We start from the raw sequence: 56812 nt of genomic DNA on the forward strand, positions 1-56812 counted from the left end.
GCCACTGCTCGGCCCAGTGATCGGCGGCCTTGCCCTTGCGCAGCGCGGCGGGCAGGGCGGCGGCGTAGATCTCGCCCACTGGCGCCTGGTAGTAGTCGGCGGCCCAGTGCAGGAAATCGCGGCTGCGCTGGTCGAACAGTGGCTCGCGGTCGATCTGCGCCAGGGCCGGCTTCAGCTGCGCGAGTGGGGACTCACTGACGATGTCCACCAGCACCGCCACCAACCTGCGCCCGCCAAAGGGCACCTCGAAGCGCTGCCCCGGCGCGAGCGTGGCGGTATCCGCACCTTCGGGGGGCAGGTAATCAAACAGGCGCCGCAGCGGCACCGGCACCGCGAGCCGTAGGATTACGCTGTGTTTGACCGCTCGCTGCTGCACCCCGCCCCTCATTTATCCGTGATCAAAAGGGGGCTAGTGTACTGCTTCACGCCGAAAGCGCCATTTAGCGTGAAACCATGCAGCCGAGTATTTGCGCTTGATCCACCGCGCTAATCTGATTAGTATGCGCCGACTTTTTACACAGCCTGGGACCAATCCGGTTCCTGCACCAACGACGACTCCGTGCTCGGCAGCAGATCGGGTGGCGGATTCGAAAAGAGGCAACCATGAAAGCAGATATCCATCCGAATTACGTCGACGTTACCGCTACCTGCTCCTGCGGCAACAGCATCAAGACCCGTTCCACCCTGGGCAAAGACATCCAGCTGGACGTGTGCTCCCAGTGCCACCCGTTCTATACCGGCAAGCAGCGCGAAGCGAGCACCGGTGGCCGCGTGGATCGCTTCAAGAAGCGTTTCGGCAGCCGTATCGGCAAGTAAGTCCGCCCGCGCTTCAGAGCGCAGCGACGTGACGAACAGAAAGGTACCCAGGGTTTCCCTCGGTACCTTTTTTTATGCCCCTTTTTATGCCCCGCTGCTGGCACTTATTTGTACTCTGCTGCTGGCTCTGCCGGCATTCGCGGACTGCACCGTCGGCGAAGCCGACGAATGGGTCACTCTCGATCGGGTATTGGATGGCGACACCCTGGTGCTGCGCGACGGCCGCCACCTGCGCCTGATCGGCGTCAACACGCCAGAGCTCGCCAAGCGCGGGCGCGCGGCACAGCCGCTGGCGCGGGAGGCGCGGGACTTCACCCGGCGCTTCCTCTCCGGCGGCGACCTGCAACTGGTCTACGATCGCGACCGCCGCGATCGCTACGGCCGCCTGCTGGCCCACGTCTACAACCACCGCGGCGACAGCCTCGAGGCGGCGCTGCTGGCCGCCGGGCTCGCCTTCCACATCGCCATAGCACCCAACCTGACCCAGGCGGAATGTCTGGCGCAGAGTGAGCGGGGTGCGCGGCGCCGCGGCCTCGGGATCTGGGCGCCGGGCGTATGGCCGGTGAAACGCGCCGCGGATGTCCAGCCCGGCGACGGCGGCTTCGTGCTGCTGCGCGGCACCGTGCGCAGAGTGGACCGCAATCGCTACCTGTGGCTCGAACTGGACGGTCCAGTGGCCCTGCGCGTGGATCCTAGGGGGGATTTTGGCCAGCTCAGGTGGCGCGATTGGCAAGGGGCACAAATCGAAGTGAAAGGCTGGCTTGTGGACCGGGGCGAGAAATATTTATCTCGCTTTCCGCAAAATAAACGCTGGATCATTGCGATAGAGTCGCCACACACCCTATCGATTAGTAGAAATTAATCGGCGTGGTCGTTTTTTGGGCTTGTGGCGACAAGGCGCGGTCGGTTATTCTCTCGCCCCCGCAGTAACCAGGGCGGCGTCCGCAGAGACTCCCCCGCTGTATTCGAGAGAACATTTCCAAGATGACGGAATCATTGCGCCAGGCAGCGCTCGACTACCACGCGCTGCCGACTCCGGGCAAGCTATCGGTAGAACTGACCACTCCTGCCCAGACCCAGGAAGACCTGTCCCTGGCCTACAGCCCGGGGGTCGCCGAGCCGGTGCGCGAGATCGCCAAGGATCCGGAGGCCGCCTACTTATATACCGGCAAGGGCAATCTGGTGGCGGTAATCTCCAACGGCAGCGCCATCCTCGGCCTCGGCAATCTGGGCCCGCTGGCCTCCAAGCCGGTGATGGAGGGCAAGTCGCTGCTGTTCAAGCGCTTCGCCGATATCAATTCCGTGGACATCGAGGTGGATGCCAACAGCCCGGAGCAGTTCATCCAGACAGTGGCCGCCATCGCCAATACCTTCGGCGGTATCAACCTCGAGGACATCAAAGCGCCCGAGTGCTTCCATATTGAGGAGGCGCTGATAGAGCGCTGCCCGGTGCCGGTATTCCACGACGACCAGCACGGCACGGCGATCGTAACCGTGGCGGGCATGCTCAACGCGCTGGAAATCCAGGGCAAGAAAATAGGCGAAGTGCGCATGGTGTGCCTCGGCGCCGGCGCCGCTGCCACCGCCTGCTGCAAGCTGATGCTGGCCGCCGGTGCGAAGAAAGAGCAGATCACCATGCTCGACAGCCGCGGCGTTATCCATTCCGGGCGCACCGACATCAATGCCTACAAGGGCGAGTGGGCACGGGACACCGAAATGCGCACCCTGGATGACGCCATCGAGGGCGCCGACGTGTTCCTCGGCGTATCGGGTCCGGACCTGCTGTCCGCCGAGCAGCTCAAGCGTATGGCCGATCGCCCGGTGGTGTTCGCCTGCTCGAACCCGAACCCGGAAATCAAGCCGGAGCTGGCCCACAGCGTACGCGACGACCTGATCATGGCCACCGGCCGCTCGGACTACCCGAACCAGGTCAACAACGTGCTCTGCTTCCCCTTCATTTTCCGCGGCGCGCTGGATGTGCGCGCGGCCCGTATCAACGAGGAGATGAAGCTGGCTGCGATCGAAGCCATCCGCAAGATCGCCCACCTGCCGGTGCCGGACTCGGTGCGCGAGGGGTACGGCGGTGTCGAGCTGAGCTTCGGCGCCGACTATATCCTGCCGAAACCCATCGACCCGCGACTGCTGCCGGAAGTGGCCGCAGCCGTGGCCCGCGCCGCAGTGGACAGCGGTGCAGCGCGCCTGCCGTACCCGGCGCACTACCCGCTCGCCGCCAAGTAAGCCTCTGCCCGCTCCCGCACCTCACCCCGCGGGGGCGGGCACTGACCGCACACCCCCGGCACGGCGCCTTGAGCCGCGCCGCCCCCCTCGCTAAACTGCCCCTCTGTTACAGCATTAAAGTTGTCCTACCGCATGAGCCACGTCTACGTGCTGACCAACCAGTACCAGCAGTTCCTGAGCAAAAGCAACGAATGGATCGACGGCCGCGAAGCCAGTCGACTGTTTCGCAGCGAGTACAAGGATGTCGCCATCAACCAGATGTTCGAAGCCAATACCCGCAATGTGAGCCTGCGCATCGAACTGCTCCAGTGCGAGCTGAACCCCAAGGGGCAGCCGCAGATCCCGGAGGAGGCACTGGGTGAGATTCAGCTGGTCGCCGATGCGGAATCCGCCCAGGGAGATCCCGAGATTGAACCGGGTACGCCGCCGGAAATGCCGCCGGAGAGCAATCCGGAAGTGAATCCGCAACCGACACCGGAAGTAGAACCCGGCGAGGCCCCGGAGATCACGCCCGAGGAGCCGCCGGAAATCGAGCCGGAGCAGCCGGGCGAGGATGCCGAGAGTTCCGCAGCCGCGGCCCGCGCAATCAGCTGACCGGCTCGCGGTCGCGACTTGAGAAAATCGCCGCCGCCCCAATATCGCCCCCAGTTACCCGGCCGAGGCGCGGCAGCGATGACAGGCGCCGGCAGTTTCAATGTGCCCACAGCCCCACCTAGGTGGCTACTGCGCGAATAAGGTGCCTACAGCGCGAATTAAGGTGCCCACAGCGCAAACAAGGAGTCTCGAATGCCCATTTCTCACCTGGCCGCACTGGCCCAGCCGAAAGCGCTGCAACTGCTAAAGGGCATTCGCCGCGGCATCGAGAAGGAGAGTCTGCGGGTCGCGCCGGACGGCGCCCTCGCCCAGACGCCGCACGGCGAAGCACTGGGCTCCGCACTGACCCACGACAGCATCACCACCGACTTTTCCGAAGCGCTGCTGGAATTCATCACGCCGCCGGTGGCGACGCCGGAGGAGGCGCTGCAGATCCTCGATCGTATTCACCGCTATACCTACAGCCAGATCGGCGACGAGCGCCTGTGGGTCAACAGCATGCCCTGTATGATCGGCGCCGACGCGGATATTCCGGTGGCCCGCTACGGCAGCTCCCACAGCGGCACCATGAAAACCGTTTACCGCCTCGGCCTGGGCCTGCGCTACGGCCGCGCGATGCAGACCATCGCCGGTATCCACTACAACTTTTCCCTGCCGGATGATTTCTGGAAGTGGCTGCACGAGCGCGAGGGCAGCAGCGAGGACCTGGGCGAGTTCAAGACCCGCCGCTACTTCGATATGATCCGCAACTTCCGCCGGCACTACTGGCTGCTGATCTACCTGTTCGGCGCAGCGCCGGCGGTGTGCGGATCCTTCGTAGAGGGCCGCGAACACAGCCTGGAACCGTTCGACGGCGACGAACGCAGCCTGCACGCGCCCTACGCGACGTCGCTGCGCATGGGCGACCTGGGTTACAACAGCGATGCGCAACAGTCGCTGATCGTCTGCTACAACGATCTGCCCAGCTACCTGTCCACACTGTGCGCGGCGATCAGCCGTCCCTTCGGGCCCTATCACGAGCTGGGCGTCAAAGACGCCAATGGCGATTACCAGCAGCTGTCCACCGGCCTGCTGCAGATCGAGAACGAATTCTATTCGCCGATCCGGCCGAAAAACCCGGCCAAAATGGGCGAGACGGCGCTGTCGGCGCTGGATAACCGCGGCGTCGAGTACATAGAGGTGCGCTGCCTCGACCTCAACCCCTTCACACCGCTGGGCATAGATGCGCAGCAGATGCGTTTCATCGACAGCTTCCTGCTGCACTGCCTGCTGCGCGAGAGCCCCAAGACCGACGACGCCGACTACCGCGCAACCCAGGAAAACCAGAATCGCATCGTCTACCGCGGCCGCGATCCGGAACTGCAGCTGATCAATAACGGTGGCGAGCGCAAATTGACCGACTGGACCACACAGCTGCTGGAAGAAATGGAACCCATTGCCGAGCTGCTCGACAGCGCCTGGGGCGGCGACGAGTACCGCCGCGCGGTCGGCGTCCAGCGCGCGAAAGTGAAGGGTGAAATCGCCACCCCGGCGGCCCATATCCTCGCGGAAATGAAGGCCCACGGGCAGAGTTTCTTCCAGTGGGCTGCCGACAAGGCCGAACAGCACCGGCAGTACTTCCTCGAGCGGCCGCTCGACGCGGACACGCAGGGGGAGTTCAGGCAGCAGGCCGAGGAATCCCTGCAGCGACAGCAGCAGATCGAGGATGCGGATACGGGCACTTTCGAGGATTTCCTCGGCCGCTACTATTCACAGTACATCTTCTGCCAGAGGTAGCCGGACGGACACCCGGCAATGACGGCGCCTCTAAAGACCGCAGCGAGCAGCGCCGGGGCCCACCGGGCGCTCGCTCCATAGATTGTCAGAGGCACCCATGAACTACCTGGCCCACCTGCTGCTTTCCGGCCCGGACCCGGACTGGCGTCTGGGCGGATTGCTGGGGGATTTCGTCAAGGGCCCGCTGAGCGGCGAGCGCCCCGCGGCGATAGAGGCGGGCATTCGCCTGCACCGTCGCATCGATGCCACCACAGACGAACACCCCGCCTACCGCGAAGCACTGACGCAACTGGACCCGCGCTGGCGGCGCTACGCCGGCATTGTGCTGGATATCTGGTTCGATCACCTGCTCAGCCGCCAGTGGTCGCGCTGGCACCATCAATCGCTGGAAAGCTTCTGTGACCAATGTTGGCAGGACTTTCACGCGCGCAGCCGGTATATTCCGCCGCGCGCGCAGGCATTTATCGCCCGCGCCGAGCAATTTAAACTGCTGCAGAGTTACGTCGACGAGCAGGTGATCGCGCGCACCCTTGAGCGCGTGGGTCAGCGACTGCGCCGGCCGGTGCCTCTGCACGAGGCACTGCCGGAGCTGATTGCCGCCCGGGCAGCGCTGGAGCACAACTTTAACAATCTGTTTACCGACTTGCATCGCGAAGCCGCCAGGTTTCGACAGCACCACACAGTCAATAAATAGCAGCGAATAAACAGCCGGACCCGATTAGATCATGAGCCTACCCAACCCGCGTATTACGTTTTTGCTGGTTTTTCTCGCCGTCGTTTTCCTGCTCGGCGCCGCCTTCTATCTGGAATATGTGCGCGGCCTCGAGCCCTGCCCACTGTGCATCACCCAGCGGGTGATGCTGCTGGGTGTGGGGCTGGTTTCCCTGATCGCCTTCCTGCACAACCCCGCCACCATCGGCCGGCGCTTCTACGGCCTGCTGGTTTCCCTGTGGGCCATGGGCGGTTTGTACTTTGCCGGGCGCCAGCTGTGGCTGCAGAGCCTGCCGGCAGACCAGGTACCGGCCTGTGGCCCGGGCATCACCTATATGATCGACGCCTTTCCGATGGCCGAAGTGATCAAAACGCTGCTTACCGGCGATGGCAACTGTGCAGAAGTGCAGTGGACCATGATGGGACTCAGCATTCCCGGCTGGGCCGCAGTCGGTTTTGCCGGGCTGATTTTCTTTGGCGGCTGGCAGGCGTTCCGCAAGCACTGATTTTTCAAGGGGGACTGGCGCCCCCATTCAACCCTTAAAAGCACGCAACAGCATGGATTCCAATCGCCTCCGCGACGTTGCGCACTGGCTCTGCGGCGCGGCGATATTGCTCGGCTGCGAGCGGCTGGGGCGCGCGATCAGCGAAGCCTTTTCCCTGCCGGTACCCGGCTCGGTGCTGGGTATGCTGCTGTTGCTGCTCGGACTGATGATCTACGGCGGCGTGCCGCGCGGGCTGGCCCGTGTCAGTGAACAGCTGCTGCGCCTGCTCGCGCTGCTGTTTCTGCCCGCGGCGGTGGGCGTTTTTTACCTGCGCGACCTGTCGCTACAGGACTGGCTCGCCCTGCTCGCCGCAACCGTCGTCGGCACCCTGCTGAGCCTCACGCTGTGCGCACTGTTGCTGGCTAAATTCCTGAAAAGAGCGGACGGAGAGGGCGGTCGTGACTGAGCTGCTGCACAGCCCGCTGTTCGCATTGCCACTGAACCTGTGTGCCTTCCTGGCCGGTGTCGCCATCTATCGCCGCAGTGGCACCGCACTGCTGCACCCGATCGTCGGCGCCAGTGTGCTGGTAGCTGCGGTGCTTTGGCTCCTGCAGATCCCCTATGGCGACTACCAACAAGCCAGCGGACTGCTGTACGCGCTGCTGGGGCCGGCCGTGGTTGCGCTGGCGGTACCACTGAAACAGAACCTCGCCATTATCCGCCGCGCCGGTTGGCCACTGGCCGTCACCCTCGCGGCCGGTGCCATTCTGGCACCGGTGGTAGCCGTGGTGATCGCACTGTTACTGGGCGCGGCCAAACCGGTATTGCTGGCACTGTCTGGCAAGTCCATCACCACGCCGATCGCCCTGGCGTTGGCGGAGAAAATCCACGCGGCCCAGAGCCTCACCGCCGGCATAGTCGTGTTCACAGGTGTGGTGGGCGCCGTGGCGGGGCCACCACTGCTGGCGCGCCTGAATATCCATGACCACCGCGTGCTCGGATTTGCCCTGGGCATCAACGCCCACGCCGTCGGCACCGCGCGGGCGCTGGAAATCAGTGCCCTGTGCGGCGCCTTTGCCGCACTCGCCATGGGCCTCTGTGGCGCGCTGACGGCTCTGCTGCTGCCGCTGATGCTCGCCCCGTAAGCCTGTTTTTCGCCTGCCCACTGCACTCGTAAAACCGCAGTGAATGCTTCTCTTCTCGCGGTCACGCTACCCACAAAAAGTCCAAGGTAATCTGGCGCCGTTTGCGCTTTGAACCTTGCTGCCGGCGGGCGAATCTCCTATCTTGCATAGGACCTGTCTAAGAACAATGAATGTTCTGGCGCAAGCGGTAACAGAAACAAAAGGAAGCTTGGAGATGCTGGAAAACTGTAAGTCGGCGCGCGAACGCTGGGGTGGCGTGAGCGAAATCATCGATCGCTGGTTGCACTCGCGGCAGGCGTTGCTGGTGCGCTTCTGCGGCCTGTCGGACAAAAAGGAATTCGACGAGGGCGATGCGGAGACAGAGGAAAATTTACGCCAGCTGTGCCAGCTGCTGATGGATTATGTCTCCGCCGGCCATTTCGAAGTCTACGAACAACTGATTCGCGAAGGCCAGGAATTCGACGACAAGAGCGGCCTCGAGCAGGCCCGAGAACTTTACAAGGAAATCGACACTACCACCGACCTAACGGTCGATTTCAACGACAAGTACCAGGAGACAGATGACCTTTCCAGTCTGGTACGAGACCTTTCCGAATTAGGGGAAGCACTGGAATCCCGCTTCAGCTCCGAAGATCGGATGATCGCGCTACTGCATACGGCGCACAAGAATCAGCTGGCCTGAGGGCCAATTCACAGTGATAGTTTCCCGGGGCGAATATCCAGTTCGCCCTTTGAGTCTGCAACACGTAATGCGCGTAAAAAGAAAGGGCGATCAACCGATCGCCCTCTCATCATCAGCAACAGGAAAATAGCTTATTCCTGCTTGCCTTCTTCCTTGTTCTCTTCAGAAGCTTCGGCAGGCTTTTCTTCCGCAGATTCGCCTCCGCTGACGTTTGCCTTGTGCAGCTCGACCTCAAAAATCAGTGTGGCATTCGGGCCGATCAGGCCGCCAGCGCCACCCGGACCGTAGGCCAGTTCGGCGGGGATATACAGTTCCCACTTGGCGCCTTCCTTCATCAGCTGCAACGCTTCGGTCCAGCCCTTGATGACGCCGTTGACCGGGAACTGCACCGGTTCACCGCGAGCGTAGGAACTGTCGAATTCGGTTCCGTCTATCAGGGTGCCCTTGTAGTCCACTTCGACGGTGCTGTCGGCACTGGGAGTATCGCCGCTGCCCGCGGTGATCACCTTGTACTGCAGACCGGAGTCCGTGGTGACTACCCCATCTTTCTTGGCGTTTTCTTCCAGGAAAGCCTTACCCTCTTTCAGGTTCTTCTCGGCGGTATCCTTGAATTCCTTCTCCTGCTTGGCGAGCATTTCCTGCTGCTTGGCCTGCATCTTCTCCTGGAAGACGGCGATCACCTGCTGCTTATCTTCATCGGACAAGCGCGACTCACGACCGCTGGCTACGTCGTTGAGTGCCATCAGCACAACCTGCGGATCCAGCTTGACGTCCTGGGTTTTCAGTCGATTGGCCATGTCTTCGGCGATGATGTAGCTGACCTTCTTCTCCTGTGAATCCAGGGCAACCTCGGCACCCTCTTTGGACTCCTGTTTGTTACAGCCAGTCAGCGCGAGGCCAAGGGCAACTGCTGCAGCCAAAGGGTATTTATTCATGGGTTTGTCTCTTTGTCCGTATTGCATTTGTTGATTCGCGCGTGACCTGAGGCCGACGCTTCTCGTGGCTTCTCGAGCAATTCCGTGCCCTCCGCAATCCGGGCGGGCCGCTGCATTCGCCAGTGCCTCGCAAGTCTAACCTATGGTGACTGACGGTGCATACAGATGGCACGCACAGTGTGCAAGGCACCACATTTACTCGATAGTTCCCGGGCGATTCGACAAAAATCTGGAACAAGCGCTTTTTTCCCGGTTACGGCATACATTTTTTAAGGAAACAGCGCTATTATCGGCGCTCCACCGGCAGTTGTTGCGGAAATTTCAGGGGTGGTCTGCAACTTCCAAAACAACTGATCAGTGCATGAATCTGTTTCAGCGGCGCTGACCGCACTAACGCCGGGTCCACACTGCCCGGACGCGCTCATCGATAATAAACGTCAGGATATTTACTCATGGCTGCCAAACGAAAAGCTGTCAATCCGGTCGCAGAACTGGAAGCACAAATTGCCAAGCTCACCAAACAACTGGACCAGGCTCGGGCCAAGCAAGTCACCGACGCCGGCAAAGCTGCTCTGAAAGCCGGAAAGGCGCTGACCGCTGCCAAGAACAATCTGGCCAAGGCCAAAACCAAACTCGTGCAGGCACGTGCCGCAGTGAAAAAGAGTAAAACTGCTGCCGCACAGAAACGCGTGGACACTGCCAAAGCCAACGTGGACAAGCTGACCGACGCGGTACAGCAGGCGCAGGAAGCTGCGACCGCAGCCAGTCGGGCGGAAGCGGCAGCCAAGACGGAGCTGAAACTCGCGGAGACTATCAGCAAGGTCGCGGCCAAGGCGGAAAAAGCCGCAGCAGCCAGCAAGCCCAAGAAGAAAAAGGCCGGCGCCAAGAAAGCCGCCAAGGCGAAAGTGACCGCAGAGGCCGCCACCGAGAAGAAAGCTTCCGCAAGCAAAGCTGCACCGAAAAAAGCGGCATCCAAAAAAGCCGCGACCAAGAAAGCGGCCCCGAAGAAAGCAGCGGCCAAGAAGGCCGATACCGCCAAAGCCCCGGCCGAGAAAGCGGCCAAGCCGGCAACCAAGAAAGCCGCAGCAAAGAAGGCACCAGCCAAGAAAGCGGCTGCGAAAAAGCCTGCAGCCAAAAAGGCAGCCGCGCCGAAGACTGCCGAAGCCAAGCCAGATGCACCGGTAGAAAAGAAACCGGAAGCGGCACCCAGCCCGGCACCGATTTTGGGCAAGACTCCGGAAGTGCGCCCCTTCGGCACGCCGGCTCAGGAGGAAAGCAAGCCGGCAGAGGCGTCCAAGCCGTCTCCGAGCATCACGCCGGCAACCCCCGCTAACAGCCTGTTTTCCACGGAAAACCCTGGCGACGAGTAATAGCCCTTCCTAACTGGAATTGGCTTTATAGCTCGCAATCAGGCCCGCCCAGCGGGCCTGTTCTTTTTGCAGCAGACCGTATTGCTGTCCTGCCAGTTCCAGCGCCGAACGATCTTCCGGCCAGCTCTCCGTATACAGTTGCCACAGCGCGGCCAGCTGTAGCTGCTCCAGCTTCATTTCATAGCGTTTGCAATACTCGTAGAGACCCTGGCTGCGCGGGCGCAGTCGCCCCAGCCAGCGGCGCAGTCGACGCACACTCGAAATCATGCGCCGCCGCGGCGCCAGCCCGCGGTCGGCCACGCGCCAGCTCTCATCACTCAGCTGGCGTCCGCACGCAGCAGCGTAACTGGCCCACAACATCAGGCACACATCCGCGCCTTTTCGCTCCTGGCAGTCGAGCAGGAACTGTTCCACGTCACTGTGGCCATAGAAGGCCAGGCTGAACTGCCACAGGGGATTGTTCAATGAACTGGGTGGCGGGGAAGATGGAGGTGCGGATTTTGTCACGTTAGAATCCCGGGCCGGCGGAAGGCACAGGCAACGTCCGCCGCACTGTTATGTCGAATAGCCTAGCATCCATCGCCCTGCGCGTAAGAGGTTTTTTCATTGATCAATTTGCAAGGCGTCTCCCTGCAGCTGGGGGGACGTGAACTGCTGCAGAATGCGGACTGCCGTATCTTCCCGGGTCACAAGGTGGGCATTATCGGGGCCAATGGTTGCGGCAAGTCCACCCTGTTCAAGTTGCTGCTGGGCCAACTGGAGAGCGACAGCGGCCGTGTCGAGGTGCCCACAGGCTGGCGCATCGCCCACATGGCCCAGGAAGTCCCCGCCAGTGAACAGAGCGCGCTGGACTATGTCCTCGACGGTGACAGTGAACTGCGCCAGCTGCAACAACATTTGCAGGAGTCCGAGAGCAGCGGCAAGACCGACGGCCACCGACTGGCGGAGCTGCACGAGCGCATGGCGGCCATCGACGGCTACAGCGGCCCGGCACGTGCCGCCCAGCTGCTTGACGGACTGGGCTTTTCCCACGCGGACCAGCAGCGCCCGGTGCGCAGTTTTTCCGGTGGCTGGCGCATTCGCCTGAACCTGGGCCGCGCGCTGATGTGCCCGGCGGACCTGATGCTGCTCGACGAGCCCACCAACCACCTGGACCTGGATGCGACCCTGTGGCTGGAACAGTGGCTGCAGCGCTTTCCCGGCACCCTGCTGATCATCTCCCACGACCGAGATTTCCTCGATGCTGTGGTTGACGGCATCGTCAGCTTCGAGCAACAGCAGCTGATTCTGTACAGCGGCAATTACAGCGCCTTCGAGCGCGCCCGTGCCGAACGGCTCGCACAGCAGCAGGCGCAGTACGAGAAACAGCAGGCCGAGCGCGCGCACATGGAGGATTTCGTACGCCGCTTCCGCGCCAAGGCCTCCAAGGCGAAACAGGCGCAGAGCCGACTGAAGGCGCTGGACCGCATGGCACAGATAGCGCCGGCCCACATCGACTCACCGTTTCACTTTTCCCTGCCCGCCGCGGAGAAGACCTCCGATCCGCTGATCGACCTGCGCGACGCCGATATCGGTTACGGCGATAAAGTCGTGGTGAAGAAGGTACAGCTGGGCATTCAACCGGGACGGCGTATCGGACTGCTCGGGCCCAATGGCGCGGGCAAGTCGTCCCTGATCAAGACACTGGCCGGCGAGTTGGTACCGCTCAGCGGCGAGCGGCAGTGTGGTGAGCATCTTGCGGTCGGTTATTTTGCCCAGCACCAGCTCGAGGCACTCGACACCGGCGCCTCGCCGCTGCTGCATTTGCAGCGCCTGTCCCCCGAAGCCAGCGAACAGTCGCTGCGCGATTTCCTCGGCGGCTACGGTTTTATCGGCGACCGGGTTTTCGAAACCGTCAAAGGTTTTTCCGGTGGCGAGAAAGCGCGGCTGGCGCTGGCGATACTCGCCTGGCAGAAACCCAACCTGCTGCTGCTCGACGAACCCACCAACCACCTGGACCTGGAGATGCGCCACGCACTGACCCTGGCGCTGGCGGAATTTCCCGGTGCCGTCGTACTCGTCTCGCACGACCGCCACCTGCTCGCCAATACCGCCGACGAATTCATCCTCGTCGCCGACGGTCGCGCCGAGCCCTATGCGGGTGATCTGGATGACTACAAGCAGTGGTTGCTGGGCTTCAATCGCGACAAGAAACGCCGCGAAGAAACCGCGCAGGAGAGTAACGGCAGCGACAGTAGGCCGGTGGAGGACAAGAAATCACAAAGGCGCGCCGCGGCAGCACTGCGCGAGCAGCTAAAGCCGCTGACGAACAAACTCAAGAGCATCGAGCAGCAGATGGCCCGCGCGGAAAAGGCGCTGGCGGAACTGGAAGCCAGGCTCGCCGACGAGAGCCTCTACTCCGGCGGCCAGCAGGACGAGATAGCGCGCCTCAACCGCGAGCAGTCGCAGCAGCGCGAAGTGCTGGAAGCACTGGAACTGGAGTGGCTGGAAATTTCCGAACAGCTGGAGATGATACGCGGCGACGGTTAGGGCATCGATTGCGTGCCGCGCTAGCGCGGACAGCCATTCTCATCCACCGCCGTTCCAACCGGGGTGTTGGGGCAGCGGTCGAGATAGTTGGGCACGCCGTCGCGGTCCGAATCGACCGGGCAACCGTCTGCCTGCACGCTGACGCCAGGCGGAGTCTGCGGACAGTGATCCATATCGTCGAAGATGCCGTCGGCATCCATGTCGTACCACACGGTCGGCGTTTCGATCCACTGGTAGCCGATTGCGACGCTCAGGAACCCATCCAGGCCACTTTCCTCCACGCCCTGAAAAGCGCGGGCATCGGCGCGCGCCTGCCAGCGCGGCCCCAGGCGGTATTTAACCCCCACACCGAAATTGACCATAGTCTGGCGTTCGTGCCAGTTAAAGAAGTCGTCAGAAGAGTCGTCGAATTCGATGCGGATCTCGCCGACACCAAAAGCGACATAGGGCTGCCAGCAGTAGTTGCCACAGAACTGGCCGGCAAACTGGTAGAACAGGTCGAGGTGATAGTTGTAGAGATCGACCTTCTCGTCGACGTCCTTGATGCTCACACTGAAATAATCCACCACCCCTTCCATGGCCCAGCGATCGGTAATCATGAAACCGAAGCCGCCACCGCCACCGGTTGTGTCCCTCAGCTTCAATCCCTGGAAGGGGGTGCCGTCGAGGCGGTCGCCATCGAACCAATACTGACCGCCGTTCAGGTACAGCGTCAGGGTCCCTTCGAGGTCGGCGGAAACCTCCGCACTGCCCAGGCCGAGTGACAGAAATATGACGGGAACGAGCGCTCGATGCTGGCCGCGTATTGTCATTGTTAGCTCCGGAAGATCCATTTACCGGGGTCGGGTCTGATTGAAGATAGCAGACATTTTCGCAGCCCAACGATGCGCCAGCTGAGCGGCGGCCCGAAGGCGGCATCGATGGCAAAAAGATGCTCATCCAGGAGCGGAGGAGGGGGGGGTAACCCGCCGGCCGCGGTAGGGGGAAACTGTTTTCCGCAGCCGGCGGAGCGACGGGATTAGCGCCGCCGGTAGAGCAGGTCCCAGACGCCGTGACCGAGACGCTGCCCGCGGCGCTCGAACTTTGTTTCCGGGCGGAAGGGCGGGCGCGGCGCATATTGGTTTTGGCCGGCGGTGTTCTCCAGCAGTTCTTCCGCCTCCAGTACCTCCAGCATATGCTCTGCGTAGTTTTCCCAATCGGTGGCCATATGCAGGAGACCGCCGGGCTTCAGCTTGCTGCAGATCAGGCGCACGAATTCCGGCTGCACGATGCGGCGCTTGTGATGCTTTTTCTTGTGCCAGGGGTCGGGGAAATACAACTGAAAGCGATCCAGCGATGCCTCGGCGATGCAGTCGTTCAGCACATCCACCGCATCGGCCATATAGACACGCAGGTTTTTCACTTCGGCCTTGCCGGCATTATTGATCAGGCGGCCAACGCCCGGCGGATGCACTTCGATGCCGATGAAATCCTTGTCCGGTTCCGCCTCTGCCATCGCCAGCAGCGAATCGCCCATGCCAAAGCCGATTTCCAGCACCAGCGGTGCCTCGCGACCGAACACTTCACGCGGCCGCAGTGGTCCGTCGAACAGTGACAGGCCGTAGCCGCCCCAATAGTTGTCGAAGGCGCGGCGCTGCCCCTCGGTCATGCGACCGGCGCGAATCACATAACTGCGGATGGATTTTTTCTTGTATTCGGTGCGGTAGGGAAAGTCCTGCGCGGATTCGTCTTGCATGATTCGCGACCTCATATGCGAATGCGATATCGATAACTATTGTAGGAGCGCAGTACATCGCCCCCGCAATGCGAGATTATTTAGAAAGATTCAGGGCGGCGACAAACAGAGCCACCCAGCCGCCGATCATCAGCAGGCCACCGAGTGGCGTAACCGGACCCAGCCAGCGCGGGCCGCCGAACGTCAGGCCGTAAAGACTGCCGGAAAACAGCAGTACGCCCAGCGCAAACAGCGCGCCACTGGTCAGCAGTGCCGTGCGCGCACCCCAGTGCTGTATCAGCAGTGCCACGCCGAACAGCGCCAACGCGTGGATCATCTGGTAGTGCACGCCGGTCTTGTAGGCCTCCAGCAGATTCTCCGCGACTTTGCCGCGCAGGCCGTGCGCGCCAAATGCACCCAGCACCACCCCAGTAGCGCCGAGCAGCGCCGCAATCGAAAGGTAGAGTTTAATCATCGGTCGTCCGTTGTTTCGGCACCCGGGCTCGCATCGCGAGATGGCGGGGTGCCACAGCAATAAAAAAACCGCGCTACTGCGCGGTTTTTTGCCGAAGTCAAAGTGCGCCCGATCAGGCTTCCATGGCCGCGCGCACTTTTTTCATCGCGTTCTTTTCCAGCTGGCGGATACGCTCGGCAGAAACGCCGTACTTGTCCGCCAGTTCATGCAGGGTCGACTTCTCTTCCGACAGCCAGCGCGCCTGGATGATGTCGCGGCTGCGCTCATCCAACTGCTCCATGGCAGCGGCCAGGCTGTTGAGGCTGGTCTCCTGCCAGTTGTCCCGCTCCAGCTGCGCGGCCGGATCGTAGCGACGGTCCTCCAGGTAGTGGGCCGGCGCCTGCCAGGCGGAGTCGTCATCGTCATCCACGCCGGCGTCGAAGGCGGCGTCGTGGGCGGCCAGGCGGCCTTCCATCTCGTGCACCTGGGCCACGTCGACGTTCAGGTCCGCAGCCACAGCCTTGGCTTCGTCGTTGGTCAGCCAGGCCAGTTTCTTCTTCTGCCCGCGCAGGTTGAAGAACAGCTTGCGCTGCGCCTTGGTGGTGGCGATTTTGACGATGCGCCAGTTGCGCAGAATGAATTCGTGAATCTCGGCCTTGATCCAGTGCACCGCAAAGGACACCAGGCGCACACCCTTCTCCGGGTTGAAGCGCTTGACCGCCTTCATCAGGCCGACGTTGCCCTCCTGAATCAGGTCTGCCTGATTCAGGCCGTAACCGGAATAGGACTTGGCGATATGCACGACAAAACGCAGGTGCGACAGCACCAGCTGACGTGCGGCATGCAGGTCTTCGCGGTAGTAGAGGTCTTCCGCCAGACGCTTCTCCTCTTCCGCGGACAGCACCTCGAAGCTGCTGACCGTCTGGATATAGGCGCCCAGATTGGCGCCCGGAGACAGCATATGTACTGGCTGTAGGCTGGTTCCCATGCAGGTCTCTCCTCGCACAATTCTTATGCCGGCGTTCTCTCGCCGACCGCCGCCGGCTCTCGGTCCGGCGACAAATTGGCCCCAGTGTAGCACTTGCGCAACCGCCTTAGGAAGTCCGGGCCACGGCGCAATGCGTTGAATTCCGGGCCTTTAGAGAGGTTATCCACAGGACAGGTTCCGCGCCGCAGCGCCGCTTTACAATTCTTTGCCGGACCACCGGGTCATTTCGGCTCTATCGCCTTGATATGTCGCGCCACCGCAAGCCAGGCACCGATCAGCCCCAGCAGCGCGGCGCCGGCGGTCAGCCCCAGCAGGTAGCTGATTCCGGGACCACTGAGGCTGTAGGCGCTGCCGTAGGACGACGACAGGCCGGCCACCGGGCCCGCCAGCAATGCGACGCCGAGGGCGACCAGCAGCCAGGCGAGCAGGCCGCCGAAGAATCCGTAGCAGAGGCCACTGTATAGGAAGGGCCGGCGCACAAAGGCATCGGTGGCGCCCACCAGCTTGACCACCAGTATCTCTTCACGGCGGCTCTCGATATGCAGGCGGATGGTGTTGACCACTACCAGCAGCACCCCCATCGCCAGCAGTACTGCCAGGCCGGCGGACAGGCGCCGACCGAGATCGGTCAGCTGCGCCAGGCGCTGCACCCAGGCCATATCCAACACCACTGAGTCTGTCATGGCGCTGTCGCGCAGCCTCTGCGCGAGGAACTCCAACTGCTCGCCGGAAGTGTCCCGCGGTCGCAGCAGCAGCACCGCCGGCAGCGGATTCGCACCGAGCCCCGCCAGCGCATCGCCGAGGCCCGAGGACTGCTGGAACTCGGCCAGCGCCGCCTCGGGGGAGATATAGGTGACCTCGGCAATCGCCGGGTCCGCGCGCAGCTTGTCGGCGAAGGACTGCACCGCGCTGTCACGGGCCTCCTTGTGCAGGAACACCGAGATCTGTGGCTGGCCATCCCAGCCCGCCACGGCGCGCTGGAAATTCACCAGGCCGAGCTGCAGGGCCGCGGGCAGCGCCAGGGCGATGGCGATCACCAGCGCGGTCATGGCGCTGGCGAGCGGTGTGGCGAAGAAGCGGCGCAGGGATTCGCCGGCCATCTCGCGGTGGTGGCCGAGCCAGCCGTGCCAGCGGTCGCCGACACTGGTGTGCGCGGTGACCGCACCGGCGGCTCTCCTGGGCTCAGGCGCCCTGGACTGCGGCTGCGATCTGCGCGTGTTCTTGTTCGGGTTAGGGGTATGCGGCTTCACGGCTGGGAATTCCGTCGTAGATCAATTGGCCCGCCTGCAGGGTGAGCACGCGGCGCTTCATGCGCGCAATCAGCTCGAGATCGTGGCTGGCCACCAGCACGGTAACGCCCACGGCATTGAAGTCGGCGAACAGCTGCATGATTTCCGCCGATAGCTGCGGATCCAGGTTACCGGTGGGCTCGTCCGCCACCAGTATGGCCGGCTTGTTCACCACCGCGCGGGCGATACCGACGCGCTGCTGCTCGCCGCCGGACAGCACAATCGGGTTCTGCTTTTCCTTGTGCAGCAATCCCACCTTGTCCAGCGCGGCGCGCACCCGGCGGCCGACCTCGCGCTTGTTGCAGCCGGCCACCGACAAGGGCAGGGCGACATTGTCGAAGACGCTGCGGTCGAACAGCAGCTGGTGGTTCTGGAACACGATGCCGAGATTGCGGCGGTAGTAGGGGATCTGGCCATTGCGCAGCCGGTTCAGGTTCTGTCCGGCCACCAGAACGCTGCCGCGGGTGGGGCGTTCTATAGCGGTCAGCAGCTTCAGCAGCGTACTCTTGCCCGCGCCGGAGTGACCGGTCAGGAACACCATTTCCGCGCGCTCTACCTCCAGGCTGACGCGCACCAGGGCGTCCTGGCCGGATTCGTAGCGCTTGTTGACGTTGTCAAAGGTGATCATGGTTTGCGGGCAGTTTTTCTTGTTCTTGTACGCGGGAGCGGCCGCCGGCCACTCCCGGGGATTCAATTCGGCTCGCGGCCAAACAGCGCGGCGACGAAGTCGCGCGCCTTGAATGGCTGCAGGTCTTCGGCCTGCTCACCGACGCCGATAAAGCGTACCGGAATACCGAAGTGCCGCGCCAGTGCAAAGATCACACCGCCCTTGGCGGTGCCGTCCAACTTGGTCAGCACCAGGCCGGTGACCCCGGCGGCGTCGCGGAACTGGCCCGCCTGGCTGATGGCGTTCTGGCCGGTGCCGGCATCCAGCACCAGCAGCACCTCGTGGGGCGCACTGGGATCCAGTTTGCCCATCACCCGGCGCACTTTCGACAATTCCTCCATCAGGTTCGACTTGGTGTGCAGCCGGCCGGCGGTATCGGCGATCACCACATCGACCCCCTTGGCCTGGGCCGACTGTACCGCATCGAAAATGACCGAGGCACTGTCGGCACCGGTGTGCTGCGCCACCACCGGCACGTCGTGGCGCTGACCCCAGACCTGCAGCTGTTCGACCGCCGCGGCGCGGAAGGTGTCGCCGGCGGCCAGCATCACCGACTTGCCCTCATCCAGTAAGCGGTGCGCCAGTTTGCCGATGGTCGTGGTCTTGCCGACGCCATTGACGCCGACGACCAGAATGACGAAGGGCATCTTGCCGGTATCGATGGCCAGCGGTGCCTCGACGCTGTCGAGCAACTCCGCCAGTTCCTCCTGCAGTGCCTTGTACAGAGCATCGCCGTCCGCCAGCTCGCGGCGGGACACGCGCTCGGTCAGGCGCTCGACGATTTCACTGGTGGCCTCGACCCCCACATCCGCCATCAGCAGCTGGGTTTCCAGCTCCTCCAGCAGGTCTTCATCGATTTCCTTGGCGCCCAGGAACAGGTTGCCCATGCCCTCGGCAAACTGATTGCTGGTGCGGCTGAGGCCGCGGCGAATGCGGGCGAAGAAGCCCTCTTTCTTGACCGGTTTCTGCTGCTCGAGCGGCTCCGGTGTGCGGTCGGCCTCCGGCGCCGGCGCCGCAACCGGCTCGACTTCCGCCGGCGGTGCCGCGGCTACCGGTTGCTCTTCAGCCACGGGGGCCTCTTGCTCAACTACTGGGAGCGCTTCCTCGGGCGTCACCGGACCCTCGGCCGGCTCCTGCTGGAGTTCGGTCTCGTCGGGCTTGGGCTTCTTTTTGCGCAGGAAGTCGAAGATCATGCTTTTGTCCGGGTGTACCGCTTGCAGAAAGGCGCTAATCTTAGCACCGCTCTGCCTCTGGGTAGAGAGTCCAGTAGTGTGTTCAGCAGAGAGTTACCTTGGCCAGACGTCCCGCGCGCAAGTCCGCCCCGCAATCCCTGTCGCAGCTGCGCATCATCGGTGGCCGCTGGCGCGGGCGCAAACTGAGCTTTGCCCCGGTGGAGGGACTGCGGCCTACCGGCGACCGATTGCGCGAGACGCTGTTCAACTGGCTGCAGTTCCAGCTGCCGGAGGCGCGCTGCCTGGACCTTTTCGCCGGGTCCGGCGCCCTGGGGCTGGAAGCCCTGTCCCGCGGTGCTGCGGCGGTGGATTTCGTCGAGCTGAACCGCAATGCGGCGCAGACGCTGAAGGCGCAGCTCGACTTGTTGCAGGCGGATCAGGGCCGCGTGCACAATTGCAGCGCGGCGGATTTCCTCGCCCGGACACAGTCCCGCTACGATATTGTCTTCGTGGATCCTCCTTTCGCCGGCGACCTGTGGCAACAGACGCTGGCTGCGCTGGCGGATCACCTGGCAGATGAGGCGCTGGTCTACGTGGAGACGCCGCGGGATAAACCCCTATCTCTACCCGCTGGCTGGCGGGTCGACAAGGAGAAGCACGCGGGGCAGGTCAGCATGCACCTGCTGCGTGTCACAGCCGACTCCGCGGAAGCCGGCTGCCAGTGATTTTGAGCCTTCGCGGCAAATTGTTTACCATGCGCGTCCCATTCGGCCCGCAACGCAACCTTGTCCCGCAACGCAACCTTGTATAGAACCGAGGCCCATGAAAAAAGTCGTCTACCCCGGAACCTTCGATCCCATCACCAATGGTCATATGGACCTGGTGGAGCGGGCCTGCCGCCTGTTTGACCACGTGATCGTCGCGGTGGCAGCCAGCACGCGCAAGAACCCGCTGTTTACCCTGGACGAACGGGTGGAGCTGGCCCAGCAGGTACTGGGGCATTTGCCCAACGTGGAGGTTATCGGCTTCGATATCCTGCTGGCCGACCTGGTGCGCCAGGTGGACGCCTACGGCGTGCTGCGTGGTCTGCGCGCGGTTTCCGACTTCGAGTACGAGTTCCAGCTTGCCAACATGAACCGCCAGCTGGCTCCGAACATGGAGAGCCTGTTCCTGACGCCGGCGGAACATCTCTCTTACATCTCTTCCTCCCTGGTACGTGAGATCGCCTCGCTCGGCGGCGACGTGACCAAGTTCGTACCGCCGGCGGTACAGCAGGCGCTCGAGAAGAAATTCCGCTAAGGCCTGGTAACAGGCCCCAGCGGCGATATCTGTTAAACTCGGGCGGATTTACCCAAAGTCCACGAGGTGTTTCGTGCGCTACCTACTGCTCGCCTTCGCTTTCGCCCTGAACCCGGCCATCGCCGCAGATGAACTGCAGCCGGAAATCGCAACAGGGCGCAGCGAGATCAAGTCGGCCAGTGCCGAAACCTATATGGCGGTCACCGCCAACCCCCATGCGAGCCGCGCCGCCGAACGAATCCTCGCCCGCGGCGGCACTGCGGTGGACGCGGCCATTGCCGCGCAGTTGGTGCTGGGACTGGTAGAACCCCAGTCGTCCGGTATCGGCGGCGGCGCCTTTATGCTGAGTTACGACGCCGCACAGAAGAAACTCCAGTATTACGATGGCCGCGAGACGGCGCCGACAGGGGTCGACGAAGATTACTTCATGGCCGACGGCGGACCCCGGCCGTTCCTGCAGGCGGTGATCGGCGGCTATTCCGTGGGCGTGCCCGGAGTCGTGCGCATGCTGGAGCTGGCACACCAGCGCGACGGCAAGCTGCCCTGGGCGGACCTCTTTCAGCCGGCTATCGATCTCGCAGAGTCCGGTTTTGCCGTGTCACCGCGGCTGCACAAACTGTTGCGGGACTTGCCGCAGGTGGCCGCGCGCCCGGCGATCAGCGCTTACTTCTTCGATGACATTGGCCGTCCGCTGCCGGTGGGGCACCGGCTGAAGAACCCGGAATACGCACAGACGCTACGGGCCATCGCGGAGCGCGGCGCCGATGCCTTTTACCGCGGTGCCATCGCCGAGGCCATAGTAAGGGCGGTGGCAGAGGATCCGGTCAACCCGGGCCTGCTGACCATGAAAGACATGGCCGGCTACCAGGCCAAAATGCGCGAACCGCTGTGTTCAGCGTTCCTCGAATACCGCGTCTGCGGCGCCGACGCCCCCTCATCCGGCGGTACCAGCGTGGGGGCGATCCTCGGCATGCTGGCGCAGTTCCCGGTGCGCGATCTCGAGGTTGGCAGCGACGCGCTCACCCACCTGTTCGTCGAGGCATCCGAGCTGGCTTTCGCCGATCGCAACACCTATTCCGCCGATGCGGACTTTGTCAGCGTGCCCAGCCAGACGCTGGTCGCGTCGGGCTATCTGAACGAGCGCGCGGAGCTGATCGATCCCGACGAAGCGACTGAGGCAGTACCCGGCGATCCGGTGGCCTTCGCGCAGAAGCGACTGATGGCCCAGTCGCCGGAACTGCCCAACACCAGCCACCTGGTGATCGTTGATCGCTATGGCAATGGTGTCAGCATGACCACCAGCATCGAAACCGGCTTCGGCTCGCGCCTGCTGGTGAAGGGGTTCCTGCTCAACAACCAGCTGACCGATTTCTCCTTTACGCCGACCAACGCCGACGGCGCGCTGGTGGCCAACCGCATCCAGCCGGGCAAGCGCCCGCGCTCTTCCATGTCACCTACGATCGTCTTCAATCGCGACGGCACCATGCGGCTACTGGTCGGCTCACCGGGCGGCTCGCGGATCATCAATTACACGGCGCGCACCATTCTCTATCACCTGGGACTAGGCGTGCCGATTGCCGAGGCCATTGCCGCCGGTAATATCGGTGCGATCGGCAGTCGCGTTGAGCTGGAATCCGGATATTTCAGCGAAGACACTGTAAGAAAACTCGAACAACTCGGACATAAGGTGGTGCAACGCGATCTGAACAGCGGCATTCACGCCATCGCACTGATCGATGGCGAGCTGCGCGGCGGCGCCGATCCGCGCCGCGAGGGCAGTGCCGTCGGCCGATAATCCAGCTCTTATTCGAGGAAACAATCCATGCGCGCCTATTCCCTGCTGCTACTGCGAATCAGCCTCGGCCTGTTGCTGGTCATCTGGGGCATAGACAAGCTGGTGAATGTCTCCCATGCGGTGGCGGTATCCGAGCGCTTCTATCTCGGACTGATCACCGCGCCGACGCTGTGGAAGATTTTCGGCGCGCTGCAGACCGCCCTGGGTCTGGCGGTGATTCTCGGCCTGTGGCGCCGCTTCAGCTATCCGCTGCAAACTCTGGTCAACGGGGCGACTTTGCTCGGCGTCTGGCAGTCCGTGGTCGACCCCTGGGGCTGGGTGCTCGAAGGCAGCAACGTGCTTTTCTACCCTTCGCTGATCATCTTCGCCGGGTGTCTGGTATTGTGGGCCTTTCTCGGCGACGACCGCCTGGCACTCGACCGACGATAAGCGACAGCACCATCAGGTAATTTTTTCCCCATGACGAGCCCCTGGTTTCTCCTGTTTATCGCCGGCCTGCTGGAAATCGCCTGGGCGGTGGGCCTGAAGTACACCCAGGGATTTACCCGTCCACTGGCCAGCGCTCTCACCGTGCTGGCGATGATCGCCAGCTTTTACTTCCTCGCCCAGGCACTGAAGGTGATCCCGGTTGGTACCGGCTACGCGGTCTGGACCGGTATCGGTGCCGTCGGCACGGCGATTCTGGGAATCGTGCTGTTTGCCGAATCCACCGCGCTGCCGCGGCTTTTCTGTATCGGCCTGATCATCGCCGGCATTATCGGCCTGAAGTTGACCTCGCCCGGCTGAAATCCACCGTTTATTCACCAACGTCTACTTGGGTATCCGCATCGTAAACCGGCTTGCCCTTGTAGTAGGTGCGCAACACTCTGGCCTTGTGGATTTCCTCCACCGGAATCTGGAACAGGTTTTTATCGAACACGATGAAGTCTGCCCACTTCCCAACTTCCAGACTGCCGGTCTCATTCTCCAGGCGATTGGCGAAGGCCCCGTTGATGGTAAATGACTCCACCATCTGCTCGAGGGTGACGCGCTGTTCTGCCCCCAGCACGCGCGCCGGGTCATCCACTGGCGCATCCGGCGCGCGCCGGGTGATGCCGATCTGGATACCCACCAGCGGGTTGTTGGGTATTTCCACCGGGTAATCACTGCTCGAGGCCACGGTGATGCCGCGCTCGAAAAAGCTTTTCATCGGATACTCGCTGTCCGCCCGCGCCTGGCCCAGGAAGGGCAGCTCCAGTTCCTGGTAATAGCGCTCTTTGACGAACCAGAAAGGCTGCACTATGGCAATGGTTTTCGTCTCGACAAACAGGTCCAGGTCCTCGTTATCTACCAGTTGCAGGTGCACGATACTGTTGCGCTGATCCGCCGGACCATTGATATCGCGCGAGTGAATGAAGGCATCCAGGGCCATTCTTGTTGCCGCATCGCCAATCGCGTGTACCTGCACCTGCATCCTGCGCGCATTTGCCAGCTTGGCGAGCTGGTTGATGGCCTCCTGGCTGAAAAGCGGATTGCCGCGGTAGTCCGGGCGGTGCGCATAGGGCTCCTTGAGGAATGCCGTCTGCCCCTCGACGACGCCGTCGGCAAATAACTTGACCGAGTAGATCTGGAAGTCGTCGTCCTGGTATTTCTGTGAAAGGGCCTTTAGCTCATCGATCTGCTTTGACGTGGTGTCGGCATCGATTTCAAAGGAGGCGCGCACGCGCACATGGAGATCGTCCAGGGCCGCCATTTTCTGGTAGGCAGCGAGCTTCGCCGCCTGCTTCTCCGGCTTGATACGCGCATCGTGGATAGTGGTGATGCCCCAGCGCACTACCTGCTCCTGCACTTCACGGATCTCCGCGCGGTAGTCGTCCTCGCTCTTCTGCGGAATGATGTTTTCCACCAGGGCCATGGCGCTGCCCTCGCGCAACACGCCGATGGCGATCCCGGTTTCATCCTTTTCGATCACGCCGCCCTCGGGGTTGGGCGTTTCGCTGTCGATGCCCGCTGCGGCCAGGCCCTCGGAGTTGGTCCAGATAGTGTGGTGATCACTGGAGAACAGGACTATGGGTATCAGGTCGTTGACCTGATCCAGCAGCGCCTTGTGCGGCGACTGCCCGGCAAATACCGCGTTGTCCCAGCCTTTGCCGACAATCACCTGGTGATCCGGGTGAGCGCGGATGAATTCCGCCACGGCGTCCTGGTAGTCGCGGACACTCTTGCCGCCGTACAAATTGACCATGTTGCCGAGGCCGCGCACATGCATATGCGCATCGACAAAGCCCGGCAATACCAACCGGCCGGCCAGGTCTTCCACCCGCGTATCGGGGCCAATTAGGGCGTCGACACCACTGTCGCCACCCACATAGACAATGCGGCCTTCGCGCACTGCCATCGCCTGGGCAATGCGCTTGTCCCGGTCAACCGTATAGATGTAACCATTTCTCAGCACCAGCTGTGCCGGCGATTGCACTGCCTCGTCGGCCGGCGGCGGCGCTACCTCTTTCTTGGGCGCCGGTGGCGGCTCATCGCGGGCGCAGCCCGCCAGTAGTATCAGCAGAGCACTCAGGGCCCAGATCCATCTCATCGGGCGCGTTCCCATTTCCCAATCCCTCACAAGAGTGCCATCGCGCGCAATCCTGCGCCTACCGACAGGCGCGGCAACTGGCAAAGTATAGAAAAGGGCGGGGCTAGCGCCGGGGCGTGGCGCCAATGATCATTTTGGCAGCCATTTGTAGTCGGTGGGATTGTCGGGGCAGGGTCCAAAACCGCATTCCACTGTCGTCGACACCAGGTTGATCATCAGGATGGACAGGAATGCCACTGCGGCGATGCGGGCAAGGGTGCTCAACTTGCGTGGCCTGGCTTCGCTGTCTACCGTGTCACTTAATAACACCAGGCCGCAATATACCAGCAGCAGCAGAAATGCCAGCAGGGCCCAGGTGTACAGATGCAGGCCGAGGAAGGGGGAACCGAAGCCGGTGTCCCCCGGCGCGATATGCAGCAGCACCTGGCGCCCAGCCGATACAGTGCCCGCCAGCGCCGACAGCACTGCAATGCCGTAGTGCAGCGGGCGGATGCCGAAGCGCAGATTCATCAACAGGGCGACGCCCACCATGGCGAAGGCAACCCGCTGCAACAGGCACAGCGGGCAGGGTAATTCGTGCAGCCTTAACTGCCAGACAAACGCCAGCCAGAGCACAGCACTCACACCCAGCAGGGCGAGACAGTCGAGCCAGTAGACGTAGCGGCCGAGAGCGGGAGCTTTCACCAACATCCCCTAAAGCGACAGGTTCAACGGGCTCGTCATATGGTAGAAGCACCAGCAGATGTAGATCGCCAACGTGACCCACCACCAGCCTGCGCCGGCACGGCGATGTCCGCGCCAGGTGTACAAGGCCGACAGCAGGACGGTGGCAAACGGCAGCATCATGATCACGAGCCGGCTCCGGAAAAATATCCCCTGTAAACCTAGTACGAGCGTAGACGGATTCCCAGTGCCAGTTGATCAGCGCTGGCAGCGGCTGCAGAAGAAGGTGCTGCGCTGCCCCAGCACCAGGTCGCGTACCGGTCGCCCACAGGTGCGGCAGGGCTTGCCGGCGCGACCGTAGACGTTCAGTCGCAGGGCGAAGTAGCCGGGTTTGCCGTCGCCACCGACAAAGTCCCGCAGGGTGGTGCCACCCTGTTCGATGGAGCGCGCCAGCACGGTCTTGATCGCTTCGGCGAGGCGCCGGTAGCGCGCTTGGGAAATGGAGCCGGCCTCCCTGTCAGGGCGTATGCCGGCGAGGAACAGCGACTCGCTGGCGTAGATATTGCCGACGCCGACGACGATGCGCCCATCCATCACGAAGGTTTTCACCGATTGCTTGCGGCGGCGCGATGCCGCAAACAGGTAGTCGCCATCAAACTCGTCCGACAGCGGCTCCGGGCCGAGGTGGTTGAGCAGGTCGTGGGCGACGGGATCTTCTGTCGTCCACAGCAGGGCACCGAAGCGGCGCGGATCGTGATAGCGCAGGATCAGGCCGCTATCCAGCAGCCAGTCGATATGGTCGTGTTTCTGCACCGGCACATCGGCGTCGACCAGGCGCAGGCTGCCGGACATGCCCAGGTGCCAGATGGCGCAGCCGCGGTCCGTGTGTACCAGCAGATACTTGGCGCGCCGCTCCAGGCGCAGGATCCGGGCACCGGCAATATGCTTTTCAAAGTCGACTTCGACCGGCCAGCGCAGCTGGCGCTGGCGCACCCGCGCCGAGCGCACGGAATGGCCTTCCAGGTGCGGCGCCAGGCCGCGCCGGGTAGTCTCTACTTCGGGTAATTCAGGCATTCGCTACTGCCGGGGACTCTTCTCGCCAATCGGGCATCACACACAAAATCTGCGCACAAAAAAGCCCGGACTGGCCGGGCTTTTTACGCTGCGCTGTACAGGCAATTACTTGATCTTGCCTTCTTTGTACATCACATGCTTGCGGACTACGGGATCGTACTTTTTGATCTCCATTTTTTCCGGCATGTTGCGCTTGTTCTTGGTAGTGGTGTAGAAGTGACCAGTACCAGCACTGGAATTCAGACGAATTTTATCACGCATTGTTCTGTCTCCGATCTCTAAGCGTTATGCCGCCAGTTACACTTTTTCGCCGCGGGCGCGCAGCTCGCTCAGTACGGTATCGATACCTTTCTTATCGATAACGCGCATACCTTTGGCGGAGACCCGCAGCTTCACGAAGCGCTTCTCGGACTCAACCCAGAAACGGTGGCTGTGCAGGTTGGGCACAAAGCGACGCTTGGTGCGGTTCTTGGCGTGGGATACATTGTTACCGGTGACCGGGCGCTTACCGGTTACCTGACATACCTTGGACATCTGTTGGCCTCTTCAAAACTCTCATGCCCGCCTGACTCTAATCCAGTGCAGAGGAGGTGCGGGGACATCTAATTCGGGATTCTAATCCGGTTCCTGGGCGGCGGCGGAAACTGTTCAGAATCTGGCCCGGCCGCAAAGAGCGGCGTTTTATACCAGAAGTGCCCATGGGGAGCAAGTTTTGTACAGCAGAAAAGGCGACGAAACCGCCGGGTCGCCGGAAGGCTAGTCCGGATATTGCGTCAGGGGCCGCGATGATCGCGCCGAGATCTGTGCGCTCAGTGCATTTTGGCGGCGTATATGCATGCTTATTGCACGTATTAGCCGCAAAAATGTGCTGAGCGTGCAGAGGTCAAGCGAGCGCGCGGCCAGCGGTGGTGGGTAACATTTTGTACCGCAAAAGAATTTTTACAAACAAAGGCCTGGGTGGAATATCAAGCGGCCTGATGCAATATCCGGGCTAGAGCAGCCCCCGCTCCGCAAAAGACAGAGCCGCACCGTCGCCCACGATCATATGGTCGAGAACCTTGATATCCACGAGTTCCAGCGCGCTGACCAGGCGCCGGGTGATCCAGATATCGGCCTGGCTGGGCTCGCTGACCCCGGACGGGTGGTTGTGCGCCAGTATCACCGCCGCCGCACCTTTCAGCAGGGCCGCCTGCACCACTTCGCGGGGATAGACGCTGGCGGCGTTCAGGGTGCCCTCAAACAGCTCTTCGAACGCAATCACCCGGTGCTGGCTGTCGAGAAACAGGCAGCAGAAGACTTCTCGCTGGCGATGGCGCAGCTGCGCGGACAGGTAGTCGCGCACAGCGTCGGGACTGCACAGGGCATCCGTGCGCTCCAGGGTCTCCGCCAAGTGGCGGCGCGCCATCTCCAGCACCGCCTGCAGTTGCACATACTTGGCATCGCCCAACCCCTTGGCGCGGCAGAACTCCTTCTGATTCGCCTCCAGCAGCGGGCGCAGGCCGCCAAAGTCCGCCAACAGCTGGCGCGCAAGATCCACCGCCGACAGCCCCGGCAGCCCCACACGCAGGAAGATCGCCAGTAACTCGGCATCCGAGAGCGCCGCGGCGCCCCGCGCCAGCAGCTTTTCCCGCGGCCGCTCAGCCGCCGGCCAGTCCGTAATCCGCATCGCTTCCTCCCTGAAGTCGGTTGCTTCTACTTCTGTGATTCTGTTTGTTTGCCTTATATGAACAGGCGCAGAAATGCTAATCTTACCCGCTCTCTCAATTTCGGAAACACTGTCTCGGATACAGCGCCTATGTCCTCCCTGGCCGACAAACGCATACTGCTGGGCATCAGCGGCGGTATCGCCGCCTACAAGAGTGCCGATCTGGTGCGCCGCCTCAAAGAGCGCGGCGCCGAGGTGCGGGTGGTCATGACTGCCGGAGCCCGCGAGTTCGTGCAGCCGCTGACCTACCAGGCGCTGTCCGGCAACCCGGTGCACACCGACCTGCTGGACCCGGCGGCCGAGGCCGCCATGGGCCATATCGAACTGGCCAAGTGGGCGGATCTGATCCTGATCGCCCCGGCCAGCGCCCAGGTGCTGGCCAAGCTCGCCTGCGGCCTGGCCGACGACCTGCTTACCACCCTGTGCCTGGCCAGCGAGGCCAGGCTGGCACTGGCGCCGGCAATGAACCAGGCCATGTGGCGCCATGCCGCCACCACAGCCAATGTACAGACACTGCGGGATCGCGGCGCCCTGCTCTGGGGGCCGGCGGCCGGTAGCCAGGCCTGCGGCGACGTGGGCCCCGGGCGTATGCTGGAACCCGACGCGCTGGCGGCAGAGGTCGAAAGCCTGTTCCGCCCGCAGCAGTCGCTCGCCGGCAGGAAAGTGACTATCACCGCTGGGCCGACCCGCGAGGCGCTGGATCCGGTGCGCTACCTGAGCAACCACAGCTCCGGCAAGATGGGCTTTGCTCTGGCCGCCGCCGCGCAGCGCGCCGGAGCGGAGGTGACACTGATTGCCGGGCCGGTGAATCTCGCCACGCCCGCCGGTGTAAAGCGGGTAGATGTGACCGGCGCACTGGAAATGCGCGATGCCGCCGAACGTGCAGCAGACCTGTGCGACATCTTTATCGGCGCCGCCGCCGTTGCGGACTTCCGCCCGGCAGAGGTCGCCGAGCAGAAAATCAAGAAGCGCGACGACAACAGCGAAGAGACTCTGGCCCTGATCAAGAATCCCGACATAGTGGCCGGTATCGCCGCGCGCAAGGAGCGGCGCCCGTTCACTGTCGGCTTCGCCGCGGAGACCGAAAAAGTCGTGGAACACGCACAGGGCAAGCTGGCCCGCAAGAAACTCGACATGATCGTTGCCAACGATGTCAGTGTCGCCGACAGCGGTTTCAACAGCGACCGCAATGCCGTTACCGTCATCGACGCAAATGGCAGTATGGCGCTACCGTCGGCACTAAAAACTGAACTCGCAGAACAACTGATAGAGATCATCGCCGCCAAGGCACAGAAACAATAACAATACGGTTTACTGGGATTTTCCGTGGCTTCTCGCAAAAGTACCGATCGCCAATCGTTTATTCATCGCAGCCTGTTGCTACCTGCGCTGCTGGCTGCAGCTGTCTGGCTGGGCGGGGCCCAGCTGCTCAATGGAAGCATCATTGCCCCGCGCAGTGAGGCACAGGCGGAACTGGCTGCGCAACAGCAGGCGCAGTCCTACGCCACCGAACTGCAGCAGTTTTTGCACAGGCGCACCCAGCAGCTGCGCAGTATCGCCGCCAACAAAAATATGGCCGGCTCGGCGGCCCAGCCCGGCGACACCTCGACCCAGGTATTTGCCCCAGAGCAGGTTCGCGTGGGTGCCGGCACCAATCCCACGCTCAATTTTGCGCTGGTCGATCTGTTGAAGCGCAGCGGCGAGGAATCCGGACAGCCGGTGGAGTTTCTGCGTACGGGCAGCGACAACAGCTGGCAACTGCACAACGGTATCAACTTGCAGGACAACCTGCTGCTGGTCACCCAGTCCTTTAGCACTTTCGAATCGGTGCTGGAACAACTCGACAGCAGCCGCGGCCAGATCCGGCTGGTGCAGAAGTTCCCCGACGGGCCGCCGCAGACCCTGTGGCAGAAAGGGCAGGGTAGCGGCTATACGGCGCTGGCCAGAGTAGATGGCAGCCATCTGCAAGTACAGTTCATTCCTTCCGCCGCCTTCGCCAAAGAGCACGGCATTTCCGCACTGTGGATCTACCTCTGTGCGGCCGCCGGTCTCGGGGTTTCCCTGCTGTTGCTGTTGCGTTTCCTGCCGCGCAACACGCTGGCACCCTGGGAGCGCGGCGATAATAAAAAGTCGCGCGGCAGTGCGGATTACCCGGAACTGAAATCGGGCCAGGCGGGCCTCCTGTCCACCGGCGACAGTGATTCCTCGCCGCGAGGTCCGCTGACAACCCCGTCGAGCGGCGGGGATCGCGGTGCGGAGAAGGCCACACCGACGAAATCCGAACTGCAAGCCAGCACGGACTTTCCGCCGCATGTGTTCCGCGCCTATGACATCCGCGGCATTGCCGGCAAGGAAATCAACGAGCCCTTTGCGTACCAGCTTGGCCGTGCGCTCGGCACCCTGGCGCAACACGCCGGTGAGGAAATCCTGCTGGTTGGACGCGACGGCCGCAACAGCAGCGAACTGCTGTCCAACTGCCTGGTGGAAGGCATCCTCGACAGTGGCTGCCACAGCGTCAACCTGGGCCTGGTACCTGCACCGCTGCTCTATTACGCCTGCGCGAAAGGCAAAAATGCCAGCAGCGGAGTAGTGGTAACTGCGAGCCACAATCCCGCCGAATTCAATGGCTTCAAGATCGTAATGAAAGGTCGCCCGCTGGCGGAGGAAAAGCTGCAGCGCCTTTACCAGCTGATGCAGAGAGGTCCGTTCAAAAGCGGCCAGGGCAGCAACCGCGAACAGGACATCAGGGAAGCCTATATCGACGAGATCTTCAACGATGTGGCCCTCGCCGGCCAGCCACACCTGGTGGTGGATGCCGGTAATGGCGCCACGTCGACGCTGGCCCCGCAGCTGTTCGAACAGCTGGGCTGTGCCGTTACTCCGCTCTTCTGTGAAATCGACGGCGACTTCCCCAACCACCCGCCGGACCCGTCGCGCCCGGAGAACCTCAAGGCTCTGATCGACAAGGTGGCCGAGACCGGGGCCGACCTGGGTGTCGCACTGGACGGGGACGGCGATCGCGTCACGCTGATTTCTGCATCGGGCCGCATCGCCTGGGCGGACCAGCTGGTGATGCTGCTGGCTCGCGATATCCTCGCGCGCAACCCGGGCGAGGATATTGTCTTCGACGTCAAGTGCAGCCGGGCGCTGGCGCAGCTGGTGAACCAGTATGGCGGGCGACCGATCATGTGGAAAACCGGCCACGCACCGATGAAAACCAAGATGCTCGAGACCGGAGCAATTCTCGGCGGCGAACTCTCCGGGCACATCTTTATCAAGGATCGCTGGTTCGGCTTTGACGACGGCATCTACGCGGCCGCCCGCGTACTGGAAATCATGGCGCTGCGCGAGCAGAGCCTGGACGAGCTGCTCGACTCGCTGCCGCAACTGAGCAGCACACCGGAAATATTGCTGCCGGTCGCCGAAGAAGAGAAATTCGCACTGGTGAAAAAGCTGCAAGCGCAGGGCGAATTCGGCGCTGCCGACATTAATACCATCGACGGCATGCGGATCGAATACGCCGACGGCTGGGGACTGGTGCGCGCCTCCAACACCGGCGCTGCACTGACATTGCGCTTCGAGGCAGACAGCGACGAGGCTCTGGAGCGCATCCGCGCGCAGATCATGTCGCAACTCGAAAAAGTCGCCCCCAATCTCGCGGTGCCGGACCGGCAGCTTATTTAACAAGGAATACCGATTTATGTCTCTGGATAGCAAATCCGCACTGCGCGTCGCCCAGGTACTGAACGAGGCACTGCCCTACATCCAGCGTTTTACCGGCAAGACCATTGTGGTCAAGTTCGGTGGCAACGCGATGGTGGACGAGGCACTGCAGAACAGTTTTGCCCGCGACATCATCCTGATGAAGCTGGTGGGCATGAATCCGGTGGTGGTGCACGGCGGCGGCCCGCAGATTGGCGAATTGCTGGAGAAACTCAGCATCGAATCGCGCTTCGTCGACGGCATGCGCGTGACCGACAGCGAGACCATGGACGTCGTCGAGATGGTGCTCGGCGGCACCGTGAACAAGCAGATCGTCAACCTGATCAACAAGAACGGCGGCCGCGCCGTCGGCGTGACCGGCAAGGACGGCCTGCTGATCAAGGCAAAGAAGCTGCAGATAGGGAGTGAGGCGGCCGGCCTGCACGCCTCCGAGATCATCGACATCGGCCATGTGGGCGAGGTGGAGAGCGTCAACACCGATGTGATAGATATGCTGATCCACAGCGATTTCATTCCGGTCATCGCCCCGATCGGCGTCGGCAAGGACGGCGCTTCCTACAATATCAACGCCGATCTGGTGGCCGGTAAGATCGCCGAGTATCTGAAGGCGGAGAAGCTGATGCTGCTCACCAATGTAGCGGGATTGCAGGACAAGGAGGGCGAGGTGCTCACCGGCCTCAGCACCCTGCAGGTGGACGGCCTGATCGCCGACGGCACCATCTATGGCGGCATGCTGCCGAAGATTGCCTGCGCCCTGGACGCGGTAAAATCCGGCGTGAACTCGGCCCATATCATCGACGGCCGCGTACCCCACGCGGTGCTGCTGGAAATCTTTACCGATACCGGTGTCGGCACCCTGATCACCAATAACGGGGCGCATGCCGGGTCCCAGTAACCGCCTGGCAATTGAAGGCGGCCCCGCGAATCGGTAGGATTCCGCCGCCGCAGAATAAACGCGACAACAACAAATCCACCATCCGGCGCCCAACCGGATTAAAGGCAGTCAATGAGCAGCGAAAAAATCAACCGGCGTCAACAGATACTGCAGGCTCTGGCGCATATGCTGGAGGCGAGCCCCGGTGCGCGCATTACCACCGCGGCCCTGGCCAAAGAAGTAGGCTTCTCCGAAGCGGCCCTCTATCGCCACTTCCCCAGCAAGTCCAAGATGTTCGAGGGACTGATCGAGTTCATCGAGGAGACGATTTTCAGTCGCGTGGCGCTGATACTGCAGGACGAGCCCTCCGCGCTGGCCCGCTGCCAAAAGATTCTGCACCTGCTGCTGGCGTTCTGCGAGCGCAACCCGGGCATTACCCGCCTGCTCACCGGCGATGCCCTGACCGGCGAAACCGAGCGCCTGCACGGCCGCATCCTACAGTTCTTCGATCGCCTGGAAACCCAGCTGAAGCAGATTCTGCGCGAGGCCGAACTGCGCGAACAGCTGCGCCCGGCGATTCCCCTGGGCGGCGCCGCCAACCTGTTGATGGCCAGCGCCGAGGGACGTATCGTGCAGTACGTGCGCAGTGGTTTTAAGCGCAAGCCCACGGAATACTGGGCAGAGCAGTGGCCGGTATTGATGGCGGGGTTCTTTCGCGAGACGGCTCTGACGGCTAAGTGATCGGCGGGCAAACCCCCGCCGGATTCAGACTGGAAAGCGCTCGAGACGCTTAATTTTCGGCAATTTCCGCGTAGCGTGCGGCCGCCTGATCAAACTCCCTGTTGATCGACACCGCTTCCGCCTCGCGCCGGCTCAGGCGCTCGCGGAGTACCTTCACTTCTTCGCGCAGGTCGGCGATGCGCTGCAGCAGCTCAGGCGCCACTTCGCGGCCATTGCGCTGAGTGCGCGCGGCCGCAGCCTCTTCCTGTTCTATCTGCCGGCCGAGGCTGGAGACATTCGAGCGCATGATCGCCATATCCTGCTCGACGATCGCCAGTTTGCGTGAGCGCGCGCTCTCGATATCCGCGACGCTGTTGTAGCGCTTGAGCAACCGACGATCCGCCTCCATCTGCGCCTCGCGGCGCTGTTGCTCGCGCAACTCTTTGCCGGTCAGCTGCGGCGGCACCACCTTCAGCAGGCGACCCGTGGGCGTCAGTACTTCGTAGCCCTTGGCCACAAAACGCGGCGGCACCAGGTCGTCCAGCACCTGGATGCCCTTATCATCGGTGTAGCGGTAGAGCACCTTGCCACTGTATTCGTCAGCGGTCTTTGCCTGCGCGCAGGGCAGCGCCAGGCAGGCAAAACACAACAGGGCTGATGCAATTGGGGCGATTTTCATCGCTCTTCTCACTGAATAAACGGGCGCACAGTGGCCGCGGGCAGAAGCATTACTGACCCGAGACGCCGTAGCGCTGCCGGTAGTCCAAGATTTTCTGTAAGGTGTCAGCTTCCCGTGACCCCTCTTCGAGAAAGCTCACGATATCGTCCAGCTGCACAATACTGATGACCGGGATATTGTACTGCCTCTCCACCTGCTGAATAGCAGAGAGTTCACACTCCTCACTGGCCTTCTCCTGGCGATTCAGGCCAATCACCACGCCGGCGGCTTCCGCATCGTGGGCATCGATGATCTGCATCACCTCGCGCACCGCGGTACCGGCGGTAATCACGTCGTCGATAATCAAAACCTTGCCAACAAGCGGCGCACCCACTAAGGTTCCGCCCTCGCCGTGCCCCTTGGCCTCTTTGCGGTTGTAACAGAAGGGCTTATCCACACCTTTCTGCGCCAGCGCCACGGCGGTCACCGCACCCAGCGGGATACCCTTGTAGGCCGGCCCGAAAATGACATCAAACTCCACTCCCGAAGCGAGAATCGCCTCGGCATAGGCCTGTCCCAGAGCCGCCAGTGCGACCCCTGTGTGGAAGCGGCCGGCATTAAAAAAATAGGGGCTCTGGCGGCCGGACTTCAGGGTGAAATCACCAAAACACAGCACCTGATGGTCCAGGGCCAGTTGGATAAAGTCGCGCTGATACTGCTGCATGGAAAATTATTAACTATTGGCTAAGGTGAAGGGAGACTTCTCCGCAGGGCTCTGTCGGAGAGTGACATTAATAATGCTAGTAATCATACACAGTCCGCTGGTAAGGGGCTAATAATGCGAATAGTGAGCTTGTCAGTAGACGGCGTCCATCAGGCGGCGCAGCGCGGTCTCTACGATTGGTTGGCGGAACAGGACGCGGATATCATCTGTCTGCAGGACCTGCGCTCCCTGGAACCGGAGCTGGACCATCCGATCTTCCACCCCGACGGCTATTACAGCTATTTCTTCGACTCCGGTACGCCGCACGAAAACGGCGTGGCTATCTATACCCGCAATCAGCCGAAGGCCATCATTTTCGGCATGGGCTTTGCCAATGGCGAGGATATGTACGGGCGCTATCTGCAGGCGGACTTCGAACGCCTGAGCGTCGGCTCACTGCTGGCGCCGCTCGCCAACGATGAAGCCACCCTGGAAAAGAAGGTGCAGTTCTTCGACGACATGCAGGCGCACCTGCACAAGATCAGTCGCAAACGCCGCGACTTTATCTTCTGCGGCAACTGGGGCATGGCCCATCGCCGGGCCGATGTGCAGAACTGGCAGGACCACCAGGATACACCCGGCTTTATGCGTCACGAACAGCGCTGGCTCGATCAACTATTCAATGAGATCGGCTATGTCGACGCCTTCCGCAAAGTGGTCAAGGACGCCGACGAGTTCTCCTGGTGGCCGAGCGGCAAGGTCGGCGAGGGGGATGGCTGGCGCACCGATATGCAGATAGTGTCCCAGACCCTTAAGAACCGCATCGAGTACGGCGCGATCAACAAGAACGTCGACTTTTCCAGCCACCTGCCGGTGATCATGGATTACGACCTGGAGGTCTGATTGCGGGTCGAAGCCCTGGCAGGGTGTCCCGCCCTGAAACCCGCAAACCGGTTTCAGGACGGGACAGGGGTTACGCTCACTGGACCCGCGACGCCGTCAGCTTTATATCGGCATTGCGCCAGGCGCGCTTGAAGCGCGCTTCAATCAGGTCGGCCTCCTCGGTTCTGCCCTGCGCGCGCAGCGCTTTGCCAAGTCCAAACAGCGCCCAGCCGTTATTCGGGTAGCGCTCAAGATCCTGCCAGTACACTGTCTCCGCCTCTGTCGGGCGCCCGGCGTCCAGTAACACCACCCCCAGTGCAAGGCGAGGCGGGTAGTGCCATTCCGCCGGTTCGGTGTACACCAGGCCGTCCTCAAGCCGCACAGCCCGCTCCAGATACCCGACGGCCGCAGCGTGATCGCCCTTGGCCGCCGCCAGCTCACCGGCGAGCACCTCCGGCGCAATCGCGAAGATTCTTGCCGCACTGTTGGGTGAAAACAGCGTGTAATCCAGCCGCGGGTCGGAGGCAATTTTGTTCACCGCGTCCAACTCCTTTTGCGCCGCATCCAGGTCACCTTTGGCGATGAATGCCAGCCCACGCACATAGTGCCAGGAGCCGGTCAAAAACAGATCTTCAGGTGGTTCCGGCAATGCCAGCACCTCATCCCACTTACCGAACCGCGCCAGCGCCCAGTAGGGGATCACCCGGAAGCCGGCCAGCATCGGCATCTGTGCCAGTGTCTCGTCCGAGATTTTCTCGGCCGCCTTGTTGGCGGACTCAATTGCCTTGGCACTGCGCCCCTGTGCGGTGGTGGCAAACCACAGGAAGTGAATATTGTGCGGGTAGTAGGCCATGGGGTAGAGCCCCTGGGCGCGACACTGGGTGATGTAATCCTCATCGGCCGCAATCGCGCGGACATTGGCTGCGGCGGAATCCTCGTAGCGCCCGACTCGCTGAAAGATATGTGCCGGCATGTGCACGATATGCCCGGCACCCGGCATAAGGTCCTTTAGTGTATCCGCCGCCTTTTCCGCACGCTCAGGTGTGTTGGTGGGTTCAATCAGGTGGATATAGAGATGAAGGGCGCCGGGATGCTGCGGATTTCGCGCCATCACCGTCTCCAGCAGCGCAACGATTTTTTCCGTGCCCTCATAAGGCGTGCCATCGCGCATCCAGTAATTCCAGGGCCGCAGATCCATCATCGCCTCGGCATACAGCGTAGCGATATCCAGATCATCGGGAAACTTCTCCGCCACCGCGCCCATGGCTTCGGCGTAGGCCTGGTCAGCCGCCGCGCGATTCGCAGGATCACCGGTATAGCGCTTGGCCAAAGCTTCGATCAACGCGCGCTCCCGTTCGTTCACCCCGCTGCGCAGTGACATCGCCTTTTGCACCAGCTCCTGAGCGGAGGGCTCGGCCTCCGGGTCCATGGGTGCATTGATATTTGGCCCCAGCACCAGTGCCTGCCCCCAGTAAGCCATCGCGCAATCCGGATCCAGTCGCGCCGCCTCGCGGAACGACCTGCCGGCCTCGGCGTGATTGAAGCCATAGGTCAGGTTGAGAGCCTGATTGAAGTACCGCTGTCCCTGGTCCGAGGCGCAGCTTACTGGAAAGGTGTGCTTGCCGAGGTTCTGTAACTTTGGAGCCAGACTGCCTGTGGGGGAGGGCTTATCGCCGCCGGCAGGTTCCTGGTAATGTTTGTGGTGGGGCTTTGCTTCCTGCTGAGCTTCCGGAGCGGCTTCCTGCGCAAAAACAACGGCAGTGGCGGCCAGCATTAATGCCAGCGCGAAAGTTGCGTTTCGGATGTTCATCGGCTCTCTCGTAGTGCGTCTTATCGCTCTGGGAGAGAAGCCTATGGTAAATCGGCTGTTGCGCGGCGAAATGTCGTGGTAATGCCTGCCTAATTTCCACACGGTCGAGCAGGAAAGAGAAAAGGGCGCCGATTGCTGCGGTGTTCTGCTGTTCGGCGCCGCGAACTTACAAAGACAGCGCTTCTTTCTGCAGGCCGATCAGCTCGTCGATGCCGGCCTTACCCAGCCCCAGCATCTGTGCGAACTGCGCTTCGGTAAAGGGCTCGCCCTCGGCGGTGCCCTGCACCTCGATCATGCCGCCGTCTTCCGCCATGACCAGGTTCATATCCGTATCGGCACTGCTGTCTTCCGGATAGTCCAGGTCCAGCACCGCCTCGCCGTCATAGATACCGACGGATACCGCTGCCACCATATTCTTCAACGGGTCTGAAGTGATGATTTTTTCCCGCTGCATGTAGCGCAGCGCATCCACCAGCGCCACGCAGGCGCCGGTGATTGCCGCCGTGCGGGTGCCGCCATCGGCCTGAATGACGTCGCAATCTATGGTGATCTGGTTTTCACCGAGCAACTCCAGGTCGACTGCCGCGCGCAGGGAGCGGCCGATCAGGCGCTGGATTTCCACCGTGCGACCGCTCTGCTTGCCCTTGGCCGCTTCGCGGGGCATGCGCGATCCGGTGGAGCGGGGCAGCATGCCGTATTCCGCAGTGATCCAGCCGCTGCCCTGGCCGCGCAGAAAACGCGGCACCTCACTGGCCACGGACGCGTTGCACAGCACTTTGGTATCGCCAAACTCTACAAGCACAGACCCCTCCGCGTGGCGGGTATAGTTGCGAGTAATTCTGACGGGGCGCAGTTGCGCCGGCGCGCGGCCGCTGGGACGCTGCATGATTCACCTCGGGGTTTTCTCTAAAAGCGCTGCATTATATACCCCAGCCAGACTGTCAGAGTGGCTGTGCTATGATGCCGGGCCCAAAACACAACAGAGATCGCCTGCAGGGGAGCAGCTATGGCCAACAGCCGGGTTCAGAACAAAGTGCGCAGCATGACCGCCTTCGGCCGCGCCGAGGCGCCCTACGACACCGGCACTGCAATCTGGGAACTGCGCTCGGTCAATCACCGCTACCTGGAGCCCCACTTCCGCCTGCCGGAAGCTGCGCGGCCGCTGGAGACACAACTGCGCGACTCACTGCGCAAGACCCTGTCTCGCGGCAAGCTCGAACTGACCCTGAACCTGAAGCCCAACAATGTGGAAGCGGCGGGTCTGGAAATCAATCAGCCGCTCGCCCAGGCGGTGGTGCAGGCGGCCAGGCAGGTTGCAGCGGGCGCGGACACCATGCCTCTCAACCCGCTGCAGATTCTGCAGTGGCCCGGCGTGATCGCCGAGCCGGAAACCGATGCCGAACAGCAGTCCGCCGCCATCCTGCAGGCCTTTGCCGAAGCCCTGGCGCAACTCAGCGCCAACCGAGAGCGGGAGGGCGCGGAATTGCGCAAATTCATCGAGGCGCGCCTGCTGGGTATCGAAGAGCAGGTGGCCCGCGTGCGCGAGCTGCTGCCGCAGATACTCGCGGCACAGCGGGACAAGCTGCGCACGCGCCTCGAGGAATTGCTCGGTGAGCTAGACAAGGACCGGCTGGAACAGGAAATCGTGCTGCTGGCACAAAAAGCCGATGTGGACGAAGAACTGGACCGCCTCGACGCCCATGTCACCGAGACCCGCCGCGTACTCGAGGGCGGTGGCGCCATCGGCCGGCGACTCGATTTCCTGATGCAGGAGTTCAACCGCGAGGCCAATACGCTGTCGTCAAAATCCGTGGTTACCGACACGACACAGGCAGCGGTGGAACTGAAAGTGCTGATCGAGCAGATGCGAGAGCAAGTGCAGAATATTGAGTAGCCTGCAGATGTACCGCTTGTATCGCTACGCGTCCAGCGCGAATGCCTCGACCTCTATAGCCCGTCGGTTAATCCCGGCTATACCCTTTCCCTCTCGGCGCGCAGCACAACCAAACCACGTGGCCAGGCCGTGAGCGCGCCCGTCAGGCGGGCGCTGCTGCTCGCCAAACAGTGGCCCGAGCCCGCTTCCACGGCTGCCGGTCGGCGCACACTGGATATTCTCGACCTGCTCGCCGAGGCCGGCTATTGCGTGGAGATCGCCAGCCCCGCCCAGCCCACACCCTTCCAGGCCGCGACCGGATACGGCGAACACCGCATCGCGGTCAATGACGCCGGCTTTGATCAGTGGGTGCGCGCATTGAATCCCACACTCGTGATCTACGATCGCTTCGTGATGGAAGAGCAGTTTGGCTGGCGGGTGCGCGAACAGTGCCCACAGGCGCTCACGCTGCTCGATACCAGCGATTTCCACAGCCTGCGCGAGGCGCGCCACCAGGCGCTCAAAAGCGGCCAACCGCTAAACCTGTTTCACCCCACTGCTGAGCGCGAGATCGCGGCCATGGCCCGCTGCGATCTCACCGTGATGATTTCTCAGGTCGAGGTGGAGTTGCTGAAGCAGCACTTTTGCCTGCCCGACTGGCAACTGCACTACCTGCCATTTCTGGTGCGGGAACTGCCCGACGCCAGGGCGCTGCCTGGCTTCGACGAGCGCCAGCACCTGGTGATGATCGGCGGCTTTAAACACGCGCCCAACCGGGATGCCACCACCTGGTTTGCGCAGGAAGTCTGGCCGCAGCTGCGTTCACTGCTGCCCGGTGTGGAGTGCCACGTCTATGGCGCCTACTCTGATCACGCGATGCAGCGCCTCAGTGATCCGGCCACGGGACTTCGAATCCGCGGGCGCACCGAGGATGCGCAGGCCACGATGGCCCGCTACCGACTGAACCTGGCGCCGCTGCGCTTCGGCGCCGGGCAAAAAGGCAAGATCTTGGAGGGCTGGCTTACCGGCACGCCTGTAGTCACCACGCCCATCGGCGCCGAGTCGATGGCGCCTGAAGATGCCTGGGGATATTCGCTTAGCGACACCCCTGATCGGTTCGCGGCGACCACCGCACACCTCTATCAAAGCAAAAGCGCCTGGCTCACCGCGCGTGACGCGGGCACCCAAGCGCTCAAAACCGGGTTTGCCTACCAGCGCCACGCCGCCGCGTTTATCGAACGACTGGAGGCCACCGCCGCGAACCTGGAGGAACATCGCAACCGGCAGATTTGGGGGCGCATCCTAAGGCGCAGCGAACACCGCGCCGAGGAATTTATGAGTCGCTGGATTGAAGCCAAAAACAAAGGGGCAGAAGACACATAGAATGTGTTCAGACTGCTGCTACACCTCGCAATCCGTTCTGAGCCAGTGCGGTGGTGGCGCCGATGAAATGCAGGCGGCTGCGGGGCGTGAGGGTGGTGAGGTCGGTGTGCCAGTCCGGCTCCAACCTGTATCAACAGAGTGCGAACAGCCAAAAGTACACCGCCAACGAAGGCGGTAACCCAGTTAGCTCTTGTTTAGGCGCAAAACATCGAGTGGTAACCGAATTGATTTGATTAATGAGCGCCGGTCAGCCCTACATCCCCCGCCAATAGGGCACCGAAAAACGGTTCCTTCGCGCGCTGTTTTTTAATCTCCCCGCTTCCTCAACATATCCGCACCGTGACGGTGCACGCCACCCGGGCTTCGCATATCCACCGCGACCCACTTCTCACTTATTTTTTGACCGGCACGGTCGTACCCCAACTAATTGCCATTTGGCGCCTTATTCCAAATATTGTCCTGAAAACTAGCTGAGGCTTAGTAAGACATTTCCGTTACAGGCAAGCATTAGGATATTCATCCTTATGCGCGAAACGGTATTTGTGCCTGTGCCGCGCTTCCTGTGCAGCGAATCAGCGCTGCTGAGCTTTGCGGCAAGTCGGCGCAACACCGGCCTCTCTAGTGGAAAAAGTTTTTCTAGCGGTCAGGGAGGAAACCAGTGTTAGCGAACTATCAGCGCTAACCAGGCGCGCCTATGCAGCACCCGGGCGTGTCCGATAAAAATAATTACGGAGATCCTAGCAACAATGAAACCAACGCTAAAAAACCTGCTGCAGAAGTCAGCGCTGCTGACCGCAGCCTCGCTCGTCTGCGCGCTGCCATTGGCGACGCACGCGGTCGAGATCAACTCACCGGCAGCCGCACCGGTTATTGCACAGCCGATGACCGATCGCATCATCGTCAAATACAAAAACGCCACCCAAATGGGCATGGCATCCAGCATGTCGCAGACTGCGCTGGAGCATGCCTCGCGCCTGGCCGGCACCGAGCTGCGCCATATGCGCCGCCTGGCCACCGGCGCTCAGCTGATGCGGCTGAATGGCCGCAAGGGCAATGCCGAGATGGCGGAGATCATCGGCCGCCTGCAGCAGGATCCGAACGTCGAATACGCTGAGCCGGACCTGCTGATGCAGCCGATGGCCACCCCCACTGATCCAAGCTACAACCAGCAGTGGCACTATTTCGAAGCCACCGGCGGCCTGAATCTGCCGACCGCCTGGGACACCACCCAGGGCGAGGGCGTCGTGGTCGCGGTGATCGATACCGGCTACCGCCCCCATGCGGATCTGGTGGATAACCTGCTGCCGGGCTACGACATGATTTCGGACTCCACCGTGGCCCGAGACGGCGACGGCCGCGACAGCGACGCCAGTGACGAGGGCGACTGGGCCCCGGCCGGTGCCTGCTACTCGGGCTCGCCGGCCAGCAACAGCAGCTGGCACGGCACCCACGTTGCCGGTACCGTGGCGGCCGCGACCAACAACGGTATCGGCGTGGCCGGTGTCGCCTACAAGGCCAAGGTGGTGCCGATCCGGGTGCTGGGCCGCTGTGGCGGCTACACCTCGGATATTGCCGACGCCATTATCTGGGGCGCCGGCGGCTCCGTCAGCGGCGTGCCCGCCAATGCCAATCCGGCCCAGGTTCTGAACCTGAGCCTGGGTGGCGGCGGCAGCTGTGGCAGCACCACCCAGAATGCGATCAACACCGCGCGCAGCCTCGGCAGCACCGTGGTAGTGGCCGCAGGCAATGAAAACACCAACGCCAGCAACTCGACCCCGGCCAACTGCTCCGGCGTCGTCACCGTCGCCTCGGTCGACAGGTCCGGCGGTCGCGCCTGGTACTCCAACTACGGCAGCGTGGTGGATGTCGCGGCGCCCGGCGGTGACACCTCGGTATCGAGCAACGGCGTGCTTTCCACGCTGAACAGCGGTACCCAGGGCCCCGGCAGTGACAACTACGCCTTCTACCAGGGCACCAGCATGGCCACCCCGCACGTGGCCGGCGCCGCCGCGCTGCTCTATGCGGTGGATCCGACCCTGACTCCGACCGAAGTGGAGTCGATCCTGACCAGCACCGCGCGCAGCTTCCCGGCCTCCTGCAGCCAGTGCGGCGCCGGTATCGTTGACGCGGCCGCAGCGGTGGCAGCGGCCGGCGACGGTGGCGGCGATCCGGGCCCGGGCGATGGCGTGCTGGAAAATGGCGTAGCCGAGACAAACCTGTCCGCCAGCAGCGGTGCAGAACTGTCGTTTACCCTGGAAGTACCGGCGGGTGCCTCGAACCTGCAGTTCCAGATCTCCGGCGGTAGCGGCGATGCGGACCTGTATGTGAAGTTCGGCTCGGCGCCGACTACCAGCAGCTACGACTGCCGCCCGTACCTGAATGGCAACAACGAGACCTGCAGCATCTCCAATGTGCAGGCCGGCACCTACTATGTGATGGTCCGCGCCTACAGCAGCTTCTCCGGCCTCAGCCTGGTCGGCAGCTTCGACGAGGGCGGCAGTGGCGGCGGTGCCAGCGGCTGGACCGAGACCAATCTGTCCGGCAGCCAGGCCTCGTGGCAGCACTTCACCCTGAACGTCAATGCGGGCATGGCGACCCTGGATGTGCAGATGTCCGGTGGCAGCGGCGACGGCGATCTCTATGTGCGCCACGGTGCCCAGCCGACCACCAGCAACTACGACTGCCGCCCCTACAAGTGGGGCAACGACGAGAGCTGCAATATCAGCAACCCGGCAGCGGGTACCTGGTATATCAGTATCCGCGGTTACAGCAGTTATTCCGGTGTGACCCTGGATGCACAGGCCAGCCCCTGATCAGAGTCAGTTACCGATGTGCTAACGGGAAAGGCCGGCATTTGCCGGCCTTTCTTTTGTCTGTCGCGCCCGATCGTAACGAATCACTGTTGGCCTTCCTGGGCGAGTTGCTCGCAGCCACTATTTGATAGCGCGAGAAGCCACTCCTTCCCACCAGGACTCTAACGGATTCCGAAATCCGCCCCCTGTGGACATTTGCCACGTGACGCCGCTGTGGCAAAGTGCCCCGATACCGAGGGTAGATAACAACAAGAAGAGGTAATCGTGAATCTCATCACCCTGGCCATTCCGTTTTTCCTGATCGCAGTACTGGTGGAACTGGCGCTGGACCGCTGGCGCGGCTGGGGCCTTTACCGCCTCAACGACGCCATCGGCAGCCTGAGTGCCGGCATCCTGAGCCGTATCACCGGCCTGGTGCGCAAGGGCGTGGGGCTGCTGATTTACATCCCGCTGTATCAGCTGCTGACGCCCTACTATGAGACTGTCGGCTTCAGCTGGTCGGCGGCCAATCCCTGGCACCTGCTGCTGGCAGTGGTCGCCTACGACTTCTGCTACTACTGGAAACACCGTTTCGCCCACGAGATCAATATCTTCTGGGCCGACCACCTGGTGCACCACCAGAGCGAGGACTACAACCTGACCACCGCGCTGCGACAGCCGTGCGGCGGCCTGCCGATCGGCTGGATCTTCTACCTGCCGCTGCTGCTGATCGGCCTGCCGGCGGAGCTGATGATCACTGCCGGCGCCATCGACCTGATCTACCAGTTCTGGGTGCACACGCAGAAATTCCCGAAAGTGCGCTGGATGGAGTGGATTTTCGTAACCCCGTCCAACCACCGGGTGCACCACGCGCAGAACAAGGTCTATGTGGACAGGAACTACGGCGGCGTCTTCATTATCTGGGACCGCCTGTTCGGCACCTATCAGGAAGAGCTGAAACAGGAGCCCTGTATCTACGGGGTGCGCAAGCCGCTGAACAACTTCGACCCGCTGGCGGCCAACCTGCAGCACTACAAGCGCATGGCTCTGGATGCCTGGTACACGAAGAGCTGGTGGGACAAGTTCACGCTGTGGTTCCGCCGCACCGGCTACCGGCCGGCAGATGCGGAGGCGGCGATGCCGGTGCCGTCCTGCGACCTGGAGCACTTCGAACGCTTCGACCCGCAGATCGGCCGCGGCCGGCGCATCTATGCACTGTTGCAGCACCTCATATACTCCGGCGGCACCCTGGCTCTGCTCTGGTACGCGCAACAGCTGGATTATTCACAGCAACTGGTGGCGGTGGCGCTGCTCGCACTGGGCCTGATCGCCAATGGCCGCATCCTCAACGGCCACAGCTGGGCCAGGGTTGCGGAGTTGGTGCGCCTGGCAGTGTTGATCGCCGCGCTGCCACTGCTGCCGGCGACCCTGTCCACCTCTCTGGTCGGCTATGTGGCGGTCAGCGCGCTGACCTGGTGGTGGTTGGCTTTTACGGACAAAGAAGATACAGTCGCTCTCGTTAGCGATTAGCAACAGGGAGCAACACTCAGTCGCAGGGGGTAGGTGGTGATTGAGCAAGCTTCCGCTGGGCGATCCCGGCCGGGCTCAGGGACACATGCGCCATGTAGTTTTTTGGTGAGTATCGTGTGCCTGAAAATCCCAACACTCCCCCCAATCCCGGCCGGGGTTTAGCCTTTTACCCATTTCTTGCCAGACTCCACTCCCGTTCCGCTAACGCCGTCAGTTTCTCTTCCCTCAGGTATAATGGCCGGCGCATTAGCCCGGAAACAGGATCAGTTGTGCAAACAGGAACCCTATATACCGTGTCCGCGCCCTCCGGTGCGGGGAAGACCAGCCTGGTGAAGGCACTGGTGGACAGTGACCGTGACGTGACGGTGTCGGTGTCCCACACCACCAGAACCATGCGCCCGGGCGAGCAGCACGGTATCAACTACCACTTCGTGGAGCGCGATGAATTCCTGCAGATGCTCGATCGGGATGCCTTCCTCGAGCACGCGCAGGTTTTCGACAACTTCTACGGCACATCCAAGGAGTGGGTGCAGGAGACCCTGGCCAGCGGCCGCGATGTCATTCTGGAGATCGACTGGCAGGGCGCCGCCCAGGTGCGCCGGCAGCTGCCGGACACCGTCGGCATCTTCATTCTGCCGCCATCCCAGCAGGCACTGCGCGAGCGCCTGACCGGCCGCGGCCAGGATGAGCAGAGCGTGATCGAGCGCCGCATGGACCAGGCGATCGACGAAATGACCCACTATGTAGAGGCCGACTACCTGGTGATCAACGACAATTTCGACGAGGCGCTGCACGAGTTGCGCGCAATCATTACCGCGCAGCGCCAGCGCCTGGAACGGCAACAGGAGCGCCACGGCGAGCTGCTACAGGCACTGCTGCGCCATTGAGCCGATTGATCGAATTGCGTACACTCCGCGGTCCGGTAAAATAGCCGGTCACCCGTAAAGAATTCGCCCCCCGGGCACCCACTGCGCGCGTGCGGCGCGCCAAATTAGATGGAATCGAAAGTTTATGGCACGTATTACTGTTGAAGATTGCCTCGAGCACGTCGACAACCGCTTCGAACTGGTTATCGTGGGCAGCAAGCGCGCCCGCCAGATCGCCACTGGCGGCAAAGATCCGCTGGTCCCGGAAGAGAACGACAAGCCGACGGTAATCGCCCTGCGCGAGATCGAGGAAGGCCTGGTGGACGCCAGCATTCTCGACGAGCCGGAAGAAGAAGTGGCTCCGGCACCGTCCATGGCCGCCCCGGCCTACCTGTCCGATCAGGAAATCTGATCTATCCCCGACTGGAACCCACAGAGAGGCGCGCGCGGCTTTGCACACCATCGATAGTCTGGCCCACCGCCTCTCTTCGTACCTGCCCCCCGACCAGATCCAGATAGTTCGCCGCGCCTATTTCTACGCGGAGCAGGCCCACGACGGTCAGCAGCGCCGCTCCGGCGAACCCTATGTCACCCACCCGCTGGCGGTCGCCACGATACTGGCCGGCATGCACATGGATCACCAGAGCCTGGCCGCGGCCATGCTCCACGACGTCATCGAGGACACCGCCATCCCCAAGGCGGCGCTGGCCGAACAGTTCGGTGACGAGGTGGCGGACCTGGTGGACGGCGTCTCCAAGCTCACCCAGTTTGAGACCGACAGCCCGGCGGAAAAACAGGCGGAAAACTTCCAGAAGATGGCCCTGGCGATGGCGCGGGATATTCGCGTGATCCTGGTGAAACTCGCCGACCGCCTGCACAACATGCGCACCCTGGGGGCTCTCAAGCCCCAGAAGCGCGCGCGCATCGCCCGCGAGACCCTGGAGATCTACGCTCCCATCGCCCACCGCCTGGGCATGAACGACGTGCGTATCGAGTTCGAGGACCGCGCCTTCTTCGCCATCCACTCCCTGCGCGCGAGCCGTTTGCGCGCGGCACTGGTGGCCGCGCGCGGCAACCGCAAGGAACTGCTGGAGAAAATTCAGAACGCCATCGAGGTGCGCCTGCAGCGCGAGGCTATCGATGCGCTGGTCATCGGTCGCGAAAAGCACCTGTACAGCATTTACCAGAAGATGCGAGCGAAGAAGAAGTCGTTCAAGGAAATCATGGACGTCTACGCCTTCCGCATCATCGTCGACAGTGTCGACGCCTGCTACCGGGTGCTGGGTGTGATGCACAACCTGTACAAGCCGGTCATTTCCGAGTTCAAGGACTACATCGCGATTCCCAAGTCCAACGGCTACCAGTCACTGCACACGGTGCTGCTGGGCATGCACGGGGTGCCGATCGAGGTGCAGGTGCGCACCAAGGAAATGGACGAGATGGCCAACAGCGGCATTGCCGCGCACTGGCTCTACAAGGCCTCCGGCGATGAGGTCATCAATACCGGTGGCACCAGCCAGGTGCGCGCGCGGCGCTGGGTACAGGGCCTGCTGGAGATGCAGCAGCGCGCCGGCGACTCGCTGGAATTTATCGAGAACGTGAAGATCGACCTGTTCCCGGACGAGGTCTACGTGTTCACGCCAAAAGGCGAGATCATCGATCTGCCGGCGGGCGCCACGGCCGTGGACTTCGCCTACTCGGTGCACACGGATATCGGCAACTCCTGTGTCGCGGTGCGCATCAACCAGCGCCTGGCACCCTTGTCGCAGCCGCTGGAAAGCGGACAGAAAGTGGAAATTCTCACGCGTCGCAATGCGCAGCCAAACCCGACCTGGCTCAATTTCGTCGTGACCGCGAAAGCGCGCAGTGCGATTCGCCACTTCCTCAAGCACCAGCGTCACCACGACTCTATCGCCCTGGGCCGGCGCCTGCTGGAAAAAGCCCTCGGCAAATTCAACACAAGCCTCGAAGAGCTGAGCGAGGAACAACTGCAGAAGGGCCTGCACGAGGCCAAGTGCGCGACCCTCGACAAACTGCTGGAGGAGATCGGCCTCGGCAACAAGGTCGCTTTCTCAGCTGCCAAACTGCTGGCACCGTCTGGCAGCGAGGAGGCCGAGGCCAGCAACATCTCCTCGCCACTGACCATCGACGCCCAGGAGGGCATGATGATCAGCTTTGCGCGCTGCTGCCGCCCGATTCCGGGCGATACGATTATCGGCCACATCAGTTCCGGCAAGGGTGTGGTGGTACACCGGGATACCTGCCGCAACACCAACGAATTCCGCGAGCACCCGGAAAACATCATGCTGGTGAACTGGTCACCGGACGTAAAAGGGGAGTTTCTCGGCGATGTGCGCGTGGAAGTGGAGTCGGAGCGCGGCATCATCGCCCGCCTGGCGACCCGCATCACCGAGGAAGGCGCCAGCATCGAGCAGATCCACGTGGACGAGAAAGACGCGCACAACAGTGTGATATCCCTGACCCTTGAGGTCAGCAACCGCGTACACCTGGCGCGCGTCATGAAGCGGCTGCGCAACCTGCCATCGGTCATTCGGATCGCGCGCCCTTAACGACCCGGATTCTCGCCACGCCAGATTTCCGCAAACGCCCGGTAGCGCAGCAGCGCGAATCCCAAACCCCGGACCGGCGGCAGAACTCTGGCAGACAACCTGATCGGCAATCGTCTGCCAACGTTCTGCCGCCGATCCTCAATGCATGAGTTGCAGCCTCCCCTGCGGACGCCTTTGCTGTATCCGGCGTGAAGGAACAGGGATGATCTCGACAATCCCCTTGAAAGTGGACGGGGTACGCAAATCGCTTGGCGGTCACACGGGTTCTCTCCCATTCCCCCGGAAACCGCGCTATATTCTCCCGCTTTCTTTTTCAGCAAACTCGTTTAGATAGTAACGGAGTACCCCATGACCAACCGCGCCGTAATCAAGACCGACAAGGCTCCGGCCGCTATCGGCAGCTATTCCCAGGCGGTCAAGGTCGACAGCACCGTTTACCTGTCCGGGCAGATTCCGCTGGACCCACAGACAATGGAAATCGTGTCCGGCGATTTCGCCGACCAGGCGCACCAGGTATTTCGCAACCTGAAGGCGGTGTGCGAGGCGGCGAACGGTTCCCTGCAGCATATCGTCAAACTGAATCTTTACCTGACCGACCTCAGCAACTTCGCCACCGTCAATGAGGTGATGGCTGAGTTCTTTGAGGAACCCTATCCGGCGCGCGCGGCGGTGGGTGTAAAGGAGTTGCCGAAGGGCTCGCTGTTCGAGGCGGAAGGGGTCATGGTCATCTGATCCGATTTCCGCTGGGTGGTCGGCCCGAAAGGCTGGCCGCCTAGCAGCCGTGATCCAGTTCCAACACCACCTTGCCCACCGACTGACCAGAGCGCAGCAATTCCAGCGCCGCATGCGCGTCGTCGAACGAGAACCGCTGCCCCACGTGCGGTGGCGGTAGCGGCACCTGATTCAGTTCCGCCAGCAGCACCCGCATCTCCGCCTGCTGCTCCCACAGCCAGATCAGGTTAAACGCCAGCACCGAGCGGTTACTGCTGATCATCTCCATGACGTCATAGCGCGGGCGCCGCAGATAGCGCCAGGCCGCCTTCAGGTAATTCGGGCGCAGTCCCGTCGGGGTAAATTCGGCCGCACCGAACACCACCAGCCGCCCCATCGGTTTGAGCGCGGCGAAACTGGCTCGCTGCACCCTGCCGCCGATGGCATCGAGGACCAGATCGAAGTGCAGGTCCTGCCGCTGCAGCTGCCGGGCGAAATCCCGCTCGCGAACCAGTACAGATGCGAAACCCTGTTCGCCGAGCCAGGATGCCTTGGCCGCGCTGCCGACGGTGCCCACCGGTTCGGCGCCCAAGGCTCGCGCCAGCTTCATCGCCTGCAGCCCCACGCCGCCGGCGGCACTGTGAATCAGCACTCGCTGGCCGGCCTGCAGGACGCCGAGTCGCGTCAGGGCATACCAGGCCGTCAACGTCTGCGCCGGCCAGGCCGCCCCCTGGGCAAAATCCCAGCCGTCCGGCAGCGGCATCAGGTAGTCCGGCTCGCTGTCGATCACCGACGTATAGCCACCGAAGCGGGTCACTCCCATGACCCGGTCACCCGGCGCAAAGCCGGCCGCGTCAGTGCCGACTTCCACTACGGTGCCGGCAAACTCCAGGCCCGGGATAAAAGCCCCGGCCGGCGTGGCGGAGTAGAGTCCGGTCAGGGCGAAAATATCGGCGAAATTGAGGCCCACGGCCCGCACGGCAATGCGAACCTGATCGGGGGGCAGGGCGGAGAGCCGTTCCGTTTGTCGGGTCAACCTGGCGATGTTGCCGGCCTTTGGGGTTTGCCAGAAAGTGCGGTGAGTGGTGGTCATGGGGAAACGCTATTCGGGCGGGAGTTAGTCACTCAGCGAGCTTTGCTCGCTGTGCGCGCGGGCTAGGGTATCGCAAGCAGCCTTCCGTGGGGCTAATTCCGGCCCGGCCAGTCCGGCCGCTCCAGGCATTCGCGGCGCCTGCGGCCCTTGGCCGGGCGCTAAATTGCGCAGCGAGCAGTGCTCGCTTAGCGCGCGGGATAGTTCATCTCAAGCAGCCTTCCATGGGGCTAATTCCGGCCCGGCCTTCCTTGGCCGGGCGCTGAACTGCGCAGCGAGCAGTGCTCGCTGAGCGCGCAGTTCAGCCCTCAGATTCGAGGAGGGCGCTGTAGCCGGATCTGTAATCCGGGTATTTCATCTCGTATCCGCTCGCCAGCATGCGTTTGTTGCTGAGTTTCTTCGAGCGGCGCTCGCTGGTCTGCACGATTTCGCGCAGGTGCGCGCTGGTGTAACCCATTGCCTTGACCAGCCACTGTTGCAGTTCGTACATGGGTACCGGTATACAGTCGGCGCCGATATACAGCTGCTCCGGCGAGCCGCCCTGCTTGTGCTTCTCGATCAGGTGGATCAGAAAGCCGATGCAATCGTCGATATGAATGCGGTTGCTGAACTGTGGCGGTTGCGGCGGCGCGCAGCGGCCGGCCCGCACTTGCGACAACAGGCGATCCCGGCCCGGGCCGTAGATGCCGGCAAAGCGCACCACACAGGTTGTCGGTACGGCACTGCGGATAATCTCTTCCGCCGCCAGCAGAATGTCGCCCTGGAAGCCACTGGGAATGGCCGGCGTCTGCTCGTCGATCAGCTGGTCACCGCTCTGGCCGTAGACACGGGTCGACGAAACCCAGATCAACAGGCGCGGCGGTTTCGGCAGGTTCACCAGTGCTTTGGCCAGCGCCGTAGCGGTATCGATATAGGCGCGGTGATAGCCACCTTGCGTGTGTTCGTCCGGGGTAAAGGTGGCGAGCACCACATCGGCGCCATCGGCCAGCAGCCGCTCGATGTCCGCCTGCTTGGTGGCATCGCCGCGTCGCCAGTTGACCACGTCCGCCCGGCGCTTGCTGGCCAGGGCCACCAGCGGGTTGCGCCTCATGCCGTAGACGCTGTACTCCTGCCGGTTCAGGTGCAGTGCCAAGCGCGCACCCAGGTCCCCGCAACCCAGGATCCAAAGTTTTTCTTGTGCCATAAAAGTCCGGGCAAAGACGCGAGCCGATACTGCGCTTCCGTGCCGCATTCCCCAATTTTTTTAGTTGTTAACCCCGTCGGAGAAGCCGCTAGCCCAGGAAACTCCCCACCAAACAGGGTCCGAGGGTATTCACCTCACCGAAAAAAATAATCCCGCCACGATGTGCGGGTATTGTCATACTTCGGGTCCCGGCGCGAAGCGCGCACGCCGCACCGGAACCTGCCCCTTCATTTTCTAACTGCTGCGCCGTTTCAGCATGCGGTAGACAGCCAGGAAGATTATCGCACCAATCGTGGCGGTAATAATGTCACCGATCCCAAAACCGGTCACCGGTCCGCCAATGCCGACCAGGGAGCCCAGCCAGCCGCCGATAAAGGCACCGACTATGCCGATAACCATCGTGACGATCCAGCCGCCCGGGTCGGGCCCCGGCATGATCCACTTCGCCAATGCTCCGGCAATCAGCCCGAGAATAATCCAGGAAAAGATACCCATGGCGATGCTCCGCTCAATGTGTCCCTACACATATAGCAAAATTTTGCGCCGTAATCGCAAAACCCATCGCACAAATAGCAATTTTTTCTAATTCTCCGTTTCGATACACTCGGTCACGCTCACCGTTGGCCAGCGGCTATTATTTATGAATAATTGCTATCACCAGCAATCAGCTAATTGTCTCAGCCATGACACTCAATGAATTGCGCTACATAGTGACCCTGGCCCAGGAACAGCATTTCGGCCGCGCCGCCGAGCGCTGTTATGTCAGCCAGCCGACGCTGTCCATCGCGGTGAAAAAACTGGAGAAGGAGCTGGGCGTGGCGCTGTTCGAGCGCTCCAAGACCCGCGTCCAGGCGACGCCGCTGGGCGAGCGCATCGTCGCGCAGGCCCAGCTGGTGCTGGAGCAGTCCGCCGCAATCAAGGACATCGCCAGTGCCGGCAAGGACCAGCTCGCCAGCCCACTGTCGGTAGGTGCCATTTTCACGATCGGCCCCTATCTGTTCCCGCACTTTATTCCGCAGCTGCAGCGATTGGCGCCGGATATGCCGCTCTATGTGGAAGAGGGCTATACCGCCACGCTGCGCCAGCGCCTGCGCAAGGGCGAACTGGATGCGATTATCATCGCGCTGCCGTTTACCGAGCCGGATGTGGTCACCCAGCCGCTGTATGACGAGCCTTTCGTGGTACTGATGCCCTCCGGCCACCCGCTCGCGCAGCAGCAGAGTATCTCGCCGGAGCAGCTGTCCCAGGACAATGTACTGCTGCTGGGCGAGGGGCACTGCTTCCGCGACCAGGTACTCGAGGCCTGCCCGCAACTGCAGCAGACGATCGAAAAAGAGTCGGGCAGCGGGCGCATCCGCACCGCCGCGGACGGCAGCTCGCTGGAAACACTGCGCCATATGGTGGCATCGGGTCTCGGCATCACGGTACTGCCGATGTCCGCCGCCACCGCCTCCCAGTACGCCAGCGGCCTGCTGGAGACCCGTCCGTTTACACCGCCGGGCCCGCGGCGCACGGTAGCGCTCGCCTGGCGGGCCAGCTTTCCGCGCCATCGCGCCATCGACATATTGCGCGAGGCCATCAGCCAGTGTCAGCTGAAAGAACAGTGAGTAATCTCGCGGAGCTGTCGGTGACGGCGCTAAAAGGCGTCGGCGACAAGTTTGCCGAGGTGTTGGCCAAACTGCATATCGCCACCGTGCAGGATCTGCTGTTTCACCTGCCACTGCGCTATCAGGATCGCACCCGCATCACGCCGATAGCGGCACTGTTGCCCGGCGTCGATGCGGTAATCGAGGGCGAGGTGCGCGCCGCCGACGTAGTGTTCGGACGCCGCCGCAGCCTGATAGTACGCCTGCAGGATGGCAGCGGCACCATCTCGCTGCGCTACTTCCATTTCACTGCCGCACAGAAAAGCCGCTTCGCCCGCGGCGCGCGCCTGCGCTGTTATGGCGAGGCGCGGCGCGGTGCCGCCGGCCTGGAGCTCTACCATCCGGAAACCGAACTGGTCGACACCGAAGCGCCGGCCACACCGGAAACGTTGACCCCGGTGTACCCATTGACCGAGGGCGTCAGCCAGGCGCGCCTGCGCGGCCTGGTGCAACAGGCGCTGGCACTGTTGAACGAGGGCGGCGTTAGCGAGCTGCTGCCCACCGAGCTCCTGCCGCAGTCAATGCGCTACCCACTGGGCGCCGCCCTGCAGTATCTGCACTCGCCCCCGGCCGGAGCCGACCTGGCGCAGCTGGCCGCCGGGGTACACCCGGCCCAACAGCGGCTGGCGCTGGAAGAACTGCTGGCCCACCATTTGAGCCTGCTGGAGCTGCGCAAGAGCAGTTCGGCAATCGCCGCGCCACCGCTGCCCGCCAACGAGGCGCTGGAGCGGGACTTCCTCGCCCGGCTGCCGTTTGCCCTGACCGGCGCACAGCAGCGCGTCTGTGCGGAGATAGCCGCAGATCTGGCCCGCGGCCGCCCGATGATGCGGCTGCTGCAGGGCGATGTCGGCGCCGGCAAAACCCTGGTGGCCGCGCTCGCCGCATTGAAGGGGATCGGCGCCGGCGCCCAGGTGGCCGTGATGGCGCCGACAGAAATTCTCGCCGAACAGCACCGGCGCAACTTCAGCGCCTGGCTGGAACCGCTGGGTATTTCGGTGGCGCTGCTGACCGGCAGTCTCAAGGCCGCCGAGCGCCGCAGCCAGCTCGCCGCCGTCGCCAGCGGCGCGGCCCAGCTGGTAGTGGGTACTCACGCACTCTTCCAGCCCGAGGTGGTGTTTCACAACCTGGCGCTGGTCATCATTGATGAACAGCACCGCTTCGGTGTGCGCCAGCGGTTGGAACTGCGCGAGAAGGGTGCGGCGAGTGGCGCAACCGGCAGGTTGCAGCCACACCAGCTGATCATGACCGCGACGCCGATTCCCCGCACCCTGGCCATGTCCGCCTTCGCCGACCTGGACTGCTCGGTGATCGATGAACTGCCGCCGGGTCGCCAGCCGATCAATACGGTGGCCATCTCCAACGACCGCCGCGACCAGGTGATGGAGCGGGTGCAGGGTGCGGTGGCCGACGGCCGCCAGGCCTACTGGGTCTGCACGCTGATCGAGGAATCCGAGAGCCTGCAGGCGCAGGCCGCCGAGACCACCGCCAGTGAGCTCGCGAAAGTATTACAGGGCGTGCGTATCGCGCTGGTGCACGGGCGCCTCAAACCCGACGAGAAAGAGCGGGTCATGAATGCCTTCAAGGCCGGTGACGTGGACCTGCTGGTGGCCACCACGGTGATCGAGGTCGGCGTGGACGTGCCCAATGCCAGCCTGATGATCATCGAAAATCCGGAGCGTCTCGGCCTGGCGCAGCTGCACCAGCTGCGCGGCCGCGTCGGCCGCGGCTCCATCGCCAGCCACTGCGTGCTGCTGTACGGCACGCCGCTGTCGCAGAACGGCCGCGCGCGCCTGCAGGCATTGCGGCAACACAGCGACGGCTTCGCCATCGCCGAAGAGGACCTGCGCCTGCGCGGTCCCGGCGAGATTCTCGGTACCCGCCAGACCGGCGAAATTCAGCACCGCATCGCCGATCTGCAGCGGGATGCACAGCTGTTGCCGCAGGTACAGAGGATCGCCGCCTCCCCGTCGCTGGGCGCGGACCTGCGCCACCAGCTGATCGCGCGCTGGCTGCAGAACAAGCCGCGCTTCGCCGAAGCCTGACCATTCGGTCTATCTCCAATACCAATCCTTTCTTTTTGGTCACCAATATTTTTGCGCTGCACGCGCGCTGATGGCAGCCTGACCCCACAGCACAAGATCGTCGAACAACGGCGGCACAATTCTAATAACAGCGATAAATCCGAGAGAACTCAGGGAGAGTCTCGTGCACTACCTATCTTTTTTCAGGCCGGCGCAGATTGGCCTACTGCTCCTGTGTATCAACAGCGCGGCAATTGCGCAAAGCGGTTTCTTCGGCGCGGGAGACGATGAATACATCCCCAGCCTGACCCTGGTTCCGGCGGAAATCGCCGTGGACGTCCCCACTCCGGTACAGGGCAACAATCTGGCGCTGCTGCTGGCGCAGGCCGACGGCGGTAACAGCCTCAGCGCACTGAAAGAACAGGCCGCACAGAAGTTCAGCACGCGCTTGCAGCGCGAATACCACAGCCAGCTGGAGGAATTCTTCGCCGACGAAGAGGTACCGCTGGTACAGCAGAACGGCATGCTGAGCTTGCGAACCTCCATCTCCCTTTCTGTCAGCAAACAGCTCAACGACCTGAAAGACTCGGGAAAATATGAGCTCGAGCGCGGCACCCTGGAATTGTCCGGCGATTTTCACTACCGCCTGCAGAATGCTGCCGGCAGCACCCTAAGCGAGCAGCGAATCGACATCGGCAGCCTGCGCATCACGGAGAAGTACCGGGTAAAGACGCCACACGACGGCGGTGAGGTCGAGGACACCACCAACGCGGCTATCGAGGAAGCGCTGGTGGAAATGGTGAAACGGCTACTGGATCGCGCCGAGGATCAGCTGGAAGCGGACCAGCTGCAGGCGCTGGCCGCCCGCTGAGCCGAACAGACAGATCGGGCCGCGCCCGCCTGCGGCCGAGATCACAGAACACCAGAACAGACCATATGGTCACGCAATTTTTTGCCAGTTCGTCGCCATAGTGGCAGCCTTGGGTTTCACCTGAAGTATCCGCGCGATATTAAATCGCGTCTTATCGATAACAAGAAACCTGGGAGAGTCCGGTGACGAGAATCACCAAGCGCGGACTGGCACTGACCGGTCTGCTGTTGTTTTCT

58 protein-coding genes (2 of these 58 only partly in view) are annotated in these 56812 nt (G+C 62.4%); 34 read left to right on the forward strand and 24 right to left on the reverse strand.

Annotated elements, in window-relative coordinates; translation table 11 throughout:
- On the reverse strand, positions 1-376 hold the start of the coding sequence (locus BUC36_RS08935; protein WP_234994934.1) for a primosomal protein N'. It extends 1841 nt beyond the left edge of the window; the window shows 376 of its 2217 coding nt (coding positions 1-376); it begins with the start codon at positions 374-376; its stop codon lies beyond the left edge, outside the window.
- A 227-nt stretch (positions 377-603) separates the two neighbouring features.
- On the opposite strand from BUC36_RS08935, the gene rpmE reads away from it, so the two are divergent.
- From rpmE to BUC36_RS08985, 10 genes are all read left to right on the forward strand, one after another.
- Entirely contained in the window at positions 604-816 is a 213-nt protein-coding gene (gene rpmE / locus BUC36_RS08940; RefSeq protein ID WP_073273801.1) for a 50S ribosomal protein L31, read from the forward strand.
- Positions 817-844: 28 nt separating this feature from the next.
- Positions 845-1678, forward strand: coding sequence for a thermonuclease family protein (locus tag BUC36_RS08945; protein ID WP_073273803.1), 834 nt, complete (start codon positions 845-847; stop codon positions 1676-1678).
- 122 nt (positions 1679-1800) lie between these two features.
- Positions 1801-3054: a malic enzyme-like NAD(P)-binding protein gene (locus BUC36_RS08950; protein ID WP_073273805.1), complete on the forward strand. Its 1254-nt coding sequence runs from the start codon at positions 1801-1803 to the stop codon at positions 3052-3054.
- Positions 3055-3186: 132 nt separating this feature from the next.
- Positions 3187-3648, forward strand: a complete 462-nt coding sequence (locus BUC36_RS08955) for a hypothetical protein (RefSeq protein WP_073273807.1) — start codon at positions 3187-3189, stop codon at positions 3646-3648.
- Between the two features lie 192 nt (positions 3649-3840).
- Complete coding sequence (gene gshA, locus BUC36_RS08960; RefSeq protein WP_073273809.1) at positions 3841-5424, forward strand: glutamate--cysteine ligase; 1584 nt, start codon at positions 3841-3843, stop codon at positions 5422-5424.
- A 97-nt stretch (positions 5425-5521) separates the two neighbouring features.
- The gene (locus tag BUC36_RS08965; protein ID WP_073273812.1) at positions 5522-6118 is read left to right on the forward strand and encodes an acyl carrier protein phosphodiesterase; all 597 of its coding nucleotides are present in this window, start codon (positions 5522-5524) and stop codon (positions 6116-6118) included.
- A 31-nt stretch (positions 6119-6149) separates the two neighbouring features.
- The gene (locus tag BUC36_RS08970; protein ID WP_073273814.1) at positions 6150-6641 is read left to right on the forward strand and encodes a disulfide bond formation protein B; all 492 of its coding nucleotides are present in this window, start codon (positions 6150-6152) and stop codon (positions 6639-6641) included.
- Between the two features lie 52 nt (positions 6642-6693).
- On the forward strand, positions 6694-7086 hold the full coding sequence (locus BUC36_RS08975) for a CidA/LrgA family protein (protein ID WP_073273816.1): 393 nt from the start codon (positions 6694-6696) through the stop codon (positions 7084-7086).
- Complete coding sequence (locus tag BUC36_RS08980; RefSeq protein ID WP_073273819.1) at positions 7079-7765, forward strand: LrgB family protein; 687 nt, start codon at positions 7079-7081, stop codon at positions 7763-7765. The genes BUC36_RS08975 and BUC36_RS08980 overlap by 8 nt, the downstream gene beginning before the upstream one ends.
- Before the next feature lie 214 nt (positions 7766-7979).
- Positions 7980-8447 carry an Rsd/AlgQ family anti-sigma factor gene (locus tag BUC36_RS08985; RefSeq protein ID WP_073273822.1) on the forward strand — a complete coding sequence of 156 codons (468 nt, stop codon included), beginning with the start codon at positions 7980-7982 and terminating at the stop codon, positions 8445-8447.
- Positions 8448-8578: 131 nt separating this feature from the next.
- On the opposite strand, the gene BUC36_RS08990 is transcribed toward BUC36_RS08985, so the two are convergent.
- Positions 8579-9382 (reverse strand): BamJ family beta-barrel-assembly machinery protein, encoded by an 804-nt coding sequence (locus BUC36_RS08990; RefSeq protein ID WP_073273824.1) that lies wholly within the window; start codon positions 9380-9382, stop codon positions 8579-8581.
- A 452-nt stretch (positions 9383-9834) separates the two neighbouring features.
- Here BUC36_RS08990 and BUC36_RS08995 point away from each other — a divergent pair, with 452 nt between their 5' ends.
- On the forward strand, positions 9835-10752 hold the full coding sequence (locus BUC36_RS08995; RefSeq protein ID WP_073273826.1) for a hypothetical protein: 918 nt from the start codon (positions 9835-9837) through the stop codon (positions 10750-10752).
- Positions 10753-10761: 9 nt separating this feature from the next.
- Here the strand turns inward: BUC36_RS08995 and BUC36_RS09000 are convergent, their stop codons facing one another.
- Entirely contained in the window at positions 10762-11259 is a 498-nt protein-coding gene (locus tag BUC36_RS09000) for a TIGR02444 family protein (protein ID WP_073273828.1), read from the reverse strand.
- Positions 11260-11358: 99 nt separating this feature from the next.
- On the opposite strand from BUC36_RS09000, the gene BUC36_RS09005 reads away from it, so the two are divergent.
- Complete coding sequence (locus tag BUC36_RS09005) at positions 11359-13281, forward strand: ABC-F family ATP-binding cassette domain-containing protein (protein ID WP_073273830.1); 1923 nt, start codon at positions 11359-11361, stop codon at positions 13279-13281.
- Between the two features lie 20 nt (positions 13282-13301).
- On the opposite strand, the gene BUC36_RS09010 is transcribed toward BUC36_RS09005, so the two are convergent.
- From BUC36_RS09010 to ftsY, 7 genes are all read right to left on the reverse strand, one after another.
- A complete protein-coding gene (locus tag BUC36_RS09010) occupies positions 13302-14093 on the reverse strand; it encodes an outer membrane beta-barrel protein (RefSeq protein WP_073273832.1) in 792 nt (263 codons plus the stop codon).
- Between the two features lie 206 nt (positions 14094-14299).
- Positions 14300-15016 (reverse strand): tRNA (guanosine(46)-N7)-methyltransferase TrmB, encoded by a 717-nt coding sequence (gene trmB, locus BUC36_RS09015; RefSeq protein ID WP_073273834.1) that lies wholly within the window; start codon positions 15014-15016, stop codon positions 14300-14302.
- 76 nt (positions 15017-15092) lie between these two features.
- Positions 15093-15470 carry a DUF423 domain-containing protein gene (locus BUC36_RS09020; RefSeq protein ID WP_073273836.1) on the reverse strand — a complete coding sequence of 126 codons (378 nt, stop codon included), beginning with the start codon at positions 15468-15470 and terminating at the stop codon, positions 15093-15095.
- A 112-nt stretch (positions 15471-15582) separates the two neighbouring features.
- Positions 15583-16437: an RNA polymerase sigma factor RpoH gene (rpoH, locus tag BUC36_RS09025; RefSeq protein ID WP_073273837.1), complete on the reverse strand. Its 855-nt coding sequence runs from the start codon at positions 16435-16437 to the stop codon at positions 15583-15585.
- A gap of 221 nt (positions 16438-16658) precedes the next feature.
- Positions 16659-17687 carry a permease-like cell division protein FtsX gene (ftsX, locus tag BUC36_RS09030; protein WP_073273839.1) on the reverse strand — a complete coding sequence of 343 codons (1029 nt, stop codon included), beginning with the start codon at positions 17685-17687 and terminating at the stop codon, positions 16659-16661.
- Positions 17668-18354 (reverse strand): cell division ATP-binding protein FtsE, encoded by a 687-nt coding sequence (gene ftsE, locus BUC36_RS09035; protein ID WP_073273841.1) that lies wholly within the window; start codon positions 18352-18354, stop codon positions 17668-17670. Before ftsE ends, ftsX begins: the two co-directional genes overlap by 20 nt.
- A gap of 62 nt (positions 18355-18416) precedes the next feature.
- A complete protein-coding gene (gene ftsY, locus BUC36_RS09040; RefSeq protein ID WP_084535759.1) occupies positions 18417-19586 on the reverse strand; it encodes a signal recognition particle-docking protein FtsY in 1170 nt (389 codons plus the stop codon).
- A 98-nt stretch (positions 19587-19684) separates the two neighbouring features.
- On the opposite strand from ftsY, the gene rsmD reads away from it, so the two are divergent.
- The 5 genes from rsmD to sugE all read left to right on the forward strand — a co-directional run bounded on the left by rsmD (position 19685) and on the right by sugE (position 23445).
- On the forward strand, positions 19685-20290 hold the full coding sequence (gene rsmD, locus BUC36_RS09045; protein WP_073273844.1) for a 16S rRNA (guanine(966)-N(2))-methyltransferase RsmD: 606 nt from the start codon (positions 19685-19687) through the stop codon (positions 20288-20290).
- A 97-nt stretch (positions 20291-20387) separates the two neighbouring features.
- Entirely contained in the window at positions 20388-20864 is a 477-nt protein-coding gene (gene coaD / locus BUC36_RS09050) for a pantetheine-phosphate adenylyltransferase (RefSeq protein WP_073273847.1), read from the forward strand.
- Between the two features lie 73 nt (positions 20865-20937).
- On the forward strand, positions 20938-22659 hold the full coding sequence (ggt, locus tag BUC36_RS09055) for a gamma-glutamyltransferase (RefSeq protein WP_073273849.1): 1722 nt from the start codon (positions 20938-20940) through the stop codon (positions 22657-22659).
- 27 nt (positions 22660-22686) lie between these two features.
- Complete coding sequence (locus BUC36_RS09060; protein ID WP_073273851.1) at positions 22687-23088, forward strand: DoxX family membrane protein; 402 nt, start codon at positions 22687-22689, stop codon at positions 23086-23088.
- A 30-nt stretch (positions 23089-23118) separates the two neighbouring features.
- Positions 23119-23445: a quaternary ammonium compound efflux SMR transporter SugE gene (sugE, locus tag BUC36_RS09065; protein WP_084535761.1), complete on the forward strand. Its 327-nt coding sequence runs from the start codon at positions 23119-23121 to the stop codon at positions 23443-23445.
- 10 nt (positions 23446-23455) lie between these two features.
- Here sugE and BUC36_RS09070 read toward each other — a convergent pair whose 3' ends face one another.
- The 7 genes from BUC36_RS09070 to radC form a co-directional block, all read right to left on the reverse strand.
- Positions 23456-25228 carry an amidohydrolase gene (locus BUC36_RS09070; RefSeq protein WP_073273853.1) on the reverse strand — a complete coding sequence of 591 codons (1773 nt, stop codon included), beginning with the start codon at positions 25226-25228 and terminating at the stop codon, positions 23456-23458.
- 129 nt (positions 25229-25357) lie between these two features.
- Complete coding sequence (locus tag BUC36_RS09075; protein WP_200797213.1) at positions 25358-25912, reverse strand: disulfide bond formation protein B; 555 nt, start codon at positions 25910-25912, stop codon at positions 25358-25360.
- 9 nt (positions 25913-25921) lie between these two features.
- Positions 25922-26074 carry a DUF5993 family protein gene (locus BUC36_RS19035; RefSeq protein ID WP_234994960.1) on the reverse strand — a complete coding sequence of 51 codons (153 nt, stop codon included), beginning with the start codon at positions 26072-26074 and terminating at the stop codon, positions 25922-25924.
- Positions 26075-26149: 75 nt separating this feature from the next.
- Positions 26150-26965, reverse strand: a complete 816-nt coding sequence (mutM, locus tag BUC36_RS09080; protein WP_073273857.1) for a bifunctional DNA-formamidopyrimidine glycosylase/DNA-(apurinic or apyrimidinic site) lyase — start codon at positions 26963-26965, stop codon at positions 26150-26152.
- A gap of 105 nt (positions 26966-27070) precedes the next feature.
- Complete coding sequence (gene rpmG, locus BUC36_RS09085; RefSeq protein ID WP_069946430.1) at positions 27071-27226, reverse strand: 50S ribosomal protein L33; 156 nt, start codon at positions 27224-27226, stop codon at positions 27071-27073.
- 36 nt (positions 27227-27262) lie between these two features.
- The gene (gene rpmB / locus BUC36_RS09090; protein WP_067083837.1) at positions 27263-27499 is read right to left on the reverse strand and encodes a 50S ribosomal protein L28; all 237 of its coding nucleotides are present in this window, start codon (positions 27497-27499) and stop codon (positions 27263-27265) included.
- A 457-nt stretch (positions 27500-27956) separates the two neighbouring features.
- On the reverse strand, positions 27957-28631 hold the full coding sequence (radC, locus tag BUC36_RS09095; protein ID WP_073273859.1) for a RadC family protein: 675 nt from the start codon (positions 28629-28631) through the stop codon (positions 27957-27959).
- A gap of 129 nt (positions 28632-28760) precedes the next feature.
- Between radC and coaBC the strand changes: the two genes are divergently transcribed.
- From coaBC to slmA, 4 genes are all read left to right on the forward strand, one after another.
- A complete protein-coding gene (coaBC, locus tag BUC36_RS09100) occupies positions 28761-29972 on the forward strand; it encodes a bifunctional phosphopantothenoylcysteine decarboxylase/phosphopantothenate--cysteine ligase CoaBC (RefSeq protein WP_073273861.1) in 1212 nt (403 codons plus the stop codon).
- Between the two features lie 24 nt (positions 29973-29996).
- Positions 29997-32354: a phosphomannomutase/phosphoglucomutase gene (locus BUC36_RS09105; RefSeq protein WP_073273863.1), complete on the forward strand. Its 2358-nt coding sequence runs from the start codon at positions 29997-29999 to the stop codon at positions 32352-32354.
- A gap of 16 nt (positions 32355-32370) precedes the next feature.
- Complete coding sequence (gene argB, locus BUC36_RS09110) at positions 32371-33288, forward strand: acetylglutamate kinase (RefSeq protein ID WP_073273865.1); 918 nt, start codon at positions 32371-32373, stop codon at positions 33286-33288.
- A 111-nt stretch (positions 33289-33399) separates the two neighbouring features.
- The gene (gene slmA, locus BUC36_RS09115; RefSeq protein WP_073273868.1) at positions 33400-34008 is read left to right on the forward strand and encodes a nucleoid occlusion factor SlmA; all 609 of its coding nucleotides are present in this window, start codon (positions 33400-33402) and stop codon (positions 34006-34008) included.
- A gap of 49 nt (positions 34009-34057) precedes the next feature.
- Here slmA and BUC36_RS09120 read toward each other — a convergent pair whose 3' ends face one another.
- Together BUC36_RS09120 and pyrE are read right to left on the reverse strand one after the other, a co-directional pair.
- On the reverse strand, positions 34058-34666 hold the full coding sequence (locus BUC36_RS09120) for a hypothetical protein (protein ID WP_073273870.1): 609 nt from the start codon (positions 34664-34666) through the stop codon (positions 34058-34060).
- A 49-nt stretch (positions 34667-34715) separates the two neighbouring features.
- Positions 34716-35369, reverse strand: a complete 654-nt coding sequence (pyrE, locus tag BUC36_RS09125) for an orotate phosphoribosyltransferase (RefSeq protein WP_073273872.1) — start codon at positions 35367-35369, stop codon at positions 34716-34718.
- Positions 35370-35483: 114 nt separating this feature from the next.
- On the opposite strand from pyrE, the gene BUC36_RS09130 reads away from it, so the two are divergent.
- Complete coding sequence (locus BUC36_RS09130; protein ID WP_073273874.1) at positions 35484-36251, forward strand: exodeoxyribonuclease III; 768 nt, start codon at positions 35484-35486, stop codon at positions 36249-36251.
- Positions 36252-36327: 76 nt separating this feature from the next.
- Here the strand turns inward: BUC36_RS09130 and BUC36_RS09135 are convergent, their stop codons facing one another.
- The gene (locus tag BUC36_RS09135) at positions 36328-38040 is read right to left on the reverse strand and encodes a tetratricopeptide repeat protein (RefSeq protein WP_073273876.1); all 1713 of its coding nucleotides are present in this window, start codon (positions 38038-38040) and stop codon (positions 36328-36330) included.
- Positions 38041-38206: 166 nt separating this feature from the next.
- Positions 38207-38926 carry a ribonuclease PH gene (rph, locus tag BUC36_RS09140; RefSeq protein ID WP_073273879.1) on the reverse strand — a complete coding sequence of 240 codons (720 nt, stop codon included), beginning with the start codon at positions 38924-38926 and terminating at the stop codon, positions 38207-38209.
- Between the two features lie 120 nt (positions 38927-39046).
- Here rph and BUC36_RS09145 point away from each other — a divergent pair, with 120 nt between their 5' ends.
- The 8 genes from BUC36_RS09145 (at position 39047) to BUC36_RS09180 (ending at position 49786) form a co-directional block, all read left to right on the forward strand.
- Positions 39047-39934: a YicC/YloC family endoribonuclease gene (locus tag BUC36_RS09145; RefSeq protein ID WP_073273881.1), complete on the forward strand. Its 888-nt coding sequence runs from the start codon at positions 39047-39049 to the stop codon at positions 39932-39934.
- 129 nt (positions 39935-40063) lie between these two features.
- Positions 40064-41296: a glycosyltransferase gene (locus BUC36_RS09150; RefSeq protein ID WP_073273883.1), complete on the forward strand. Its 1233-nt coding sequence runs from the start codon at positions 40064-40066 to the stop codon at positions 41294-41296.
- A 746-nt stretch (positions 41297-42042) separates the two neighbouring features.
- Entirely contained in the window at positions 42043-44109 is a 2067-nt protein-coding gene (locus tag BUC36_RS09155; protein ID WP_073273885.1) for a S8 family peptidase, read from the forward strand.
- Positions 44110-44373: 264 nt separating this feature from the next.
- Positions 44374-45618 carry a sterol desaturase family protein gene (locus BUC36_RS09160; protein ID WP_073273887.1) on the forward strand — a complete coding sequence of 415 codons (1245 nt, stop codon included), beginning with the start codon at positions 44374-44376 and terminating at the stop codon, positions 45616-45618.
- Positions 45619-45887: 269 nt separating this feature from the next.
- Entirely contained in the window at positions 45888-46505 is a 618-nt protein-coding gene (gmk, locus tag BUC36_RS09165; protein ID WP_073273891.1) for a guanylate kinase, read from the forward strand.
- Between the two features lie 124 nt (positions 46506-46629).
- Entirely contained in the window at positions 46630-46896 is a 267-nt protein-coding gene (rpoZ, locus tag BUC36_RS09170) for a DNA-directed RNA polymerase subunit omega (protein ID WP_073273893.1), read from the forward strand.
- A gap of 40 nt (positions 46897-46936) precedes the next feature.
- Positions 46937-49054, forward strand: coding sequence for a bifunctional GTP diphosphokinase/guanosine-3',5'-bis pyrophosphate 3'-pyrophosphohydrolase (gene spoT / locus BUC36_RS09175; RefSeq protein ID WP_073273894.1), 2118 nt, complete (start codon positions 46937-46939; stop codon positions 49052-49054).
- Between the two features lie 348 nt (positions 49055-49402).
- Positions 49403-49786 (forward strand): RidA family protein, encoded by a 384-nt coding sequence (locus BUC36_RS09180; protein ID WP_073273896.1) that lies wholly within the window; start codon positions 49403-49405, stop codon positions 49784-49786.
- Between the two features lie 40 nt (positions 49787-49826).
- Here BUC36_RS09180 and BUC36_RS09185 read toward each other — a convergent pair whose 3' ends face one another.
- From BUC36_RS09185 to BUC36_RS09195, 3 genes are all read right to left on the reverse strand, one after another.
- Complete coding sequence (locus BUC36_RS09185; RefSeq protein ID WP_073273898.1) at positions 49827-50858, reverse strand: synaptic vesicle VAT-1 family membrane protein; 1032 nt, start codon at positions 50856-50858, stop codon at positions 49827-49829.
- 298 nt (positions 50859-51156) lie between these two features.
- Positions 51157-52038, reverse strand: a complete 882-nt coding sequence (locus BUC36_RS09190; RefSeq protein WP_073273900.1) for an NAD-dependent epimerase/dehydratase family protein — start codon at positions 52036-52038, stop codon at positions 51157-51159.
- A gap of 234 nt (positions 52039-52272) precedes the next feature.
- Positions 52273-52533 carry a GlsB/YeaQ/YmgE family stress response membrane protein gene (locus tag BUC36_RS09195; RefSeq protein ID WP_073273902.1) on the reverse strand — a complete coding sequence of 87 codons (261 nt, stop codon included), beginning with the start codon at positions 52531-52533 and terminating at the stop codon, positions 52273-52275.
- Between the two features lie 188 nt (positions 52534-52721).
- Between BUC36_RS09195 and BUC36_RS09200 the strand changes: the two genes are divergently transcribed.
- The 4 genes from BUC36_RS09200 to BUC36_RS09215 all read left to right on the forward strand — a co-directional run.
- Complete coding sequence (locus tag BUC36_RS09200; protein WP_073273904.1) at positions 52722-53645, forward strand: hydrogen peroxide-inducible genes activator; 924 nt, start codon at positions 52722-52724, stop codon at positions 53643-53645.
- Complete coding sequence (gene recG / locus BUC36_RS09205; protein WP_073273907.1) at positions 53642-55726, forward strand: ATP-dependent DNA helicase RecG; 2085 nt, start codon at positions 53642-53644, stop codon at positions 55724-55726. Before BUC36_RS09200 ends, recG begins: the two co-directional genes overlap by 4 nt.
- A gap of 163 nt (positions 55727-55889) precedes the next feature.
- Positions 55890-56576, forward strand: a complete 687-nt coding sequence (locus BUC36_RS09210) for a hypothetical protein (protein ID WP_073273909.1) — start codon at positions 55890-55892, stop codon at positions 56574-56576.
- A 182-nt stretch (positions 56577-56758) separates the two neighbouring features.
- On the forward strand, positions 56759-56812 hold the 5' portion of the coding sequence (locus BUC36_RS09215) for a hypothetical protein (RefSeq protein ID WP_073273911.1). The gene runs 633 nt beyond the window's last position; the window shows 54 of its 687 coding nt (coding positions 1-54); the start codon lies at positions 56759-56761; its stop codon lies beyond the right edge, outside the window.

This window comes from Microbulbifer donghaiensis, assembly GCF_900129095.1.
GTDB classification, from domain to species: Bacteria; Pseudomonadota; Gammaproteobacteria; order Pseudomonadales; family Cellvibrionaceae; genus Microbulbifer; species Microbulbifer donghaiensis.

Coding starts and splice junctions, on each gene's coding strand:
- rpmE (WP_073273801.1), top strand. CDS start 604: ATGAAAGCAGATATCCATCCGAATTACGTCGACGTTACCGCTACCTGC.
- BUC36_RS08950 (WP_073273805.1), top strand. CDS start 1,801: ATGACGGAATCATTGCGCCAGGCAGCGCTCGACTACCACGCGCTGCCG.
- BUC36_RS08955 (WP_073273807.1), top strand. CDS start 3,187: ATGAGCCACGTCTACGTGCTGACCAACCAGTACCAGCAGTTCCTGAGC.
- gshA (WP_073273809.1), top strand. CDS start 3,841: ATGCCCATTTCTCACCTGGCCGCACTGGCCCAGCCGAAAGCGCTGCAA.
- BUC36_RS08965 (WP_073273812.1), top strand. CDS start 5,522: ATGAACTACCTGGCCCACCTGCTGCTTTCCGGCCCGGACCCGGACTGG.
- BUC36_RS08970 (WP_073273814.1), top strand. CDS start 6,150: ATGAGCCTACCCAACCCGCGTATTACGTTTTTGCTGGTTTTTCTCGCC.
- BUC36_RS08975 (WP_073273816.1), top strand. CDS start 6,694: ATGGATTCCAATCGCCTCCGCGACGTTGCGCACTGGCTCTGCGGCGCG.
- BUC36_RS08985 (WP_073273822.1), top strand. CDS start 7,980: ATGCTGGAAAACTGTAAGTCGGCGCGCGAACGCTGGGGTGGCGTGAGC.
- BUC36_RS08990 (WP_073273824.1), bottom strand. CDS start 9,382: ATGAATAAATACCCTTTGGCTGCAGCAGTTGCCCTTGGCCTCGCGCTG.
- BUC36_RS08995 (WP_073273826.1), top strand. CDS start 9,835: ATGGCTGCCAAACGAAAAGCTGTCAATCCGGTCGCAGAACTGGAAGCA.
- BUC36_RS09010 (WP_073273832.1), bottom strand. CDS start 14,093: ATGACAATACGCGGCCAGCATCGAGCGCTCGTTCCCGTCATATTTCTG.
- trmB (WP_073273834.1), bottom strand. CDS start 15,016: ATGCAAGACGAATCCGCGCAGGACTTTCCCTACCGCACCGAATACAAG.
- BUC36_RS09020 (WP_073273836.1), bottom strand. CDS start 15,470: ATGATTAAACTCTACCTTTCGATTGCGGCGCTGCTCGGCGCTACTGGG.
- rpoH (WP_073273837.1), bottom strand. CDS start 16,437: ATGGGAACCAGCCTACAGCCAGTACATATGCTGTCTCCGGGCGCCAAT.
- ftsE (WP_073273841.1), bottom strand. CDS start 18,354: ATGATCACCTTTGACAACGTCAACAAGCGCTACGAATCCGGCCAGGAC.
- ftsY (WP_084535759.1), bottom strand. CDS start 19,586: ATGATCTTCGACTTCCTGCGCAAAAAGAAGCCCAAGCCCGACGAGACC.
- coaD (WP_073273847.1), top strand. CDS start 20,388: ATGAAAAAAGTCGTCTACCCCGGAACCTTCGATCCCATCACCAATGGT.
- BUC36_RS09060 (WP_073273851.1), top strand. CDS start 22,687: ATGCGCGCCTATTCCCTGCTGCTACTGCGAATCAGCCTCGGCCTGTTG.
- sugE (WP_084535761.1), top strand. CDS start 23,119: ATGACGAGCCCCTGGTTTCTCCTGTTTATCGCCGGCCTGCTGGAAATC.
- BUC36_RS09070 (WP_073273853.1), bottom strand. CDS start 25,228: ATGAGATGGATCTGGGCCCTGAGTGCTCTGCTGATACTACTGGCGGGC.
- BUC36_RS19035 (WP_234994960.1), bottom strand. CDS start 26,074: ATGATGCTGCCGTTTGCCACCGTCCTGCTGTCGGCCTTGTACACCTGG.
- mutM (WP_073273857.1), bottom strand. CDS start 26,965: ATGCCTGAATTACCCGAAGTAGAGACTACCCGGCGCGGCCTGGCGCCG.
- rpmG (WP_069946430.1), bottom strand. CDS start 27,226: ATGCGTGATAAAATTCGTCTGAATTCCAGTGCTGGTACTGGTCACTTC.
- rpmB (WP_067083837.1), bottom strand. CDS start 27,499: ATGTCCAAGGTATGTCAGGTAACCGGTAAGCGCCCGGTCACCGGTAAC.
- radC (WP_073273859.1), bottom strand. CDS start 28,631: ATGCGGATTACGGACTGGCCGGCGGCTGAGCGGCCGCGGGAAAAGCTG.
- coaBC (WP_073273861.1), top strand. CDS start 28,761: ATGTCCTCCCTGGCCGACAAACGCATACTGCTGGGCATCAGCGGCGGT.
- argB (WP_073273865.1), top strand. CDS start 32,371: ATGTCTCTGGATAGCAAATCCGCACTGCGCGTCGCCCAGGTACTGAAC.
- slmA (WP_073273868.1), top strand. CDS start 33,400: ATGAGCAGCGAAAAAATCAACCGGCGTCAACAGATACTGCAGGCTCTG.
- BUC36_RS09120 (WP_073273870.1), bottom strand. CDS start 34,666: ATGAAAATCGCCCCAATTGCATCAGCCCTGTTGTGTTTTGCCTGCCTG.
- pyrE (WP_073273872.1), bottom strand. CDS start 35,369: ATGCAGCAGTATCAGCGCGACTTTATCCAACTGGCCCTGGACCATCAG.
- BUC36_RS09130 (WP_073273874.1), top strand. CDS start 35,484: ATGCGAATAGTGAGCTTGTCAGTAGACGGCGTCCATCAGGCGGCGCAG.
- BUC36_RS09135 (WP_073273876.1), bottom strand. CDS start 38,040: ATGAACATCCGAAACGCAACTTTCGCGCTGGCATTAATGCTGGCCGCC.
- rph (WP_073273879.1), bottom strand. CDS start 38,926: ATGCAGCGTCCCAGCGGCCGCGCGCCGGCGCAACTGCGCCCCGTCAGA.
- BUC36_RS09145 (WP_073273881.1), top strand. CDS start 39,047: ATGGCCAACAGCCGGGTTCAGAACAAAGTGCGCAGCATGACCGCCTTC.
- BUC36_RS09155 (WP_073273885.1), top strand. CDS start 42,043: ATGAAACCAACGCTAAAAAACCTGCTGCAGAAGTCAGCGCTGCTGACC.
- rpoZ (WP_073273893.1), top strand. CDS start 46,630: ATGGCACGTATTACTGTTGAAGATTGCCTCGAGCACGTCGACAACCGC.
- BUC36_RS09180 (WP_073273896.1), top strand. CDS start 49,403: ATGACCAACCGCGCCGTAATCAAGACCGACAAGGCTCCGGCCGCTATC.
- BUC36_RS09185 (WP_073273898.1), bottom strand. CDS start 50,858: ATGACCACCACTCACCGCACTTTCTGGCAAACCCCAAAGGCCGGCAAC.
- BUC36_RS09190 (WP_073273900.1), bottom strand. CDS start 52,038: ATGGCACAAGAAAAACTTTGGATCCTGGGTTGCGGGGACCTGGGTGCG.
- BUC36_RS09195 (WP_073273902.1), bottom strand. CDS start 52,533: ATGGGTATCTTTTCCTGGATTATTCTCGGGCTGATTGCCGGAGCATTG.
- BUC36_RS09200 (WP_073273904.1), top strand. CDS start 52,722: ATGACACTCAATGAATTGCGCTACATAGTGACCCTGGCCCAGGAACAG.